A 57,235-nucleotide genomic window follows, 5' to 3' on the forward strand; every position below is an offset into this window, starting at 1 on the left:
GAACGGGGCTATCCAGGACGGCTCAGACGCCGTAATCACACTAGCCACACCAAGATCATCTCACCCGTGACCAGCAGTTACGGGACAACCCTTAGCCTGGGCTGCATGAACTCCTCCGATGCGCCCGACCCCGCCTCGGCCCCCGGCCGGTTCACCGTCGTCCTGCGCCCGGGGCTCACCGAGCCCGGGCAGGCATCGCCCCGCCGCGGCGTGCTGCGCACGGCGCTGGTCGAGGCCACCGGCGATGTCGGGGCCTCGGGCTATCCGCGGTACGAGGGCGAGGGCGTACAGGCCGACATCGATCCCGAGACGCGTACGGTCGAGGCGGTGACCGTCGACGGCGCGGAGCTCCCCTACGGCTGGGTGGCCCAGGTGGCGGACGGCTGAGGCCGGGAGTCGGTCGCGCGGCCTTGTCCGTGCCCCGTTATGTCCGTCGCGTGGCGCACGCGGTGGTGCAGCGTCACGTCCTGCTCCTCCGGTTCCCAGGCCACGAGCAGGCCGAACCGGACGGCGGCCGACAGGGCGGCGAGGCCCCGGCAGTGCCCGCACCGCCGGGCGCCGTACCGGGCCGTCGCGGGCTCCTGACGGGTTTCGTACGCCGGGAGAACGGAACGGCACGAGCGCGCTCACAGCCGGTCAAGCGGCACGGCGGCATAGGATTCCCGCAGCGCACCGACCACCGGGTCGTCGGTCCGGAAGACCACGTCGTCGACGGCCGCCACCGTCCGTACCCCGATGCCGGTGCTCGTCGCGAACGCGGCCCGCATGGAGCGCAGCCGGGCGTCCGTCACCGGAGCCGTGGTCTGCCCCTCGCGGCCGTCGCGGAGCAGCCGCATGGTGATCCCGGGAAGGACGTCGGCCTCCGGCCAGACCACGGTCCCGGCTTCGTCGACGAAGCCGACGTTCCACGTGCAGCCTTCGGAGACCCGCCCGTCCGAGCCGGTGAACAGCACGTCGTCGAAGCCCGCGAGCCGTGCCGCGCGCCGCAGCCGCAACTGCCCGAACAGCGCCACGTGCTTCACCGAGGGCGTGTCGCGGTGGAAGCCGAGCCGCTGCACGCGCAGCGCCGGCAGCGGCCGGCCGGTGCCCGGAGCGGGCCGGGTCGTCACCAGTACGCAGGGCCGTCCCGCACGGTCGGGGGCCGTCAGCTCCAGCTCCGGGTCGAAGACGGTGACCCGCACCATGAACACCCCCGCGCGCCCGCCGGCTTCCCTCCGTACGCACTCCCGCACCCACTCGGGATCCAGCTCCGCCCCGAACACCGTACGGCAGTCCCCGACGAGCCGGTCGAGGTGCAGGGCCAGCCCCCGCACCGCGCCGTCCTCCACCATCATGGTGGTGAAATGCCCGTAATTGGTGAGTGCGAGGGCCTGGAGTGCCGAGAGGGGGGCGGGGGAGCCGTTCAGGGTAGCCATACGCGCAGTCTGCACGTCGCCCGGCCGTGCTGTCGTCGGAGGTGGCGACACCACCGTCGGTGCCAAGTCCGGCGGACGTGGTTTCCGCATCACCGACGACGGACCGCACACCGGTTGACGGCTGGTACGCCGCCCGCCGACGGGTCGTGCCCCCGCGGGTTCGGTGCCAGGCGCGGGGTCATCGTGGCTCCGGGCTGCGGTACGCCCCGTCGTGCGCGGACGGCGGCTCCGCTACGGGGCGGGGGCGGTGGGGTGCGGCGTGCGGCCGACCTGCGGGACCGAGGGGACCGGCGGGCGGGCCGGCAGGAGTTCGGTGACCACGAAGGCGACGACCGCGGACAGGATCACCACCGGCATCATCGCGGTGCTGCCGAGCACCAGGATCACGAGCACCGCACTGCTGACCGGCAGCCGCATCGCGCTCGTGGTGGCGGCGGCCAGCCCGGCCGCCAGCCCGGCGCCGGCGCCCAGCCCGGGCAGCGGCGCGAGAAGGACGCCCGCCGCGGCGCCGAGGAACAGCGACGGGAAGATGGGGCCACCGCGCAGACTGCCCAGGCACAGGGAGAAGGCGGCGCCTTTGCAGAGGAGGACGGCGATCAGCGCGCCCACGCTCCAGGCCTGCGGATCGGCGGCCAGCTCGGCCAGCGTGGCCTGGCCCGAGGAGGCCACGTCCGCGGGCGAGCGGCCGGTGCCCAGGGTGTAGGCGGCGGCGCAGGCACCGGCGGCGAGTCCGCACAGCGCCGTCACGGGCACGGGCCGTCGGGCGACGCGTACGGCGGTCTGCCGGCCGCCGTACTGGATCAGGTGCACACCGGCCGCGATGACCACGGAGATGAGGATCGGCCAGGCCACGTCACCGGCGTCCAGACGGGGGAAGACCACGTCCCACTTCACCTTCAGGCTGCCGGTCTCCAGGCCCGTCCAGCGGCCGAAACCGGTGAAGACGAGCGAGCCGATGCCGCTGGACAGCAGCGCGGGCAGCATGACGGCGAACAGCTGGGGCCCGCCCACGCCCGCGACCTCCATGAGCAGCACGGCGGCGATCAGCGGATTGCCGAAGATGGTGGCGATCGCCGCAGCAGCACCCGCCGCGCCCAGCAGCGCGGTGCTCATCGGTGTCTCCGGTGCGCCGGTGAGATGCCGGAAGGCGATCGCGAGTCCGCCGCCCAGCGCGATGAGCGGGGCCTCGGGGCCGAGGGTGGCACCGAGCGGGAGGCTGAACACGGCCGCCAGGATCACACCGGGCAGGGCTGCGGATCCGGGGCCGCCCGCGTGCAGGCCGGAAGCGGGGATGTGCCCGCCGGCCCCGGGGAAACGGGTGACGATCAGCCCGACGCAGACACCCGAGAGGAGCAGGAGTGGGAGCGGCCACCACCACGGCGGAGCGTCGTGGCCGAGGGCCTTCGGGAGGTCCGCCCACACCAGCTTCTCCAGCTCGTGGATCCCGGCGAGGAACCAGAAAGAGGCCAGCGAGACCGGGATGCCGATGAGCCCGCAGAACACCAGGGTCTTGAGGTACCCGGGAGTGCGGAGCAGTTCGCGGAGCTTGTCGGCCTCCACCGGCTGCGTCGCGCCGACGGGGGCGGGGGCGGTCGGCAGGGGTCCCGGCACCGGACCCGGCTGCTCGGGTCGTGGCTGCGGACCCGGCCGATTCGGCTGTGTCATGGGGCCGTTCCTTCCCGTCCCCCGTCCCCCGTCCCCCGTCCCCCGTCCCCCGTCCCCTCCCCGTCCCCCCGTCCCTCACCGGATGGTCCGGTGAGGGGTGCTCGGTCAGCCGAGGAGCCGGCGCTTCTGCTCGGCGAATTCCTCCTCGGTCAGCACGCCCTGCTCCTTCAGGGTGCTGAGCTGCTTGAGCTGATCGATCTTGGCGGTCATGTCGTCGGCGGGGGCCGCCGCCGGGGCCGGCGGGGGAGGCGGCGGCGCGGCGGCCGCTGCCTGCTGCTCCTCCTGCTGGGCCCACCGGCCGGCCTGCCGCCGGGACACCCGGTTGGACACCGCGGTGGCGGTTCCGGCGACGACGGCGGTACGGGCGACTCCGCGAAGAAGTCCGGGCATGGTGCTCATCTCCAGGGGTGCTGCGAAAGGGGGGGCGACGAGGGTGGTGAAGGGGCTGCCGCCGGCGCTATCCGTCGGCGGGCGGTTCCTCCATGGCATCCAGCGAAGCGAGCAGCGCCTGGACCGGAATCCGGCCGGCGGCCACGAGCTGTGCACCTCCGCGCCGCAGTTCGCGGGCGAAGGGCGCCGCCCACGTGTTCTCGTACACGATGATCCCTGCCGAGTTCCCGGGTTCCAGCGCATTGCCGGCGTCGTCGATGTCGCTCTGGTCCAGCAGGCCGGACGAGGCGCCTTCGAAGACCGAGAGGTCCACGTCCCCGGCGAAGTCCTTCAGCTCCACCGCCGTCACCGAGCCGTCCAGGTCCTTGCGGACGAAGACGAGGTCGAAGATGCGGATCACCCCGCGATCCACGAGATCGAGGAGCATCGGGAATCCCTCGCCCGTCATCCGGTTCCCCGGGAACTCGACCACGGCGTAGTCCACAGGACCCAATTCCTCGATGTCGCCGATCCCGGTGGGTTCCTCGGCCTCACTGTTCATGGCGCTGCTCCTGTCGGCTGGGGGAGGGAAGGCGTCGCACCGGCCGCTGGTCCGCGGGCGGTGGGCTCCGGCACACAGTGGGCGGGAGCCGGCGCCCGGGCCGTCTCATCCGGATCTTGCCTAAGCCCATTGCAGCACCGCGCCCGTGGCTTCGCACATCCGGGCGCGGTTCGAGATGCCGCCACCGGCCGCATCCTCCAACCTGGACGCACACGAAGGAGGCCGTCATGACGACGACTGCCCTGCTGGTGCCGTCGTGGGCTTCGAGCCGTCCGCCTCCCGCGGCGCGCGCGCCCTCCGCGGGGCGCTGATGCATCCCGGCAAGGGCTCGGGCAGCGCCTCTCGCTTCTCGTGGTGGCGGACCCGGTCGCGCGAAGCGACGGCCGCCGCGCGGCGCTTCCACCGCCGCGCCGAGATCCGCTTCCCGGTGCTCACCCGTATAGCGGAGCGCATGGTGTCGGTGGACATCTTCGACTCCGCGACGCGGCTCGCCGCGCAGTGCTTCCTGACCGCGGTGCCCCTGGTCTTCGTCATCGCGTCGTTCGCCCCGAAACCCGTACAGGACCAACTGATCTCATCGGTGCGCGCGGTGTTCGGGCTCAACGGCCAGGCGAGCCATCAGCTGGACTCGATCTTCAGCAGTTCCGACGGGGACCTCCAGGCCGCGGTGGGCCTCGTGGGCGGACTCATGGTGCTGCTGTCCGCGACCGCCGTGAGCCGCGCCATGCAGAGGCTGTGCAAACGCGCGTGGGAGATTCCGCGCAAGGGGGTGCGGATCGCGATCTGGCGCTGGGTCGTCTGGATCGCCGTCTGGATCGGCGTACTGCTCGTGCAGGGACCGGTGCGCACCGGGTTCGGACTCGGGTTCTGGCTCGGCATCCCCCTCACCCTCGTCTTCATGACGCTGGTGTGGTGGTGGACCCAGCACCTGCTGCTCGGCGGTCTGATCGGCTGGCCGCCCCTGCTGCCGGGAGCGGTGCTCACCGCCGGTGCCGTCACCGCCCTGTCGCTGACCGCGCAGTTCTACATGCCGCGCGCCCTCAACCGGGCTCTGAGCCAGTTCGGTTCGGCCGGTTCGGTCTTCGTCCTGCTGTCATGGCTGATCGTGGTGTGCGTGGCCGTCGCCATCGGTGTCACCATGGGTGCCGTCCTGGCGCAGGAGCCCTTCCTCGCCCGGCGGCTGGGCAGCCCCGCCCCGAACCGGCAGTGGACGGATCAGGGGTGAGCACCACTGCTCCGGCAGGGCGGGCACCGTACGGCACCGCCGTGCCGGGGGTGCCATGCTGGGCAGCAGGGGCCGAGCGGCCTGGAGGTGCACGGCGATGGCAATGCATGCCGCACAGGCGGAGAATGATACGCGTCGGCTGTCCGCCGCGGACCGGGCCGCCCTCGGCAGTGCGGCCCGGCGCAAGACGCCCCGTTCCGGAAACGGGGAATTCGAGCCGCCCGCGCAGCGGCAGGATCCGGTGGACGTACTGGAGCGGCAGTCGGAGGGCCGGGTGCCGGACCTGGTGCCGATCCGCTACGGGCGGATGGCGGAGTCCCCGTTCCGCTTCTACCGGGGCGCCGCCGCAGTGATGGCCGCCGACCTGGCCGGCACACCGGACTCGGGCCTGCGTGTCCAACTCTGCGGTGACGCCCACGTGCTGAACTACGGGCTCCTCGGCTCCCCGGAGCGGAACCTGCTGTTCGACATCAATGACTTCGACGAGACACTGCCGGGACCCTGGGAATGGGACGTCAAGCGGCTGGCCGTGAGCCTGGCCATCGCCGGGAGGGAGAACGGCTTCACCGATCCCGAGCGCGCGGAGATCGTCCGGTCGGCAGGCAGGTCCTACCGCGAGCAGATGCGCCGCTACGCCGCCATGCGCCACCTCGACGTCTGGTACGCGAGGGTCGACGCGGAGCAGGTCAGCGCGCTGGCCCAGACCGCCCTGCGCTCACGCGGGCGCAAGCGGCTGTCCGAGTCGCTGGCGAAGGCACGCGGACGCGACAGCCTCCAGGCCGCAGGGAAACTCACCGAGCTGGTCGACGGGGCACCCCGGTTCAAAGCGATGCCGCCCCTGGTCACGCCCTTCTCGGAGCTGCTGCCGGACGACGAGCGCGGCACGCTGGAGGATCAGCTCCGCGACATCGTCGACAGTTACGGTCAGACCCTGCCGTCGGACCGGCGCCACCTGCTGCGGCAGTTCACCGTCGTCGACATGGCGCGCAAGGTGGTGGGCGTCGGCAGCGTGGGAACCCGCTGCTGGATCATCCTGCTCCTGGGCCGGGACGCCGGCGACCCGCTGATCCTGCAGGCGAAGGAGGCCGGCGAGTCGGTCCTCGCCCCGTACGCCGGCCCCGGCGCGTACTCCATGCAGGGCGAACGGGTCGTCGCCGGGCAGCGCCTGATGCAGGCAGCCAGTGACATCTTCCTCGGCTGGCACCGGGCGAAGGGCCCCGACGGCCGCGAGCGGGACTTCTACGTGCGGCAGCTGCGGGACTGGAAGGGAACCCCCGAACCGGCGCTCATGGAGCCGGTCGGCATGAAGACGTTCGGCGACCTCTGCAGTACCACGCTGGCCCGGGCACACGCCCGGTCGGGGGACCGGATCGCCATCGCCGCCTATCTGGGCAGCGGCGACGTCTTCGACCAGGCGCTGGTGCGGTTCGCGGAGAGCTATGCCGACCTGAACGAGCGCGACCATCAGGCGCTCGTGGACGCGGTCGCCTCCGGCCGGGTGGCCGCGCAGTCGGCCTGAGCCCGGGCCGCACCGCCGGTCGGCCGATCCGGCCGCCGGCCGGCGAGGCGGAGGCGGCGGGTGGCGTTCCCCGGCCGTGAAACGCGCCCAGCCCGGGGGCGCCTCGCCCCTGACCCCCGTGGGCCTACGAAGGCTTCGGGGTGCCGGCCTCGACCGGCTCCCTGTCCTCGGCGAGGAACTCCGCCACGGCGAGCGCGAAGAGGAGCGCGAGCGCGAGGCCCACCACGACCCAGCCGGTCGGGTACGACCACAGGAGGTAGGCGAGGACGGCGGCCGCCACCAGGATCCAGGTGATCCAGGCGCGGTGGCCGCCGATGAAGGGACCGACCGGACCGGTGCGCAGGCCGTGCCGGTCGGCGGTGGCCCGGGTGGCGGCGATTCCGGAATGCCACACCTGGCGGACCACCGTGGCGTACTTTCCCGGCCCGGAGAGCCAGGCGGCGAGGGCGAGCACCACGCCGAGGACCACGACCATGCGGATCGTGGTGCGCAGGAGACGGATCATCGCGTCGTACACGGCGCCGGCCGCCGGCTGCGAGACCGTGTCGGGCAGCGCGTTGAGGTAGACGGTGCGGAATACCGTCAGGGCGACACCGAGGACGAGCGCCGCGAAGGCGAAGCCGAGGGCTGCCGCGACCAGGGTGCGGCGCCGGTGGGCGGAGATCAGCACGCCCACGGCCGCGAGGATCACGGCGATGATCGGCAGCCACAGGCCCACGATTTCGAGCAGCCGGAACCCGGTCTTGACCCGGCCGATGTCGTCCGACTTGAGGATGGTGAAGTCGGTGTGAATCTCGGGGATCTTGGCGGCGACACTGAGCCCGGAGTCCACGAGCTTGGTCTTCACCCGGTCGATCACGGGGGCGAGGTCGAGGGTCACCGTGTCGTTGTTGATCTTTACGGCCCCCTCGTCGCTGCCGGTCAGTGCCCGGACGAGCGCGGTGTGGATCGCACGGTTCGCGTCGGTCCAGACGGTCTGGAAGGCATCCGAGGCGACGACGTCCTCCGCCTTGTCGTGGACGAAGCTCCGGACCGCTCCTTCGAGCGAATTGCCCAGCTTGCCCAGTGCCTTCTCCAGCAGCGGCCGCTGGTCCGGGGCCAAGTCCTCCAGCAGGGCGGACAGATCGATGTGCTCCATGACCGCGTCCGTGACCCGGTTCGCGACGGCGGCCTGCACATCGGGGTTGGAGGCGAGCGGGGCGACGGTGGCGACGTACCGGTCGGTGTTGCCCACGATCTGGGACGTCCAGCCGGCGGTGATGCCCAGCGGGGCCAGGATGCAGCCGATGACGATCAGCAGCGCGGACAGGAACGAGCGCAGCCGGTGGTGGGGCGGCTTGCGCTTCGCGGCCTCCGCCTCCAGCGCAGCGACCTGAGCCCGCAGCGCGGCGATCTCGGACTGGCTTTCGTTGTTCGGCATGTCAGCCCTCCTACGGGTCCACCCTCAGGCAATCCCGCAGGCAGTGATCCGGCGAGCGGAGGCGCCCCGACCGGGTGATGCCCCGCGGCGGGAGCCCGTGGCCGGGGGTGCGGCAGGAGGAGCACGGAGGTCATGCCGTTCGGCAGGGCGCGGGGCATGCCGGACCGGGTCCGCTCGGCATCCGCTCGACGTGCGGAACCCGGTACGCGCGCCAATACTGCTGATCGTGGGCATCGGGCCCGCCCGAAGGAGGCGTCCATGGACGACTACCCCGCGCTGAGTGTCTTCTGGTCCATGCTCTGGTTCTTCCTGTGGATCATGTGGCTGTTCCTGCTCTTCAAGATCGTCACGGACATCTTCCGCGACCACGAGATGAGCGGGTGGGGCAAGGCAGGCTGGCTGATCTTCGTCATCCTGCTGCCCTTCCTCGGCGTACTGGTCTACGTCATCGCCCGCGGCAAGAGCATGACCCAGCGGGACGTCAAGCAGGCGAGGGAGAACGAGGCCGCGTTCCAGGACTACATCCGCACGACGGCCGGAACGGCCCCGGCGGGCGGATCGAGCGTCGACGAGCTGCACAGGCTGGCCGAGCTGAAGGACAGGGGCGCGCTCACCGAGGCCGAGTTCCAGCAGGCCAAGGCGAAGCTGCTGGCCTGACGGCAGCCGGTCAGTTGATCGGCTGCCTCGCCTCCGCGCGGACCTTGAGGGCCGTCCCGGCCAGCTGGTCGAGGTCGACGGAGGCCGGGTTCTGCCCGGCGGTCTCGGCGGTGACCACGGCCACCGTGGCACTCGTGTTCTCGTCCGCCCAGGCGCACATCGGCAGGGTGGCCGTGGCGCCGCCGTCCTGGACCGAGGTCAGCACCTGGCAGGTCAGGGTGATGCCGGAGCCGGCCGGCGTGATCTCCTTCGGCGGGATCGCCATCCTCGCGCCGTTGGAGTCCGCGGCTCCCTGCAGCATCTTCCTGCGGGAGCCCGCCGGGTCCTTGAACTGGCCGTACATCCCGGAGAGGGCGAGGACTCCCGGCTGCGTCGGCGAAGCGGACGTGTACCGGGCGGTTGCGGGCTGCAGGTTGCGGGACTTCGGGTCGTAGGTTCCCTTGAGCGCCTCCTTGCCCTTGGTCTGCGAGAGGTCCTCGGACAGCTGGTACGCGCCGCCCAGCAGCGTCTTCGGCACCGTGAGCCGGTACCGGGCCGCGGGGAAACCCGATCCGCCGGCCCGGGCGCCCGCCTCGTTCACCCGGTTCACCACGAACCCCACCGCCATGAGCCCCACCACCGTGGCCGCGATGACCCCGACGTTCCGCCCGGTCCGGCTGCCGCCCGGCGGCGCCATCGGAGGCTGCCCCCAGCCTCCTTGACCGTGGTACGGCTGTGGAGGACGGTGCTGCCCCGGGTACCCCTGCTGCTGCGGATGGGGCGGGTACTGCTGCCCGCCGTACGGAACCGGCTGCGGCGGGGGTCCGTACGAACCGGGGGAGTGCGGGGGCGGGGGGATGCTCATCCCCGCACGCTACTTCAGGTACATCGGTGCATCTCCGCCGGGGTTGCAGGGAATTCAGTACCTACCGGCAGGTATAGGACCGTGTTCCGCCCAGGTTTGATAGGAGTTGGCGTATCCGGTGCGCCAGTGCGCCTGAGCGGAAGGGCACGATCATGCTGGAGTTTCCCAAGCCACAACCCCTGGTGTGCACTTACTGCCAGGCCGGCCCGACGGACGGAGCCGCGCGAACCCTGTCGGCGGAGGCCGGAAAACTGACGGTGACCTGGCACACGGCAACATGCCCGCACTACGCGGCGGACCGTATCCTCGCGGACAAGCGGAACTGACCCGCCGCCGTTTTGTGGCGTCCGTGTCAGACGCACTCCGCCCGCCGGCAACTCCCGTCCGGGAATGGGGAGTCGGGGCGGCAGGGGGGCGGGTACGCCGGGGCGTGGTGGCGTCAGCCCAGGCGGGTCGGGGAGGAGGCCGCCGGGGTCAGGATGCGGGGAGCGCCCGAGCCGTCCGCCGGGACCGTCCACAGGTCGGTCGTGTCCGGGGAGCCCTCGGCGGGCAGGGCGTAGGCGACGGTACGGTCGTCGAGCCAGAGTGCCTGGTCGTCCACGCTGCGCTTCTCCGCGAGCGGCTGCTCCCTCAGCATCCGCAGGTCCAGTACGTGCTCGCGCCACAGAGATGCGCCGCGCATGACGCGCTTCTTGTACGCGACCCGGGTCTCGTCCGGGGACAGGGACGGGCATTCCACGTTCTGGGCGAGGGTGGTGACGCTGCGCCGCGCGATCGAGCCCTTGATCAGGTAGGTCTGGCCGGCGGTGGCCAGGGTCGCGTAGAAGGTGTCGTCGTCCTTGGAGAAGGTGACGCCCCAGAAGTTCACGTCGCCCGAGGTGTAGGGCCGGCCGTCCAGCACGATGGAGAACTTCTCCAGGTCCGGTTCGACGGCCCAGGTGCGGGTGTCCACGATCGTGGTGCGGGTGGAGAAGAACGCGGCGCCGTAGGACTCGCCGGAGACGAACACGGTCCAGGCGGCGAAGTGGCCGCTGGGGGAGACCCGGGCTCGGGACGGGGTGCCCGCGAGCGGGAAGCCGTGCAGCGTGCGCAGGTCGGAGTCGACGATCAGGGCCTGGTTGTCCTGGGCGAGCGCGCCCGGCGTGGAGCTCAGGCACACACCGGTCCCCGCGGACGCATGGAACCGGCGGCAGTTGAGGCCCGAGGCGGTTCGCTCGGCCTGGGGTGCCTGACCCGGCACCGAGACGAGGGCCCCGCGGTGCGGTCCCTGCGCCCCGTTGAGGAAGGCCAGCCGGTCCTGCTGCCCGAGCGTGACCCGGCCCTGGGCGACCGTCGGATCACCCTCCTGAGTCTGCTCGGCGCGGGCTGCGGCGCGCAGTACCAGCGCGGTGCCGAGGCCGCCGAGGAGCAGCACCGCCACCGCGAGTACGAGCAGTCGGCGTGAGCGCGTCATCGGGTTCCTCGGGGGAGTGCGGCCGGGTCGGGGGCGGTGTCCGGGGCCGCCGGGCGGAGTACGAATCCGGCGACGGCCGTGCAGCAGCACAGACCGGCCGCGGCGGCGGCGAGCGCCGGACCGGCGCCCCAGACCGTCCAGGCGGCGCCGAAGGCGAGCGAGCAGCCGAAGCGGGCCAGGGCCTGGCCGGTGCCGACGAGGGCGATGCCGGTGGCCCGCAGCTTCGCGGGGACGGTCGCGGCGACAGCGGCGGGCAGCACCCCGTCGGTCGCGGCGTAGAACAAGCCGTGCAGTACGAGGACCAGCCAGGGGAGGCCGGGCCAGCGCGGGGCCCACAGCAGCAGCCCGTACCCGGCGAGCAGGAGGGCGTGCCCGGCGAGGAACACGGTGCGGCGCCCGATGCGGTCGGCCAGGGCGCCGGCCGGCACGGCCAGCAGCAGGAACACGGCGGCGGTGCCCAGTGGGAGCAGGGGGAACCACTGCTCGTGGATGCCGGTGCGGTCCTGGAGCAGGAGGTAGAGGAAGGCGTCGCTGACGGTGGTGAGGCCCAGCAGGGCGGTGCAGACCGCCAGGGCCCGCAGCCGGGGCAGGCGCAGCAGGGCCAGTGCTTCCCGCAGGTTGACCGCGCCCGGCTTCGGGGCACTCGCCTTCGGTGAGGCAGCCTTCGGGGAGGCGCCGGGCTCCGGGCCGGCCGTGCCGGGGCCCGCCCCCGGGGGGACGAACAGCACGAGCACCACGACGCCGAGGACCGCGACGCACGCGCTGACGCCGAAGACGGCGTCGTACCCGCCCACCGCCGCGTTCAGGATGAAGAACGCGGCGAGCGGGCCGAGCAGGGCCCCGGTGGTGTCCATGGCGCGGTGCACGCCGAAGGCGCGGCCCTGTAACTCGGCGGGTGTCGAAAGGGAGATCAGCGCATCGCGCGGGGCGGTGCGCAGCCCCTTGCCCGTGCGTTCCAGGGCGAGGACCACGCCCACCGGGCCGAGGCTGTGCGCGAGCAGCAGCAGCGGCTTGCACAGGGCGGACAGGCCGTACCCGATGCCGGCGATCAGTTTGTGGTTGCGGATGCGGTCGGCGAGGTGGCCGCCGGTCAGCTGCACCAGCGCGCTGACCCCGTTGTAGACGCCGTCGAGCGCGCCGAAGCCGAGCGGGCTCAGCCCCAGCCCGGCGACCAGGTACAGCGGGAGCACCGCCGTGACCATCTCGGAGGAGACGTCGGTGATCAGGCTGACCGCGCCCAGCGCGAGGACGGCCGAGGCGACTGCGGGGGCCCGCACGGACCCGCCGTCCGGTGCGGTCTTCGCGCCGACGGGCGCGGAGCGGTCCGCGAGGTACATGCTCTCGTGCTCCCGGTGCCGACGGTCTGAGCCACTCGTACGTGTGAGTGAAACCCTAGTGGTCGTACGGGCCGGCCGGGTGGCGTACGGCCTGATTCGGCCGGGTGCCGCGGCTTAGCCCTGCCGGCTGCTCTCGTCCCGCAGCCAGGTGGAGAAGTCCCCGGTCCGGATGGCCTTGCGGGCCCCCCGGCGGGCGGCGAGGGCCGCCACGACGAATACCACGACCCCGGGGAGCAGGCTCGGCCGGTCCCGGAGCAGGGCGCGCAGATCGCCCGTGCCGGTGCGCGCGGACGGTGTCCTGCCGGAGGGCTCCTGTGCCGCCCCCGGTCCCCCCGAGGCCTGGAAGCGCTCCAGCTCGGCGGACGAGGTCGCCGCCCTGACGCGGCGCCTGATCAGGTCCGCCCAGGTGCGCGGCGGACGCACCACGACCCGGGCCGCCTCGACCACGCGCCGCTCCTGCGGCGCGAACGCGAGGGACGCCGCCAGGTCGTCGGCCATCAGCGGGGGCAGGGCCGCGATCCGTGCGTGCCCCGGCTCGGTCACCGCGATGACCCCCCGCCCGAACAGCCCCTCGCGGACCGCCGGCAGCCGCTGCCAGACCTGGTAGTACGCACGGACCGGCCAGGCGCAGCCGGCCAACGGGATGTCGCGGCCGGGTGCCGCGGCGAGGAGCTCCGGACTGGCGGCGAGGGCATCGGCCAACGCCCGTGCGTCGGCGGCCCCGATCACGACGTCGGCGTCCACGTACAGGCGGGGGAAGCCGAGCGCGTGCTCGTCCCCGGCCCGAAGTGCCTTGTGTTTGGAGGGAGTCGGTATCTCCACCACCCGTACGCGGGGGCCCCGCGCACCCGCCACCGCGGCGGTGTCGTCCGTACAGCCGTTGCACACCACGACGATGTCGGGCCCGGAGACGGGGGTGTCGGCCAGGAGCGCGTCGAGGAGCCGGCCGATGACCCGGCCCTCGTTGTGGGCCGGGATCACGATGCTGGTCACCCCGGAAGTATGCATGCTCGAACGGCTGAGCCGACCGTTTCCTCCAACTCTCCCCGGGGGTAGGCCCGGTGGTCTAGATTGAGCGCAGCCGACCGGATTCGGCGTGCTTCGGCGACGCCGCAATCCAACCGGAGCAGGGCAGTTGAGGTAGTTTCGGGTTCGGCGGCTTGGGGGAACAGGCCGCCTTGCCCGTGGCCGGACCGGCGCGAGGGGCGTCGGGCGGCCGGGGGGCGGAAAGTACGTCGAAACACGTAGGCATCGGTTGTGGGGGGCCATCACCGTTGGGCAGGCATGCACGGGTCGCGCAGGCGTCCCGGCCGGCTGTCGGCGGCACCCCCTTCCTTCGCACGCGTCCCCGCCATGGGTTGTCGACACGCCCGCGGGCGTGCGTGGAAGGAAGGGGAACGCTGTGAACGACACCGGGAAAGACACCGCGAAAGACGCTGCGAAAGACACCGTGAAATTCGCGGGGCGCACCGCAGGAGCCGCAGAGGCCGCAGGTCCGCGGCGGATGGAGCCGTTAGGCGTTGCCGTCGTCGGCGCGGGCTACTGGGGCCCCAATCTCGTCCGCAACTTCCAGTCCAGCCCGGAGTTCCGGCTGCGCTGGCTCTGCGATCTGAACATCGACCGGGCCCGGCAGGTGCTCGGCGGCTACTCCACCGTCCAGGCGACCTCGGACTACGAGGCGGTCCTGGCCGACCCGGCCGTCGAGGCCGTCGCCGTGGCCACCCCGGCCGGCACCCACCTCGACGTGGCGCTGGCCGCCCTGCGCGCCGGCAAGCACGTCCTCGTGGAGAAGCCCCTCGCCGCGACGTACGAGGACGGTCTGCGCCTGGTGACCGAGGCCGAGGCGCGCGGCCTCACCCTCATGTGCGACCACACCTACTGCTACACCCCCGCGGTGGTCCGCATCCGGGACATGGTCCGCTCCGGCGCGCTCGGCGACATCCAGTTCGTCGACTCGGTCAGGATCAACCTGGGCATCGTCCAGAAGGACGTCGACGTCCTGTGGGACCTGGCCCCCCACGACCTCTCGGTCCTCGACTTCATCCTCCCGGAGAACGTGCGGCCCGTCGCCGTCGCCGCGCACGGGGCCGACCCGATCGGCGCCGGCCAGTCCTGCGTGGCCTATCTGACGCTCACGCTCAACACCGGCGCCATCGCGCACGTGCACGTCAACTGGCTGTCCCCGGTCAAGGTCCGCACGACGATGGTCGGCGGCTCCAAGCGCACCCTGGTGTGGGACGACCTCAACCCCACCCAGCGCATCGCGGTGTTCGACCGCGGGGTGGACATGACCGCTCCGCAGGAGATCGGTGCGGACGAACGCCGCGACATGCTCGTCTCCTACCGGTCCGGCGACATGGTGGCGCCCGCGCTCGGCGAGAAGGAGGCCCTGCGCAGCATGGTCGAGGAGTTCGCCGCCGCCGTCCGGACACGGCGACCGGCGCTGACCGACGGCCGCTCGGGCCTCCAGGTGCTCGACATCCTCGAAGCGGCCTCCCGGAGCCTGGAATTCCGCGGCGCGGTCGTCGGGCTTCGCACCGGCCCTTGACCGTTTCCGCAACCGTCCGCGGGACCGTCCGCAGGACCGCTCGCAGGACCCTCGCGCCCGGAGCCGCGCACACCGCTCCGGGCGCAGCAGGAGACACCATGACCGACTCAGTAGGGGCAGGGCGTTGAGCAGCGTACGAGGCAAGAGGATTCTGGTCACCGGAGGAGCGGGCACGATCGGCTCGCACGTGGTCGACCTGCTGGTGGACAACGGGGCGCGCGAGGTCGTGGTGCTCGACAACTTCGTGCGGGGGCGGGCCGCCAACCTGGCCCGCGCCGTGAAGAGCGGCGTGGTGGACGTCGTCGAGGGGGACATCCGCGACACGGCCGCCGTGCGCAAGGCGACCGAGGGCGCCGAGCTGGTGTTCCACCTCGCGGCCATCCGGATCACCCAGTGCGCGGAGGAGCCGCGGCTGGCGAACGAGGTGCTGGTCGACGGCACGTTCAACGTGCTGGAGGCCGCGGTCGCCGCAGGCGTGGGCAAGGTGGTCGCCTCCTCCTCGGCCTCGGTCTACGGGCTGGCGGAGACCTTCCCGACCACCGAGCGCCACCACCCGTACAACAACGACACCTTCTACGGGGCGGCGAAGGCCTTCAACGAGGGGATGCTGCGCAGCTTCCACGCCATGTACGGGCTGGACTACGTCGCGCTGCGCTACTTCAACGTGTACGGGCCCCGGATGGACATCCACGGGCTGTACACCGAGGTGCTGATCCGGTGGATGGAGCGGATCACCGCGGGCGAGCCGCCGCTGATCCTCGGCGACGGCACCCAGACCATGGACTTCGCCGACGTCAGGGACATCGCGCGGGCCAACCTGCTCGCCGCCGAGTCGGACCTGACCGACGAGGTGTTCAACGTCGCGAGCGGTACCGAGACCAGCCTGCGCGAGCTCGCGGTCGGACTGCTGGAGGCCATGGGCGCAGAGGCGATGGAGCCGGAGCACGGCCCCGCCCGCGCCGTCAACGGGGTCACCCGGCGACTCGCGGACACCTCGCAGGCCTCGGGGCGGCTCGGCTTCACCGCCGAGATCGACATGCGCCGCGGACTGCGGGACCTGGTGGACTGGTGGCGGGCCGAACGTGCGGCGGACGCGGCCGCGGGCGCCGCCGGCGGGGAGGCCGGCCGATGAGTGCCGCCCGGCCCGTGCCCGCCCCGGACCCCGTGCCCGCCCCGGACCCCGTCCCCGCCCCGGACCCCGTCCCCGCCCCGGACCCCGTCCCCGCCCCGGAGCCCGCGCCCGGCCGCATTCCCGTCATGGTCCCGTGGCTCGGCGAGGAGGAGGCGCGGGCGGCCGCCGACGCGGTGCTCTCCGGCTGGGTCGCCCAGGGCCCCCGCGTCGCCGAGTTCGAGCGGGCCTTCGCGGAGCGGGTGGGCGCCGAGCACGGCATCGCCGTCAGCTCGTGCACCACCGCCCTGCACCTGGCGCTGATCGCGCTGGACCTCGGCCCCGGCGACGAGGTGATCGTGCCCTCGCTGTCGTTCATCGCCACCGCCAACGCAGTGCGCTACGTGGGCGCGCACCCGGTGTTCGCGGACGTCGAGGAGACCACCGGGAACCTGACCCCCGACACCGTGGGCGCCGTACGCACCCCGCGGACGAAGGCGGTGCTCGCCGTCCACCAGGGCGGGGTGCCGGCGGACGTGCACGCCCTGCGCGCGGCCTGCGCCGACTGGGGCGTCCCGCTGGTCGAGGACGCGGCCTGCGGGATCGGCGCGACCGTGGGCGGCAAGTCCGTCGGCCACGGCGCCCTGCTCGCCGCATGGTCCTTCCACCCCCGCAAGGTGATCACCACCGGCGAGGGCGGCATGGTCACCACGGACGACGACCGGTGGGCGCAGCGCCTGCGCAGGCTGCGCGAACACGGCATGAACGTGTCCGCGGCGCAGCGGCACGCCAGCAGCAAGCCGATCGCCGAGAGCTACCTTGAGGTCGGCTACAACTACCGGATGACCGACATCCAGGCCGCGGTCGGCCTGGTACAGCTCGGCAAGCTGGACGCGATCGTGGCCCGCCGCCGCGAACTGGCGGCCCGGTACGGACAGCTGCTCACCGAAATCCCCGGCCTGCGCCCCGTCCGGGACCCCGCGCACGGCGAGGGCAACTTCCAGTCGTACTGGGTGCTGCTGGCCGAGGACTTCCCGGTCGGCCGGGACGAACTCCTCGCGGTGCTGGCCGAGGCCGGGATCTCGGCCCGGCGCGGGATCATGGCCTCGCACCTGGAACCGGCGTACGCCGGGCACGGGGCGGCCCCGCTGCCGGTGACCGAGCGGATCAGCCGCGACTCGCTGATCCTGCCGCTGTTCCACACCATGACGCAGGACCAGCAGGACCGGGTGGTGGCCGTGCTGCGCGGACAGGCCGCCGGATGACCGCCCCGGACGGCCCGGCCACCGAAGACCTGCTGGTCGTCGGCGCGGGCGGATTCGCCCGGGAGGCGGCCCAGGCCGTTCGCGACGCGGGCGCAGCCGACCTGGGGCGCGGCCGCGCCCCGCGGTGGCGCCTCGCCGGGCACCTGGACGACGACCCCGCCCTGCACGGCCGGGACGTCGACGGGGTGCCGGTCCTGGGCGGCAGCGACCTGGTGCACCAGCGGCCGGACGCCCGGGTCGTGGTCTGCGTGGGCAGTCCGCGCGACTACGCGGTACGGGCCCGCCTGGTACGCCGCCTGGCCCTGCCCGAGAGCCGGTACGCGACCGTGGTCCACCCCACGGCCGCGGTCTCGGCGTCCTCGGTGCTCGGCGCGGGCTCGGTGCTGCTCGCGCACTGCGTGCTGACCGCGGCCGTACGGGTGGGCGCCCACGTGGTGGTGATGCCCCACGCGGTCCTCACCCACGACGACACGGTCGGGGACTTCGCAACGCTCGCCTCGGGCGTCCGCCTGGGCGGCGGGGTGCGGCTGGGGCGGGGTGCGTACGTCGGCGCGGGCGCCCTGGTCCGCGAGTACACCACGGTCGGCGCCTGGTCGCTGACCGGAATGGGAAGCACGGTCCTGGCCGATGTGCCGCCCGGCGAGGTGTGGGCCGGAAGCCCGGCCCGCCGGCTGCGCGAGGCGGGAGGCCCGGCGCTCGACGAGCTGCGGGCCGATGGCGAGGAGACCGGCCGCAGGCCGGAGACACGGATGGGGAGCACAATCGGATGAACCAGATACCGCTCGTGGACCTGAAGGCGGCGCACGCCGAAGTCGCGCAGGAATTACGCGCAGGATTCGACCGCGTGCTGGCCGACACCGCCTTCATCGGCGGTGAGGAGGTCCGCGCGTTCGAACGCGAGTACGCGGAATTCGCCGGGACCGGCCACTGCGTCGGCGTGGCCAACGGCACCGACGCGCTGGAACTGGCCCTGCGCGCCAGCGGGGTGGGCGTCGGCGACGAGGTGGTGCTGCCCGCCAACACGTTCATCGCCACCGCCGGCGCCGTCGCCCGGATCGGCGCCCGGCCGGTCCTGGTGGACTGCCTGCCCGACACCCTGCTGATGGACCCGCAGGCCGCGCTGGACGCGGTGGGGAAGGCAACGCGCGCCGTGGTCCCGGTCCACTTGTACGGGCAGTGCGCCGCCGCGGCGGAGTTGGCCGCAGCGCTGCCCGGCCACGCCAAGGTCGTCGAGGACGCCGCACAGAGCCAGGGCGCCACCCGCGACGGACGCTCTCCCGGCAGTGGCGGGATCGCCGCGACCAGTTTCTACCCGGGCAAGAACCTGGGCGCGTACGGCGACGCGGGCGCGGTGGTGACCGACGACGAGGAGACGGCCGACCTCGTACGGGCCCTGGCCAACCACGGTGGTGTCGCCAAGTACCGGCACGACGTGGCCGGGTTCAACAGCCGGCTGGACGGCCTCCAGGCCGTGGTGCTGCGGGCCAAGCTGGCCCGCCTCGCCGACGGCAACGCGGCCCGCCGCGCCGGCGCCGCCCGCTACGACCGGCTGCTGGCCGATCTGGCGGGCGCCGGACGCCTGACCCTTCCGGTCACGGCGGAGGGCAACGTCCACGTGTGGCACCTGTACGTCGTCCGGGTCAGTGGTGCGGACCGCGACGCGGTCGTCGGCAAGCTCAACGCCGAGGGCATCGGAGCCGGCGTGCACTATCCGGCCCCGGTGCACCTCACCCCGGCGTTTCGCCATCTTGGCCACGGACGCGGGGACTTCCCCCACGCCGAGCAGGCCGCGGACCGGATGCTCTCCCTCCCGCTCTTCCCACAGATCACCGCCGCCCAGCAGCAGCGGGTCGTGGACGCCCTCACGAGCGCCCTGCTCTGACGCAGAACAAAGAGGTACAGATGAACAGACGGACAAGGCTGATCCGGTACGGCCTCTTCACCGTGGTCGCGGCGCTCATGACCGCGCTCTTACCGTCGGCGGTGGCGGGCGCCGTGGACCCCTGCGGTCCCGGCACCAACGCGATCGTGTGCGAGAACTCCAAACCGGGCACGCCGATGTCCGACTGGTTCGCGCCCAGCGCCTACGGCGACATCAAGGGCTTCAGCGCCCAGATGAGCGTCCAGGCAGGCGACACCGTGCAGTTCAAGGTGCAGTCGTCGACCCCGTACCACGTCTCGGTCTACCGGCTGGGCTACTACGGGGGCAACGGGGCCCGCCTGCTGTCGACCGCGGCACAGGCGGCCCAGACCTACCCGGCGAACTTCCTGCCGGGCGGCAACCCCCGCAGCTGCACCACCAAGCCCGCCACCGGCCTGGTCGACTGCGGCAACTGGCCCGTCACCGCGACGTGGACGGTGCCCTCCGACGCCGTGTCCGGTCTGTACATCGCCAACTTCGACCAGGCGGACGGCAACGGGGTGATGCCGTACCCGTTCGTCGTCCGCAACGACTCCAGCCACTCCGACATCGTCGTCCAGACCAGCGACCAGACCTGGCAGGCGTACAACGACTACGGCGGCCAGGACCTCTACGGAGGCGGGGGCCCCGCCCCCGACGGCCGGGCCTACGAGGTCAGCTACAACCGGCCCATGGACATCGGCGGCGAGAACGGCATCTACGGCTCCGAATACCAGATGCTCTCCTGGCTGGAACGCAACGGCTACGACGTCAGCTACATCTCCGGCATCGACATGTCGACCCGCGGCGCGATCCCGCTGCAGAACCACAAGGTCTTCATGTCCTCGGGACACGACGAGTACTGGACCCAGGACCAGTTCACCAACGCCCTCGCCGCCCGCCGGGCCGGCGTCAACCAGACCTACTTCAGCGGCAACGAGATCTTCTGGAAGACCCGTCTGGCCCCCAGCAACGACGGGACCAACACCGCCAACCGGACACTGGTCTGCTACAAGGAGACCAAGCTCTCCTTCCCCCAGCCCAACGGCGTCCCCGACCCGAGCGGGATCTGGACCGGCACCTTCATGGACCCGGCCAGCTCCACGAACGGACGGCCCTACCAGCCGCAGAACCAGCTGACCGGCTCGCTGTTCAGCGTGAACGGGTACCGCAGCGACGCCATCACCGTCCCCGGCTCCTTCGCCAAGATGAGGCTGTGGCGCAACACCACCGTCGCCTCCCTCACCCCGTCCCAGACCGCCACCTTCCCCGTCGGGACCCTCGGCTACGAATGGGACAGCGACGTGGAGGACGCGGCCCGCCCGCCCGGCCAGATCCAGCTGTCGTCGACCACCGTGGACATCAACGACGGCAAACTGCGCCTCGACTACGGCAACACCTACGGCAACGGCACCGCCACCCACAGCCTCGTCGCCTTCCGTGACCAGACCTCGCACGCACTGGTCTTCGGCTCGGCCACCGTGCAGTGGTCCTGGGGCCTGACCAACATGCCCACGAGCAACCCCGACGACACCGTGGTCACCGCAGACAAGCGGATGCAGCAGGCCACCGTGAACGTCTTCGCGGACATGGGCGTGCAGCCCAAGTCCCTGCAGGGCGACCTCGTCGCCTCGACCGCCTCCACCGACACCACCGGACCGGCCGTCACGGTGACCAGCCCCGCCGCGGGCGCCACCGTCCCCGCACTGCGGCCGGTGACCATCACCGGCACCGCCACCGACACCGGCGGCGTCGTGGCCCGCGTCGAGGTCTCCACCGACGGCGGCACCACCTGGAAGGCCACCACCGGGGTCGGCTCCTGGAGCTACAAGTGGACCCCGACCGCCCCCGGCGCCGTACAGGTCAAGGTCCGGGCGGTGGACGACAGCGTCAACATCGGCGCCACCACCACCGTCCCGCTGACCGTGGGCCCCCAGCAGTGCCCCTGCACCGTCTGGCCGGCCGCGGCCGTTCCCGGCACCGTCAACGCCGGCGACGGCAGCGCCGTCGAACTCGGCGTGAAGATCCGGGCCTCGGCCCCCGGTTCCATCACGGGCGTACGCTTCTACAAGTCCCCCGCCAACACCGGCACCCACACCGGCAGCCTGTGGAGCAGCACCGGCCAGCGTCTGGCCACCGGTACCTTCACCAACGAGACGGCGTCCGGCTGGCAGCAGCTGAACTTCTCCTCGCCGGTCCCGGTCAAGGCCAACACCACCTACATCGCCTCCTACTTCGCCCCCAACGGCGGCTACTCCTTCGACAACACCTTCGCCACCGCCGACGCGGGGCTGGCCCCGCTGACCGCGCTGCGCAGCGGTACCGACGGAGGAAACGGCGTGTACCGCTACAGCGCCACGGGCGGCTTCCCGTCCACGGCCTCCTCCGGCAGCAACTACTGGGTCGACGCCGTCCTGGACACCTCCACCGCGAGCACCACACCGCCCTCCGTCACCTCCACCACCCCGCAGTCCGCGGCTGTCGGCACCGCGATCACCACGCAGCTGGGCGCCACCTTCAACGAGGGCATCGACGCCGACACCCTCGCCTTCACCCTCAAGGACTCCAACGGGGCCACCGTCCCCGGCAACAAGGTCCTCAGCGCCTCCAACAGCGCCACCTTCACCCCGTCCACCGAACTCGGGCTGAACACCACGTACACGGCATCGGTGCAGGCATCCGACCTGTGGGGCAACACCATGGCGGCGCCGGTCACCTGGACGTTCACCACCAGTACCAGCCCGCCGACGGTCAACTGCCCCTGCACCCTGTGGGGGTCCTCCACCGTCCCGAGCACCCCGAGCGTCACCGACGACACCAACTCCGTCGAACTGGGCACCCGCTTCCAGTCCGCGGTCGGCGGATACGTCACCGGCATCACCTTCTACAAGGGACCCGGGAACACCGGCACGCACACCGGCAGCCTGTGGTCGGCCACCGGCACGCTCCTCGCAACCGGCACCTTCGGCAGCGAGACCCTGTCCGGCTGGCAGCAGCTCCACTTCGCCACCCCGGTGCCCATCACCGCGGGCACCAGCTACGTGGCCTCCTACCACGCGCCGAACGGCAAGTACGCCGTGGACGGCGGCTACTTCACGGCCGCGCACCGCTCCTACCCGCTGGTCGCCCCGGCCGACGGCAGCGGCGGCGCCAACGGCCTCTACAAGTACGGTGCTTCCGCCGCCTTCCCCACCAACACCTTCGGCTCCGTGAACTACTGGGTCGGCCCGGTGTTCACCACCACGGCGCCGGCCGCCCTCGCGGCGGACGGCTCCACGGAGGTGTCCGGCCAGTGAGCACGGTCAGCGTGGTGATCCCCTGCTACAAGTACGGCCACTTCCTGGCCGACTGCGTCAAGAGCGTCCTGGACGAGCAGGAAGGCGTCGACGTACGGGTACTGATCATCGACGACGCCTCGCCCGACGATTCCGCGGAGGTCGCGCGCGCCCTGGCGGCCGCCGACCCCCGGATCGAAGTCCGGGTCCACGAGCGCAACCAGGGCCACATCGCCACCTACAACGAGGGTCTGCTGGAGTGGGCCGACGGGGACTACGTCGCCCTGCTCTCGGCCGACGACCGGCTCGTCCCCGGGGCCCTGGTACGCGCCGCGGCCCTGCTCGACGCACACCCCGAGGCCGGCTTCGCGTACGGCAGGCCGCTGCGGTTCCAGCACGGCGGACCACTGCCCGCGGCCCGCACCCGGAGCACCGGTTCCGTGGTCTACCCCGGCCAGTGGTGGCTGGAGCGGCGCTTCCGGGAGGGCACCGGGTGCATCACCTCACCGGAGGTGGTCGTCCGCACCAGCCTCCAGCGCAAGGTCGGCGGCTACGACCCCGAGCTCCCGCACGCCGGCGACATCGAGATGTGGATGCGGCTCGCCGCGCACGCCGACGTGGGCTACGTCCGCGGGGCCGACCAGGCCTTCTACCGTGTCCACGGCAACAACATGTCCACCACGGACTTCGGCGGACAGCTCGACGACCTGCGCCAGCGCCTCGTCGCCTTCGACTCGGTACTGGAGAAGTGCGGCGGCCTGCTCCCGCAGGCCGGCCGGCTGTCGGCCCTGGCGCGGACCCGGCTCGCCCGGTACGCGCTGCGGCGCGCCTACCGCGCGTACGACCGGGGGCGCACCGGGGTGGTTCCGGTAGAGGAGCTGGAGGCGTTCGCCGCCGAGTGCCTGCCGGGATACACGGCGCTCGCGGAGTACCGGGCGCTGCGCCGGCGCCGGCGGATCGGGGCCCGCGCGATGCCGTACCTCCAGCCGCTGGTGCTCTCGGCCGTCGCCGACCGGGGACGCGAATGGCTCTGGTGGCAGTCCTGGAAACGCCGAGGGATTTGATGAACCAACAGCACCAACAGCACCACCGCCCCCTCCGCGGGGCACCGTCGGCCCGGCAGCCCGCTTCCTCAGCGGGCCGCCGCGGCCGCCGGCACCGGGCTTTCGGCCTCGTTCACCGGACCGGTGCCTGCGCTCTCGCGCCGGCGCCGGTTCCGGCGTGTCACGAGCTGGTCGGTCCACAGGGCGGCGGCCACCGCACAGACCCCGGCCAGCAGCGCCGTCCCGACCAGAGCGCGGCTCTTGGTCCCGGTCTGCGCGACCGCGGTCGGCGGTACGAGGAGGGTCGTACTCATTCGCGCCCTGTCCGGGATCTGCTGCTCGGCCTGCATGTCCGCGAGGTGCTTCGTATAGGCCTCGACGACCTTCAGTACGGCCAGGTTGGCCGCGGCGGGATCCGCGTGCTCCGCCTGCACCTGGAGCGAGGGGATCAGATAGCGGGGGGTGACGCTGGTGCCGCTGTTGCGGGGGATCAGCCGGTAGGTGCCCGTCACGCCCGCCGCACGCAACTCGGCCGTGCCGGCGGACGATTCCAGCTGCTGGACCGCGGCGTAGGACACGGCGGCGAGCGGAGGCTGCAGATTGGCGAGCTGGTTCGGCTGGCTGCCGGTCACCGGCGGTTTGAGCACGACGATCGCCGAGCTCACGTAGGTCCGGGTGGGGCGGAGCACCTGCAGGGCCCCGGCCGCCGCGAGCACCGCCACCAGGACGAGGACGTACCAGCGGCGGCGAAGCGTGCGGAACAACTCACCAGGCGACACAGGATTCCTTCCGTCGCGTTCGATCTTCCCAGGACGCGGGTCGGCCCGCCATCGGTTCCGGCATGCGCGAGGAGGCGTTCGTGAGCATCGGTGAGATGGCCGCCGTGCTGCGGCGCCGCTGGTACGTGATGGTGCCCCTGACCCTGCTGGGGCTCCTCGCGGGGCTGCACCTGTACCGGTCGGTGCCCGTGGCGTACCAGTCGCAGAGCTCGGTGGCGCTGCTCGACTCCGCGGCGGTGGCCGAACTGGCCCCCGCCTTCGGCAACCCCATCTCCAACGCGGGCGGTTCACTGGTCGTCACCGCGGACGTGCTGATCAGGACCCTGTCGGGGGCCGACGCCGCACGCGATCTGCACGGTCTCGGCGTGAGCGACCCCTACACGGTCGGTTTCGCCGCGAACACCTCGGGCCCGATGCTCACCCTGACCGTCACGGGCACCGACCGGGCGAAGGTGCTCAAGGAGACCAGCACGCTCACCGCCTTCGCCGGCGAGCAGCTCAACGCGCTCCAGACGGCGGCCAAGGTACAGCCGGCCTACTTCGTGCAGACGGCCCCGGTGGTGCTGCCGCAGACCCCGGTGCCCCAGCTCAAGAGCCGCTACCAGCAGGTGCTGGGCGTCGTCATCGCCTGCGTGACCGCCGGCTTCACGCTCTCCTTCGTGACGGAGACCCTGCTGGTGGCCCGCCGCCGCAGGCGCGAGGCCGCCGCCGCGCCCGGCGCGTCCGGGGCGCGCGTCCGCAGGAGGCTGCGGGGCCGGGCGCCGGACGCCGTCGCCCTGCTCAGCGGCTATCTGGGGCTGGCCTTCTTCATCCCCTCGAACCTGACCCTGCCGGGCATGGGCGGCGTGGGCACCCCGGCCAACGTGTTCGCGCTCCTCGGCCTGTTCTGGTACCTGGCGACCTGGCTGACCGGACGGATCAGGCCGGCCGAGGGCACCCGGCTGCCCCGGGTCGTGATGTGGCTGCTGGCCGTCTCGGTGCTGGCCTCGTACCTCGCGAACGCCTCCCGGGGCAGCTCGCACAAGGAGGTGCTGGGGGCGGACCGCGGCCTGATCGGGCTGCTCGTCTGGGTGTCGCTGGTGGTGCTGGTCTCGGCCGGCATCCAGAACCGGGCCCGCCTCGACGTCCTGATGCGACGGACCGTGGTGATGGGGTCGGTGGTCGCCGCCATCGGCTACTACGACTTCTTCACCGCGACGAACATCGCCGAACACATCAGCATCCCGGGGCTCCACTCGAGCGTCGCACAGATCACCGCCATGGACCGCGGTGCGTTCACCCGGCCCCGCTCGACCACCGCGCAGCCGCTGGAGTTCGGCGGCATGCTCGCCCTGCTGCTGCCCTTCGCCGTACAACAGGCCTTCGACCCGGTCCGCCGGCACCTCAGCGGCTGGCGCCGCTGGGGTCCGGTGGCCCTGATGGGCGGCGCCCTGCCGCTGACCGTGTCGCGGACCTCCATCATCGGCGCGCTCATCGTGGTGCTCGTGATGGTCCCGCGGTGGAAGCCGCAGCGGCGCTGGACCGCCCTCGGCCTGCTGCTCGGATCGGTGGCCTGCTTCAAGGTCCTCGTGCCCGGGCTGATCGGCACCATCACCACGCTGTTCGGGTCGTTCCTGTCGAACTCCGACAGCAGCACCCAGGCCCGCACCGTCAAGTACAGCGCGATTGTGCCCTATCTGGAGGAGCACCCGCTGTTCGGGCGGGGCCTGGGAACCTTCACACCGGACCTCTACTTCTTCACCGACAACCAGTACATGCTGACCCTGGCGGAGATGGGCCTGCTGGGCCTGCTCGCCCTCCTGGCCCTGTTCCTCACCGGAATCCACCAGGGCGGCGCCATCCGCCGCCTCGCCGCCGACGAGCCCGACCGGGAGCTCGGCCAGGCGTTCTTCGCCTCGGCCCTCGTCGCCCTGGTCAGCAGCGCCACCTTCGACGCCCTCAGCTTCCCGATGTTCGCCGGGATGTTCTTCCTGACGATCGCCGCCGGAGGCAGTTACCTCGGCTTCATCCGGCGCGGTGCGCCGAAGCCCCGAACCGTGGAGTCCCCATGCCCTCCCGCCTCCACCCGGCCCCGCCGGACCGAACTCACGCAACCGGTCCCGTAGCCCTCCTGGTCGTCACCTGGAACAGCGCCCGGGTGCTGCCCGAGTTCCTGGCCTCCCTGCAGGAGGGCATGGCCGGCCTCGACTGGCGCCTGGTCGTCGCCGACAACGACTCCGCCGACGACACCGTCGACCTGGTCCGGCAGCTGGCCCCGGACGCGGCGGTCGTCCAGACCGGCCGCAACGCCGGATACGCGGCCGGGGTGAACGCCGCCTTGGCGGCCGCCGCCGCATGGGAGGGCGGATTCCGCGCCGCTCTCGTGTGCAATCCCGACATCCGCATGCGACAGGGCTGCGCAGGGCTCCTCGTCGACGCCCTCGACGCTCCCCTGTCCGGCGGCCGCCGCGTCGGGATCAGCGTCCCGCTGCTGTACGAGGAGGACGGGACCCGCCACCATTCGCTGCGCCGCGAATCGTGCGTGACGCGCGCCCTGGGCGAGGCGGTGATCGGCAACCGCCGGGCCGGGCGCTTCCCGCTGTGGAGCGAGCTGGTCACCGACCCTGCCGCGTACGAGCGGGCGACCGTCGCCGACTGGGCGACCGGTGCGCTGATGGCCCTCTCCCGCGATTGCCTGGATGCCTGCGGCGCCTGGGACGAGTCGTTCTTCCTGTACTCCGAGGAGACCGAGTACTGCCTGCGGGCCCGGGACCACGGCTTCGTCACCCGGCTCGAGCCGGCTGCCTCGGCCGTCCACCTCGGCGGGGACTCGCAGGTGTCGCCGCGTCTGTGGACACTGCTGACCCTCAACCGCGTACGGCTCTACAGCCGTCGGCACGGAGCGGCGGCGACCGCCGCCTTCCGGGGGGCCGTACTGCTGAGGGAGACCTCGCGGGCGGCGCTCGGCCGCCCGGCCAACCGGGCGGCGGCGCGCGCCCTGGCCAGTCCGTCCGCGCTGCGCACGGTGCCCGGGCCCTGACCGGGCGCGGCGGGTCGTCTCCCACCCGCCCCGTCACCCGTCGCCGGTCACCCGGAGGGAGTCCGCCCGTCCCAGGCGGTGTAGAAGCTCTCCGGGTTGACCAGGTAGCGCACGGTGGGACGGGGCACGTGGCGGACCTCGTGGCGCCGGCTGTAGCGGCGGACGAGCTCCCAGTCCTCGCGGGGCAGTACCTCGGGGGTGCGCCGCAGCCGGCTGAAGTACAGGGACCGGGTGCGGCGCGCCACGAAGGCGTTCGTGTCGAGGAAGGCCTCGCGGGCGGAGCGGCGGCGGTCGAAGGGCACGGACAGCACGTCCCGTTCCGATCCGTCGGGGAGCACCCTGCGCAGGGCCGTGTACACGGCGTCGGGCCCGCCGGGCGGATCCAGCACCGCGAGGGCCTGCTCCAGATGGTCCGGCTCCCACAGGTTGTCGTCGTCCAGGAAGGCCACGTACCGCGAACGGGTCAGCCGTATCCCCACATTGCGCACGACTCCGGCCGTGGCCGTGTTGCGGGCCAGCGAGACCGCGAACAGCCGCGGATCACTGGGAAGTCCGGGGAGTCCGGCACCGTCGTCGACGACGATGACCACCTGGTCCGCCACGGTTTGCCCCAGGGCCGAGCGGACCGCCGCGCGCAGCGCCTCGGGGCGCCGGTGGGTGGCGATCACGGTGGCCACGAGCGCGGCCGGCGGGCTGCCCAGGACCGCGCCGAGGCGGACGGTCTCCGCGTCCTCGAAACGCCGCAGCCACACGGCGGAGGGGGCGAGCAGGACCTTGTTCCTGGCCTCGAAGAGCACCAGCCAGCCGAAGGCCCGCTTCAGGAGCTCCCACGGGGCCCGGGCGATGCCGCGCATGATGTCCTCTCGATCGTCAGGGGGCACGCTGTTCAGGAGGCGGGGCCGGGGACGACCGGCCGGCCGTCGGTCGTACGGTTGCCCCGCCACACGTTCCCGGCGCCGCCCGCGTTCCATGCGGTGACGAGCCCGTAGGCACCGCCATTGGGGTGGTACTGGCCGGAGAACACGTTGTCCGTCACCTGGATGCCGGTGGCACCGGGGCCGCCTCCGTAGAGGGCGTAGGCTCCGCCGGCCAGCCAGTTGCCGTCCACGACCACGGAGGAGACGGTGCCGGTGTCGGCGAAGAGCCCGACGGCCGCCGTCGCGCCCTGCTCCACGGAGACGGGGTTGAGCAGGGTGTTGTGGCGGATGGTCAGCCGGCCCTTGTTGCCCCCGCCGCTGATGACGGCGTCGGTGTGCTGCCACTCGCCGCCCTGGTTGCGGAAGGCGACGATGTCGTGCACGTAGTTGTCGTGCAGCTCGCCCTGGCCCATCGAGAGGGCGTTGCCGAACACGGAGACGTCGCACCAGCCGACCTCGATCGAACTGCCGCCCATGTTGGAGACGGCGTAGTCGACCCCGCCGTTGTCGGGGCCCTTGCCCGGTACGGCGGTGATGGTGGTGTGCAGGACGCGCAGGCCGCTGAAGCCGGGGCGCAGATTGATCCCCCACCAGTTCGTGGAGGTGATCCGGCTGTCGATGATCGTGACGTCGTTGGCGTAGACGTCCAGGGAACCGTTGATGTCCCAGCCCTTGATGACCGTGCCGTCGGTCTTCACGGACATGTTCCCCGTGTCGTGCCGCTCCAGCGCGATCCGCGGGCCGGTGGTGCGGGCATCGGGGAATCCGCAGGCGCCGGGCGAGGAGCAGGCGCCCGCGGTGGGTGTCCCGCCGGTCCCCGGTGAGGGTGTGGTGGAGGGCGGGGCCGTGCCGTCCGGGGGACTCGGGCTGCCCGTGGCGGACGGGTCCGCGGAGGGTGCGGGCGCAGGCGTGGGACCGGTGCCCGCACCGGGGCACTCGAGGGCGCTGTCCGGGCAGGGCCCGGCCGAGGGCTCGCTCACGCCCGTCCGGTCGGCCCGGTACAGGGTCAGCACGACGGCCAGTACGAGCCCGGCCAGCAGCCAGGCCCGCAGGTGCCTTCGGTCGCGTGCCACGGCCGCTAGCCCCCTGCCGCCGCGGCGGCACCGGCGGGCGGGGAGCCGCGCAGGAAGCCGAGGCTCGGCAGGATGCACAGCACGTAGCAGAGGGTGCCCGCTGCGGCGGTCGCGAGGAGCGCGAGGACGCCGTCCCCGAGGAGCCGCTCCAGGCCGAGGACCACGGCGGCCATCACGGCGCCGCCCAGGAACGGCCAGGCACAGGCCCGTGCCACCGTACCCAGGCCGACGCCCCCGCGGTGCAGTGCGAAGAGGAACACCGGCACCACGACGGCGCCCGCGACCAGGACGTGCCCCTGGGCCACTCCCGTGATCCCGCCGGCGCCGGCCCCGACGACCAGGGCCGGGACCAGGACGACGAGCCAGAGTCCCTGGACGCCGATGAGGGAGCGGCGCCGCCCGATGGCGACCAGGCAGTCGTAGGCGAGCTCGCAGCCGATCCGGACCAGGCCGAGCGCCATCAGCCAGGGCAGCGCGGCGGCCGCGGGCAGCCAGCGCTCGCCGTAGACGAGCCCGACGATCGGGCCGGCCAGGGCGGCCAGCAGGACGCAGAGCGGGACGGTGCCGGTCATCACGACGCCCAGGGCACGGCCGAATCCGCCGGCCAGTGCCCCCGGAGAGTCGGCCAGCCGGGAGAACCCGGCGAAGGAGACGCGGCGGGCGGCCTCGGAGATGATCCGCACGGGCCAGCCGGAGATGTTGAAGGCGAGCACGTAGAAGCCGAGCGCCAGCTGGTCCAGGGCGGAGCCCACCACCATGGTGTCCACGTTGACGACGCCGAGGGCGAGCATGCTGGCCCCGGCGAGGGGCAGTCCGAAGCGGAGCAGGGCCCGGGCCTGCTCCCGGTCCCAGCCGAACCTCAGCGTGCCGGGCGCGGCGAGGCAGCAGCCGGCGAGCGCGGCCGCGTTGCCGGCCACGGAGCCCCAGGCGAAGCTCATGGCGCCCCACCCGTCGACGGCCAGCACCAGGGTCACCCCGGTGCTGAGCAGGAAGTTGACGGCGTCGATGGCCATCCGCCTGCCCTGCGCGAACTCCCGGGTGAGGAAGCCTGCGGGTACCTGCGACAGCCCGTCGAGGACCACGCACACGCACATCACCCGCAGGATTCCGGAGGCCTCGGGCGAGCCGAGCACCCGGGCCACCGCGGGGGCCGCCGTGAACAGCACGGCGTACAGCAGGCAGCTGGAGGCGACGCTCAGGGTGAGCACGGTCGGCGCGAAGCGGCGCGGGTCGCCCTCCCAGCGGACGATCGCCAAGGAGACGCCGAGCTCGTTCGCGGAGAGCAGGACCAGCAGCACGGTCTGGGCGATCCCGTAAACGCCCCACGCCTCGGGACCGAGGAAGAAGCGGGCGAGGACGATGCCGGTGACGAAGTTGCCGAGGCGCATGACCACGGTGTTGACCAGGCTCCACCGGGCGGCGGAGCCGACCTTGCGCCCCAGCGACGGCGCCTCGGCAGGCGCCTGGGTTCCGGTGTCGGTCCCGGTCCCGGTCACGGCGATCCGGCGGAAGCCCGGGCGGTACGGGAGGTGCTCGCCCCGGAGTCCGCGGTGTCAGGCAGGTCCCCGGGCGGCCCGGCTTCGGACGGCGCGGGCCGGTGCCGGCCCGGCTTGCCCGACCTGCGGCGGCGGGCTTCCACGAAGAAGGTGGCCACGAGGCTGAGGACGAAGCCCAGAGCCCCCGCCATGATCAGGTACTGGAGCCGGGTCTTGGTCTGTGCTTCCGGCTTCTGGGGCGGGACGATCGTCGCCATGCGGATCATGGCCTCCGGCGTCACCGACTGCTGGGCCTGGAACTCCTGCAGCCGCTTCTCCGCGTAGGCGGTGAAGACCTGGTCCGACTTCAGGACGGCGGCCGGATCGGTTCCGGTGACGCTCAGCCACATGAACGGCCCCTGGGCGTTGTCGGCGATCTTCGCTTCGTACTCCCCGGTGACGCCCTGGGACTTGAGGTCGGCCCGGGAGTCGTCGGAGTTGAGGTTGCGGGCCAGCCCGTCGGCCATGCCGGTGAGCGAGGCCTGGGTGCTCAGGAAGGGGTTGCCGTCGAAGGCCACCGTGGCCTTCTTCGAGTTCAGGAGCGTCACCGTGCTCTGTGACCGGTACTCCACCGGGACCAGCACGTACACGCCCGCGATGAGCGCGGCCGTGAGCAGCAGTCCGGGCAGCAGCACGTACCAGCGCCTGCACATGACCCGCCAGATCTCCGCGAGATCCATGGTCTTCCCCCTCGCGGCGGCGTCGTGTCCTCCACGCGCCGCCGCTCTTTCTTTGCGGTGATTACGGTTCTTGCGTTCTTGCGGTGTTGCCTGGTCGCCGCTCCTCCGTCGGCCGGGCCCGTCGCTACGGCGCTCCGGCCGCCCCGTCGGGGGCGAGGTCGGTGGGCCGCAGCCGGGTTGCCGCGGTCCCGCCGTCCAGCAGGACTCTGGCGATGCGCTCGCCCGCGCGGCCGTCCCAGAGCTCGGGGCAGCGCGGCGCGGGCGGATCGTCGAGCACCCGGTCCACGGTGGCCGTGATGCGGTCCGGGTCGGTGCCCGCCAGGACGTTGGTGCCTTCCTCGACGGTGATGGGCCGCTCGGTGTTCTCCCGCAGCGTCACGCAGGGCACGCCGAGGGCGGTGGTCTCCTCCTGGACGCCCCCCGAGTCGGTGAGCACCAGACGGGCGGAGTCCTGGAGCGCGATGAAGTCCAGGTACCCGGCCGCCGGCACGACCTGGATCCCGGCGGGGACTCCGGTCTCCGCCAGCCGCTCCGCGGCCCGCGGGTGCGCGGGCAGCAGCAGCGGGCAGCGTCCGGCGATCTCTCCCAGCGCCTTCAGCAGGCCGCGCAGCGCCCCGGGGTCGTCCACGTTGGCCGGCCGGTGCAGGGTGACGAGGCCGTACCCGCCCCGGGTGAGCCCGTACCGGTCCAGGACGTCGGAGGTCCTGGCCCGGTCCAGGTTGGCGAACAGGGTGTCGATCATGACGTTGCCGACGACGTGGATCTGGTCCTCCCGGTACCCCTCCGACCACAGGTTCGCGGCCGCGTCGGGGGAAGGGGCCAGCAGGTAGTCGCTGACGCGGTCGGTGGCGACCCGGTTGACCTCTTCCGGCATGCTCCAGTCCCGGCTGCGCAGCCCGGCCTCCACGTGGGCCAGCAGCGGGCCGGCCTTCGCGGTGACCAGGGCGCAGGCCAGCGTGGAGTTGATGTCGCCGACCACCACCACCGCGTCCGGGGCCAGTTCGTCGAGCAGCGGCTCGAAGGCCGCCATCACCCGGCCGGTCTGCCGGGCGTGGGTGCCGGACCCGGCGGCCAGGTACCGGTCGGGGGGACGGATGCCGAGGTCGCGGAAGAAGACGTCGTTCATGGACTCGTCGTAGTGCTGGCCGGTGTGGACGAGGACCACTTCGGCGCCGTGGCGCTCCAGCGCGTCCATGACCGGTTTGATCTTCATGTAGTTGGGCCGTGCCCCGGCCACGCAGATGATCCTGGGCATGGTGTCAGAGCACCTCCACGGTGGGTCCGGAGAGCCGGTTGCGGCAGTCGAGGATCAAGGAGGCGTGCTCGGTGACCATCGCGTAGTCGAAGGAGTCGTGGTCGGTGAGCAGGACGACCACATCGGCGGCGGCCAGCTCCTTGCGGGTCGGCTCGACCCTCGACAGGCGGGCGTCGACCTTGATGCCCTCCACCACGTGGGAGTCGGCCGCGCGCACCTTCGCGCCCATGTCGAGGAGCAGCTGGGCCACGCGGACGGCGGGCGATTCACGGGCGTCGCCGGTGTTCTTCTTGTACGCCAGCCCGAGGAGCAGGATGCGCGAGCCGTTGACGGAGCGGCGCTTGGCGTTGAGCGCATCCATGACCCGGCGTGCGACGTACTCGGGCATGTGGCTGTTGATGTCGTTGGCCAGCTCCACGAAGCGGAAGTTCTGGCCGAGTTCGCGCTGCACCCGCCAGGACAGGTACGAAGGGTCGATCGGGAGGCAGTGGCCGCCGACCCCGGGGCCCGGGGTGAACTTCATGAAGCCGAACGGCTTGCTGGAGGCGGCCTCTATGGTCTGCCACACGTCGATGCCGAGGTGGCGGGCGAACATGGCTATCTCGTTGACCAGGGCGATGTTCACGTGCCGGAAGGTGTTCTCCAGCAGCTTCGCGAGCTCGGCCTCCTTGGGCGAGCGGACCGGAACGGTCTTGTCGACGAGGCCCGCGTAGAAGGTCTCGACGGCCTTGAGGGAGGTCTCGTTCACGCCGGAGACGACCTTCGGCGTCTGCTGGAAGCCCCAGACGGTGTTGCCGGGGTCAATCCGCTCCGGGCTGTAGCCGAGGTGGAAGTCGACGCCGGCGGTGAGGCCCGAGCCGTCCTCCAGGATCGGGCCGAACAGCTCCTCGGTGGTGCCCGGGTAGGTGGTGGACTCCAGGACGACGGTCGCGCCCGGCCGCAGGAAGCGGGCCAGCGTGTGCGCCGACTCCTCGACGTAGCGCAGGTCGGGAGCGCCGTCCTGTAACGGGGTGGGGACCGTGACGACCGCGACGTCGAAACCGCCGCAGTCCCGCGCGAGTTCACTGGCCTGGTAGGAGCCGTGCTCCAGTGCCCGGGTCAGCCGTTCGGAGGAGACGTCCTCCACGTACGACTCGCCGGCGGCGAGGCTCTTGACCCGCCGGGCGTCCACGTCGTACCCGACCACTTGGTGTCCGACCTCGGCGGCCCTGATGGCCAGCGGCAGGCCGACGTATCCCTGTCCCACGACGACGACGCGCATCAGTGACTCCTGTTCGCGAAACCGGCAGACGGTGTACGGCGGATGAGTTCACGGACCGTCATGAGGAGAAAGGCGGTGTTGGTGGTGAGGTAGCGCTTGCCGAGGCGGCGGGGCTCCTGGAGGGTGCGGTAGAACCATTCGAGGCCCATGCGCTGCCAGACCGCGGGGGCCCGCTTGGTGATCCCGGCCAGGATGTCGAAGGAGCCGCCGACACCGTGCACCACGTGGGCGCCGGTCTGCTTGCCGTAACCGGCGGTGAAGATCTCCTTCTTGGGCGAGGTCATGCCGAGGAACAGCAGTTGGGCGCCGCTCTCCGCGACGGCGTCGGCGACCGCGCCCTGGTCGGCGTCGTCGAAGTAGCCGTTGCGGCTGCCGGCCACGCGCAGTGCCGGGAACCGATCGGCGATCCGGCGGAGCATCAGGTCCAGTACGTCCTGCCGGGCACCGAGCAGGTAGACGGGGATGTCCGCGGTCTCCGCGGCGGCCAGCAGCCGCATGAACAGGTCGATTCCCGCGACCCGTTCGGGCAGCCGGACGCCGAGGACGCGGCCGGCCCACACCACGGCCTGGCCGTCGGCCAGGACGAGGTCGCAGCCGGAGACCGCCGCCGCGAGGCGGGGGTCGCGCCGCATGTTGACCAGCTTGGCCGCGTTGACCATGCCGATCTCGATCTGGTCACCGCGCCGTACCGCTTCGAGGCAGTACTGAACGGTCTCGTCCATGGTCAGGGCATCGAGCGTAACCCCGAACAGGGACCGGCGAGATGGTCGTCGGCTCATCTCTGCGGCCCCCCGAGCCAGGCGTGGAGCAGCCAGCCGAACTCGTACGGCCTGCACTCGCGGTCGATCACGACGGGGCGGAAGACCCGGTCGAGCAGGGCGAGGCGGGCCTGCGGGGCCACCTTGGTGGTGAGGCCGCGGGCGGCGCGGACGGCCTTCGCCGGGTCGCCGCGGTAGACCTTGCGCCAGGTGACGCCGTAGTCCTCAAGGATCATGGGTTCGCGCGGGGTGCCGTCGGGCCCGCTGATCTCGGGCGCGTCCGTCATCCAGCGCAGCCCCCGGCGGATGGCGGCGCCGAAGTCGGTGCCGCCCGCGTCGGCCAGGTCGAAGAGCGCGGTCGGGGCCATGGCGTGCTGGTGCACGCTGTAGACGGGGTAGCCCTCCACCACGCCGCCCGTGCGGGCGTCGTAGTGCCACCACCACTGTCCGCCGTCCCCCTGGAGTGCGCAGATCCGGGCGGCGCAGGCGTCGGCGGCCGCGAGGGCCTGCGGGTCGGGGCCGCTCGCGTGCAGCCGGGCCAGCGCCTGCAGCGGATAGGTCTGGTCGGCGAAGCAGGCCACGTGGGAGCGGTATCCCGGGACCAGCCCCGGCCCGGTGGCGTGCGGGAACAGCGGACTGCCGGCCGTCCTGGCCACCAGCAGGCGGTCGCGGGCTGCCGCCAGGCGCTCTTCCACGTCCACCGCCGTACGGGCCGCGGCGAGGGCGGAGAGCACCCAGGCCGCCTCGACGGTGTACTGCGCCCGCCCGGGGACGTCCAGCGCGGCCACCCGCGCGAGGGCGTCCGCCAGCTTGGGGTGGCCCGTCTCGGCGGCGGCCCAGGCGATGAGCGCTGCGTCGCCGAGGTTCGTCACGGCGGGCAGCCGCTCGACCAGCAGGCCGGCGTACTCCTCGACGCTGTGTCCGCCGAACAGGGCGCGCTGCCGGTCCTCGGGCAGGAACCGCGCCCCGAGCGCGGTGATGGCCGCGTACCGGGTGCTGGTTCCGCGCCCCTCCACCCGGCGGACGCCGCCGGAGGTGACCGTCCCCACCCGGGTGAACACGAAGGTGTCGGCGCCGGGCAGGTACATACCGGGCAGTCCCGCCTCGGCCAGCGCGAGCAGCTGCTCGGCGAGCGCGTGCAGCGACGGGTCCTCGTGGGCCAGTGCTTCTAATCGTGCGGCGGTCACCGGGTCCCCACCCCGGTTCCCTGTGTGCTGCGCGCACCTCGTATGTCCGAGCTGTACGGCTCCAACACACCTACCCCCTCTGATCGCTCCTCGGACAGACCTGGCGGTCGTCGTTCCGCGGAGGGGCGTGCGCATGACGACGCACGTGCCATCGGTGTGGTCCCTCCGATGGCACGAACCGTCCGGGGCCGCCCACTGGATCCCCCCAGCGATGCCCCGGACCGGAGCAGGCGCGGACGGCGGCGTGCGGGCGCGTAGAAGCGCCGGCCGTCACCTGGTCCGCGATGCCCTCGTCGTGTACAACCCCCCACTGAACAAAGCCTGTTGCCTGCTCAGATCCCGTGTACAGGGACAAGGTATGCCCAAGGATGTTCGCTGATTGCGGTTTTGAGGAAATGCCGCTGACCTAAATTGCCGACGTACCGTCAGGTCCGCTCTACCAGGGTTCCGTCCTTCTCCTCGTGCAGTGCGCCGGTACGCGGACACTCCCACACGCCCGGCTCGCCGTCGCGCTCCACCAGGCGGATCCCGGCCCGCCCCACCCAGCCGATGCGGCGGGCCGGTACCCCTGCGACCAGTGCGAAGTCCGGTACGTCCCGGGACACGACCGCGCCGGCCGCGACGAGCGCCCACCGTCCGACGTGCACCCCGGCCACGCACACCGACCGGGCGCCCAGCGAGGCCCCCTCGGCCACCACGACACCTGCGGCCTCCCAGTCGCCGCCGCGCTTGAGCCGGCCGTCGGGGTCGACCGCCCGCGGATAGAAGTCGTTGGTGAGCACGGCGGCCGGGCCGATGAACACCCCGTCGCCGAGCACGGCGGGCTCGTAGACGAGTGCGTGGTTCTGGAGCTTCACGTTGTCGCCGATCCGTACGCCGGGTCCGACGTACGCCCCCCGGCCCACGATGCAGTCGCGCCCGAGCCGCGCGTCCTCCCGTATCTGCGCCAGATCCCAGATCGTGGTCCCGTCCCCGAGTTCGGCCGTCTCGTCGACCTGGGAGGAGGGTTGAATTCGGACACTCACGGGGCGGTCCCCTTACGGCTCGCGAGGCGTTCGGATGCACGGCGTACATGCGTGGTGACGCAGTGACGCACGAGGGGAGCATATGCACCGCGGGGCCGCCCCACCCGGGAGATCAACCGACTGTTCACGAAGTGGACCTGGAGACCCGCGTCCGGGGCCGGCCCGCCGGCCGGCCGTACCGGGGGCGGTGTCAGGAGCGGCGGCGCCACCAACGGCGCGCGGCCGTCGGCGGGCACGACGGCGGCGGAGTCGTAGGGGTGGTCGAGCCCCACGACGACGTACCGGACAAGCAGGACGACCGCCGGCGCGCCGGCGGCGACGGGCCGCCGCAGACGCGACGGAAGCCACCGCGCCAGCACCAGAAGGGCTTCCACGGGGGAGACCGGCACGTGCGCTTTGATCGCATTCACGTCGCCGTGTTCGGGTCGTTCCCGCAGTGCGGCGCCACCCTCGGATCGGGTCGGTTCTGCGACCTGAGCCGCATGCACCGTCTCGCGCGGCGTGTGCCGCTCGCGGAATTACTCCTGTCATATGCCTGTTGCGTTGCGCGTATCCGCGCATATGGTGTGGCTCCGGACCATCCCGGGCACACGGCCCTCCCGCACTCCCCACGGGAGGGCCGTCGTGCTGACCGTCTTCGGTCAGACCCGGCGACCCGGTACGGGCGCTGCTCGGCGCATCCGCATGACACCGGCTGCCGCCGCGATGGACAGGAGGGCGTCCTCGCGGCCGTGCGGGGCGATCAGCTGGAGGCCGACGGGCTCGCCCGCGGGGGTGAGGCCGGCGGGGATGCTGATGGCGGGGTGGCCGCTGATGTTGAACGCCCAGGTCAGGGCGACGCTCAGGGTGTCTCCCGGGCCGTCGTGGCCGTGCGGGGCGTTGGGGGTGGTCGGGGTGGCCAGGAGGTCGGCCTCGGTGAAATGCCGTTCGAGCGCACGGCCGAGGGAGGCCCGGGTCCGCGCGACGCGTTCCGCATCCGCCGCGGAGCTTCCGCGCAGGCTCTGCCAGCACGCGGCGGGATCGGTGAGGCGGACCGGGACCTCGACGACGTCGACGGCTCCGGCAAGGGACAGGGCGCCGAGGAAGGCGTGTGCCGTCTCCGCGATGGCGGGCAGGGTCGCGGCGAAACCCAGATCCGGCGAGAAGGCGGTCCGAAGGGGCCGCAACGGTTCCGCGGGCACGCGGGGCGCCGTGGTGCCGGCGAGGGCGTCCAGGTACGCGGCGGCGTCGCCCGCATGGCGGGCCAGGGGGCCGGCGATGTTCAGGCCGGCCCGGTCCCGCGCGGGGACGAGGCCGTTGGTGGGCTTGAGCCCGATGACTCCGCACCAGGCCGCCGGAATGCGCACCGACCCCGCCCCGTCGCTCCCGGTGGCCAGGGGCACCATCCCGGCGGCGACCGCGACGGCCGAGCCCGCGCTGGAGCCGCCCGGACTCCGGCGATGGTCAAGGGGGTTGAGGGTCACCCCGCGGTCGGTGGCACCCCACGTCCGCCAGCGGGTGCCCGGCCCTGGGGTCGACGTCGCGCCCACGGGTACGCAGCCCGCCGCGATCAGCCGGGCCGTCTGCAGGGAGCGCAGTCCCTCGGTGGCCTTGACCGCCAACGGCACGCCGGCCAGCGGCAGCCGGTCCCCCTGCCGGATCCGACGGTCGATCGCTTCGGCGCGGTCGGCGGCCGCTTGCGGCCACACCGCGGTGAAGGCCCGCAGTTCGGTGTCGTCCCGCCCGATCCGGGCCAGGGCAGCCGACGCCACCGCCCGCGCCGACAGTCTGCCCGCGTTGACCTCGCCGGCGATCTCGCACGCGGAGAGCCCGCCGTAATCGGCCGCGCTGATCTCGGTCATCATCTCCACCGTACGGTCGTCACACCCGGGGCCCCGGAACGCAGGCGCAAGGCTGCCACGTACGCGCCCACCGAGCGAGGGCGGCGTCGTCTCAGGGCCGGCGTTTCCAGCCGCGCAGCGTGGCGTGGATCGTCGGTCGGAACGCGGCTTCTGCTGTGGGGGCATCGAGGGCCCCGGCGAGTTCGAGTGTCACAAGCCCGTGCAGGGTCACCCAGAGTGAGACGGCGATCGCCGTCGCTTCGCCGTCGAGGACGGACTCCGTCACGGCGCGATCGATCGCCGCGAGGAGCGGCCGGACGGGGTCACTGGTACCGACGGCTCCTGACGGCGTGAAGGACTGCACTCCACCGAAGAGCACGGAGTACAGGTGGCTGTGTTCGCGTCCCCACCGTCGGTACGCGGCGGCCAGTGCGCAGATGTCGGCGAGGGGATCCTCGGAGGCCGCCGCCGCCGTCAGGGCCCGGAACAGGCCGGCGACGGCTCTGTCGCGTACCGCTCCGATCAGTCCTTCCTTGTCGCCGAACAGGGAGTACACCGCCGCCGTTGATGTCCCGGCGGCCGTGGCCACGGCGCGGACCGTGACCGACTCCTGCGGGCGGGTGGCGAGCAGTTCGGTCGTGCACTCCACGAGTCGCTCTTTGACGGTCGCGTCGTTTGTTCTCGGCCTGCCCATGACGAGAAGCCTACCTCCTTTGATAACGTCGTTTTGAAACAGCGTTATGAAACTTCGGAGGTCCGCCGTGTCCACGTTCGCCATACGCCTTGCACGCTTCACCGGACGCTTGCTCCGGGCTCTGGCCGCCGTCGCGACACTGGTCGCCGTCTTTCTCGTTGCGATCGTCCTCACGGACGGGGCAGGCTCGGGGATCGGCGCATGGTCGACGACCCTTGGAGTCGGGGCTGCCGCCGCACTGTGGCGGGGGCGGCGTCGTACCCGGGCGGCGCGGCTCGTGCCGTTCCTGCCGGTGGTCGTCGCGGCGGCGCTGACGGCGTCGGTCTGCATCCCGAGCGTGCCCACGGCCCGGCGGTATCCGCCCGCCCTGCCATTCGTGGCCACGCAGTACTGGAGCCTGGCCACAGGCAGCCGGGTCGCGGTGTATCACTACCCGCCCGCGAACGCCGGCGCCCGACACCCCATTCCGTTCGTGTACCTCAACGGCGGGCCGGTTCGCGGCATCTCGGTTCTTGACCACCGGTTCCTGCAGCTCCTGGCGCGGCAGGGCTACGACGTCTACGCCTACGAACAGGCCGGCGGCGGACGAAGCGAACTGCTCCCCATGGACCAGTACACGATCTCCAGGTCGGTCCGCGACCTCGCCGCTTTCGTCGACCACCTGGACAAGGGCAGCGTCGACGTCCTCGGATTCTCCGCAGGCGCGGTCGTGCTCACACGAGCCCTTGCCGACCCCAGCGTCGCTGCACACCTGCACCGGGCGATCATCGCCGAGCCCGGCCCGATGGACGGCCCCACCGTGCAGATGACCGGGCACCGGGGCCGGCCATCCGCGCGCGGCCTCGCGCCGGCCGTGACCGGACCGCGGTCGACACGCATCCCGCGGTACGCCACCGCATTCGGCCTCATGCGACTCGGACTCCTCACCCCCGGCACCGGGCTGATCGGACAGGCCGAGGGAGACAACGCGTTCACCGCCGCCGACCTCGGCAGCGACACCGCATCCGGCTACTGCGCGCGCGACGCGCACCGCATCCCGACCGAGGACACCGCACAGAACTTCTCCTTCAGCCCGGCCGCCAGCCTCCGCGTCCAGCAGACGGTCAGGGACTCACCCTCGATCGCCCCGCAACTGAGGCGCTCCCAGACCCCCGCGATGCTGATGGTCGCCGAGTGCTCCTCCCAGGTCCGCCAATGGGCGACCGCCGTCCTTGCCGAGGACCCCGCCATCCAGCGCACGCAGTACATGCCTGGAGTCGGACACCACATGTGGAACGGCCTTGACGACAACAACGACCGAGCCGCCGCCGTCATCACCGGATTCCTCCAGGACCAGCCCGCACCCCTGCCGAACCACCCCACCCGCGAGGAGATCCCCACCTTCCTGCGCGACCGCGAGTGAGCGGGTGCGACCCGGTGAACGAGGCTGCCCGGCAGGGCTCCGGCATGGCCCTCCCCGCCGTACTCGCCGCCCTCCTCGTCGGCTTGCCGCTGAGCGCCGCCCGTACAGCGTGCCGTTGCACGGGAGGACGGCGATGGTGGTCAGCACGGTGTCCCGGCCTGGTAAACCACCTGGCAGATCCGCGCGAGGGCCGGTATGGTCGGCGCGATGATCACTACTTCTGCTCACAGATCGGGGGTCCCGTCCGCGCAAGGTGAGTGCTGATGCCCACTCACACCGCGAACGGCGATCCCCGCCTTTCCCTCTGGCTGCGCGTGCGCGAGTTCGCCGTGCCGCCCTCCATGATCGAGACTGCGACCACCCGCCGCCTTGCCGGGGACTGGGCCGGGGCGTGCGCCGCCGCAGGCATCGACGTCGACTTCGATCTGCGTTCCGTGGCGCGTGCCCACGGGCGCGACCTCGCGGCCCGGCTCCGGGCCGACCTCCGCCACTTGGCCGCCGACCTGCTGCGCTGGCACATGCCCAGGATCGCTCCCGACGGGCTCCTGCGCCCGGGCCTGACCCTCACCCTGGCCCGGTACCACCCCGCAGGAGGGGATGGTGCAGGACCGGTCCACCTCGTGGCCCGGACCGTGCCCGCTTGGGCCGATGCCGGTCAGCGCATCAGCCTCGCGCTGTGGGACGGATCCCGCGACGATGCCGGCGCCCGCCGGCATCCGCACCCGCGCCCCAACCCGAGGTACCGCCTCGACCTGCACCGCCACCTCTGGGACGCGCGCCGGACCGGCGAACTCCGGATCCGGCACGCGGCTGACCCACCCCCCGGCGGCGCCATTCCCGCAACCGACCCGGACGTGCTGCGGCTCGTTCCGCGGGGGCACCGCTGTGCCGTTGAGCGGTGGGCGGCCGAGGCGGCGATCCTGCTGCAGGCCGAGGGGCGTTCCGGCGGCAGTGGTCCGGCCACCGGCACCGGCACCGGCACCCGTACCTTCACCGTGCGGATCGGGTCCCGGCACCGGCTGGACCTGGACCTGGTCGAGGACCGCGACGGCATCGGGCCGCCCGCCCTGCGGGTCCCGGCAGCCTCCACGGATGCCGGTACGGGCCCGCCGCCGGTCCTGCCCGACGCGGCGACCTGGGCACTGCCCGACCTGGAACTGCTCCGCGCCGGTGTGGTCGGCCCCGACGGGCTGCACCCGCTGGTCGCCTCGGCACTCGTACCCGCGCACACGCCGGCCGGTCCGTCCCGGATCCCCGACCGGGCAGGACGGCCGGACCTCGTCGAGTGCCGCGGAGCCCGGCACCGGATCGGCCTGGTCGACGGGGTACTCGTCCCGCTCGACCACGATCCGGCCGAGATCCGGAGGGAGGAACTGCTGGCCGCCCTGACCGGCACCCCGCTGCCCTGCCTCCAGGCGATCGACGCGGCGCACCGCCGTCCGGACTGCCTCACCGGCGTACGCGAACGCCTGGACCACGGCGACACCGCCGGTGCGCTGGCCGTCGTCGAGAGCCTGCTGGGCCCCTCCGCACTGCTGCGCGACGGCGCCCTCCGCGACGAACTGGAGGCGGCCGCACAACAGCGCATCACGTACGGGCTGTTCAGGGCGGGCCTGATCGGACCCGGACCCGATCGGCTGCTCCAGGGAGCGCGACGTCCGCGCCTGCACCGCTCACACCCGCGCCACACCGTCGCCCGCTGACCGGGACCGGCCCCTCCCTCCTCCGCCCGCTCCACCCACCACGAACCGACAGGTGATCAGACATGCCCGCACACGCCCCGTTCGCCATGACCGACACCCCTGCCGAACCTGCCGTACCCGCCGAACCGTCCCACGCCGGTGAGCTCGACATCGCCGGCGCGCTGCTGGCCCTGCTGCGCGACGCAACCACGGAACCGCGCACCGACACCCAACTGGAGGCCCTGACCCTGGCCGTCGCCGCCGACCTGCCCGTACTGCTGTGGGGCGAACCGGGCATCGGCAAGACCGCGGCGCTGACACAGCTCGCGGCCTCCCTGGACCTGCCGCTGACCACCGTGATCGCCAGCGTGCACGAGCCGTCCGACTTCTCGGGCCTGCCCGTCATCGGTGACGACCCCGCGGAGCAAGGCGTTCCGATGGCCCCGCCGGACTGGGCCGTACGACTCGTACGAGCCGGCCGGGGCCTGTTGTTCCTGGACGAGCTGTCCACCGCGCCGCCGGCCGTTCAAGCCGCCCTGCTCCGCCTCGTGCTCGAACGGCGGATCGGCGCTCTCCGACTGCCGCCCGGGGTCCGGATCGTGGCCGCCGCCAACCCGCGGTCCTCGGCGGCCGACGGCTGGGAGCTGAGCCCGCCGCTGGCCAACCGGTTCGTCCATCTCCAGTGGACCCACGACCACGACGTCGTGGTACGCGGCCTCGGCGGTACGTGGCCCCGGGCGACACTGCCACGGCTCGACCCGTCGATGCTGCCGCAGGCCGTGGACTTCGCCCGCCGCGCGGTGTGCGGGCTCCTTGCCGCCCGCCCCGGACTCGTACACCGGCTGCCCAGCGGTGAAACCCGCCGCGGCGGCCCCTGGCCGTCGCCCCGGAGCTGGGAGATGACCCTGCACCTGATCGCCTTCGCGACCGCGGCCGGCTCCTCCCGGGAGGTGCTCTCCCTGCTGGTCAGGGGCACGGTGGGGGACGGTCCCGGGCTGGAACTGCTGGCGAGCCTGGACCGGATGGACCTCCCCGACCCGGAGGTGCTCCTCACCGATCCGGCGGGTGCGGTCCTGCCCGAGCGCGGGGATCTGCGCCAAGCCGTGCTCGACGGCGTCGTGGAGGCGGTGCGCAAGCGTCCCGAGAGGGCCCGCTGGGACGCGGCGTGGGCGCTCCTGGTCCGGGCGCTGGAGACCGGAGCCCCGGACCTGGTGGTCATGCCCGCGACCGCGCTCGCCTCGCTGCGCCGCGAGGAGTGGGACGTACCGGCGGAGATCGAGCGGCTCGCCGGCGCCGTGGCCCTGTCCCGGCGGGCGGACCGCGCGACGGCCCGGGCCGCCGCCACCGGGGGCGGCCGATGAGCGGGGAAGCAGCCGGGGCACTGGACCTCGACAAGCTGTACGCCGCCCGGCTGCACGCCGTCCGGGTGCGGCCCTACTTGGCGACGGCACTGTTCGCCCTGCACGTCGTGGAGTCGCGCAGGGTGCCGACGATGGCCGTCGACCGGCACTGGCGGTGCTACGTCTCACCGTCGTTCGTGGACCGGACCCCGGTGGAGGAACTGGCCGGGGTGTGGGTGCACGAGGTGTCGCACCTGCTGCGCGACCACCACGGGCGCGGCGACCGGGTCGCCCGCGAGCGCGGGCTCCACGGTCCTGGGGAACGGCTGCGGATGAACATCGCGGCGGACTTCGAGATCAACGACGACGTGTTCGGCGACGGGCTGGTCCGGCCCGAAGGCGCTGTCGAGCCGGCCTCCGTCGGGCTGGCCGAGGGGCAGCTCATGGAGGATTACCTGGGCCAGTTCGGGCTCGGAGCGCATGTGCAGCACATGGCCTGGCTGGACTGCGGCAGCGGTGCCGACGGGCTGCAACGGGAATGGGACCTCGGGGAGGACGGTGCGCACGGCCTCAGCGAGCAGGAACGGGACGCGGTGCGCTTCCGGGTGGCGCAGGGCATCACCGGCCGTCCGGGCAGCGCCCCGAAGGGGTGGAAGCGGTGGGCGGAAGAGGCGTTCCACCCGCCGCAGCCGTGGCGTGAACTGCTGGGAGCGGCGGTCCGCTCGGCCACCTCCGGTTCCGGTGCGGGCGAGGACTATTCGTACGGCCGCCCGGCACGCCGCTCGGCCTCCGTGCCCGGCGCCGTGCTGCCGAGTCTGCGGCGCAGGCCGCCCCGGGTCTGCGTGGTCATCGACACCTCCGCGTCGGTCAGCGACGCCGAACTGGGCAGCGCGCTGCTCGAAGTCGCCGCGATCTCCCGTGCCGTGGGCGGCCGCCGGGACCTGGTCACCGTGGTGCCGTGCGACGCCGCGGCCCGGCTGGCGCACCTGCTGTGCCGTGCCGAGGGGATACCGCTGCTGGGCGGCGGGGGAACGGATCTGCGCACGGGCTTCGCCACGGCACTGCGGGCGGGCGCCCGGCCCGACGTCATCGTGGTCCTGACCGACGGGCAGACGGCCTGGCCGGCCACCCGACCGCCGTGCCGGACGGTGATCGGCCTGTTCTCCCGGCCCGGCGCCGGAGGGTCCTGGGACGAGAACGATCCCGACTACGTACCGGACACACCGCCCGCCTGGGCCCGCGTGGTCACCATCGGGTAGAGCCCTGCCCGATGCGGCCGGGTGGGGTCGGCACCTGCGACACCGGCGACACCGGCGCCCTCGGCGTCATGGGCCCGGCGTCAGGCAGTCGCCGGGAGGTCTGCCGCGGCTGCCCGGCGGCCGAGGGAGCGGGTGTAGCGGCGCAGGAGCAGGGCGGCCGTCGTCGCGAGGCCGGTGAGGAGGCCGAGCCAGATGCCGAGGGTGTCGAGGCCGAGCGGGTACGCGAGCAGCCACGCGGCGGGCAGGCCCACGCCCCAGTAGCCGACCAGCGTGATGCGGAAGCCGCCCTTGGTGTCGTCGAGCCCGCGCAGCAGCCCGACCCCGATGTTCTGGGCGCAGTCGAAGAACTGCAGGAACGCGGTGACGACCAGCAGGTGGGTGGCGAGGGCGAGGGCCTGGCCGGTGCCGGAGTCGAGGAACGGCGCCAGGACGAGCCCGGGGATCGTGACGTAGAGGACGCCGACGACGGCCATGACGGCGGCGGCGCAGGCGAGGGCCGTGTTCTTGATGCGGCGGGCGTCGTCGTGGTGGCCGAGGGCGAGCTCGCGGCTGACGTTGATCGAGGCGGCGTGGGACAGGCCGACGGCGACCTGGAAGACGATGTAGACGAGCTGGTTGACCGCGGTGTGGGCGGCGAGCGCGTCGGGCCCGAAGGAACCGGCCATCAGCGCCGTGAGGGAGAAGAAGCCCGCCTCGGATCCGTACGTCGCCGCGATCGGCACGCCGAGCCCGACCAGGTCCCTGATCACCCGCGGGTCGGCCTTGGCGATGTTCAGGGAGAGCAGGGGAGCCAGTTCTCGGTCCCTGCGCGCCGAGAAGTAGAGGGCGAGGAAGGACAGCAGGTGGACGGCCGACGTGGCGATCCCGACCCCGCTCAGGCCGAGGCGGGGCAGCCCCAAGGTGCCGTGGATGAGGACCCAGTTCAGGCCCGCGTTGACGGCGATCGAGGTGATGGTGATCCGGAGCAGGGCCTGGGGGCGGCGCATGCCCACGGTGAACTGCCGGACCGCCTGGAACCACAGACAGGGGAGCAGTCCGGGGGCGAGCGCGTACAGCATGGTCCGGGCGAGGCCGACGACGGCCGCGTCCTGGCCCAGCCGGGACAGGGCCTGGCCGATGAGGACCATCAGGACGGCGCCCGCGGCGCCCGCGAGGGTGGCCACGGCCAGGCTCGCCCGGACGATCGCCCGGACCTCCCCGTGATTGCCCGTGTCCTTGTCCTCGTCCTCGTCCGGCTGCTGTTCGGCGCGGGCGGCCGCGGCGGCTATCCGGTTGCCCACGGAGGTGACCAGTCCGACGCCCATGGTGCGCAGCTGGTTGAAGATGACGACGGCCAGGCCGCCGGCGGCGAGCTCGGTGGTTCCCAGCAGGCCCGTCATCACCGTGTCGGTGGTGCTGAGCGCCACCTGGGCGAGCTGGGTCAGGACGAGCGGGACGGCCAGGGTGGCCAGCGAACGACTGTCGCGCAGGAGGGTGTTCACCACGGGTTCAGCGGTTCCTGCGGAGCTTGGTGAGGAGTTCATCGATTTCCCGCTCGGTGTCGGCGCTCAGCAAGTGGTGTTCGCTCATCCACGCGTCGTCGTAGACGGTGTCCATGTACTTCTCGCCGCCGTCGTTGACGAGCGCGACCATGGTGCTCCCCGGCGGCAGTGAGCCGAGGCGGTTCAGTGCCTCGTACACGACGCCGCCGGCGGATCCCCCGATGAGCAGGCCGGTACGGGCCACCGCGCGGCAGGTCGCGAACGCCTCCACGTCGCCGACCTTGACGCCCTCGTCGATGAGGTCGAAGTCGACGAGGGCGCCGATCTCGGCGCCTTCGGGCGTGCCGGTGCCGGACTGGTGGTAGTCGTGGGCCGGTCCGCCGAAGGCGATGGATCCCTCGGGTTCGACACCTATGACACGGAACCCGTCGATGAGCCGGCCCAGCTCCCGGGCCGTGCCGCACAGGGCCCCGCCGGTGCCGACGGCGGCGATCAGCACGTCGATCTTCCCATCGAGCGCTTCGACGAGCTCGTGGGCGACGGGGAAGTAGCCCACACCGTTGGCGGGGTTGTTGTGCTGCTCGGTGAAGACGGTGTTGTCCTGGCCGCGGGCCATGTCCTCGGCAAGCTCCTCGCGGGCCGCGGTGGCCAGTTCCCCGGTGCCGTCGTCGGTGAGCTGCACGAGCTCGGTGCCCAGCGCCTTCATGCCGCGCAGTTTGTCGGCGCAGGCGTGGCCGTCGACGACGGCGGTGAAGGCGTAACCGCGTTCGGCGGCGATGACGGCGAGGCCGAGACCGGTGTTCCCGGAGGTGGACTCGATGATCCTTCCCCCGGGGCGCAGCTCGCCGCTCTCCTCGGCGGCCGTGACCATCTGCCGTGCCATCCGGATCTTCGCGCTGCCGGTGGGGTTGAACATCTCCAGTTTGAGCAGGAGGCGGCTGCCGGTCGCGGTGGCGGCCAGTTCCATCAGGGGGGTGCTGCCGATGAGGTCGGACACGCGGGAGACCACGGCGGGCCGCTGGAGGGCTCCGGGCATCGTCAACTCCGGTAAGTCGGTGGGGGAGGTGGGCATGGCGTACGGGCGTGCTGCTCAGGTGAAGTGGCGGTCCAGGCGCCAGCGCGGACGGTCGCCCGCGATGCGGTCGATGACGACCTTGGGCGGGAGCGGCAGATCGTGGAACGGGGACTCGTTGGAGTCCATCTGGTAGCCGGCCGTGTTGGGGTAGACGAGGAGGTCGCCGGTACGCGGCCGCCGGTGGAAGGCGATCTTCCGCCAGGTGGGCATGTCGGACTCCAGGCAGGTGGCGGCTCCGACGCTCGCCGGGAACAGGCCCGCGAGCCGGCGATGAGGCCCGGGCTCCGGCTCCGGCTCCGGCCCCGGCTCCGGGTCGTGGCCGTGGTCCCGGCCGGGGTCCCGGGAAAGGAGGACCGGGTCGGGCAGGTACTCGCTGTTGAACCACTGCTCGGACAGGCTCAGGCTGGTCCCGTCCACGGTCAGGAGGCTGTACCCGTCGCGTTCCTTGACGCCCTGGATCCGGAAGACCGTTGCCCCCGCCTGGTGCAGGAGCGCCCGCCCGGGTTCGAGGAGCAGCTGGACGCCCGCGTCCTTGAGGATCGCGGCCACCGTCCGGTCCCGGCCCTCGGGCCGGGTGGCCAGCAGGGTGGCCAGCGCGTCGGCGCCGGCGACGGGGGAGTGGTAGGGGTAGAAGTCGCCCGCGTGGAACGCCTTCCCCGCGTGGTAGTGGCCGCGGTTCTGCCCGGCCAGGAAGGTGTGCCAGCTCTCGGCGTCCGTGTAACTGACCGGCAGGCCGCCGCCGATGCTGATGCGGCCCGCCTCCAGGCCCAGGACGCGGGCCTTGAGGCACAGGTCCACCAGGTCGGCGGTCAGATCGGCACGGGGCTGGATCGCGTAGCCGGACAGATGGAAGCTGAACCCCTCCATCCGCACTGCGTCCCCGGCCCGGACGCAGCGCTCCAGGGCGGTGGCGAGTTCGCTTCCGGAGAGTCCGAAGCGGCTGTTGGGCTGGGTGTTCGGCAGGCAGCGCAACAGGATCCGGACGTGCCGGACGCGGCCGCCGAGGGCCGGGGGAGCGGCGACGAGTGCGTCGAGTTCGTCGAGGGAGTCCACGGCGACGAGTGCACCGTGCTGTGCGGCCAGGTGCAGCAGCGCCGGGTCCTTCGCCGGTCCTGTCACCACGAGGTGCTCGCCGCGTACTCCGTGGCCGAGCGCCTCGCGCAGCTCCGCCGCGGAGGCGACGTCCACTCCGGCGTTGCCCGCGACGGCCCGTTCGACGAAGACGGCGGCCTTGTTCGCCTTCTTCGCGAAGTGGACGAAGCCGTCGACCCCGGCTGCCGCGAGGGCGTCGTGCATGGCCCCGAGGTTCCGGTCGAAGGCATCGGGCAGCAGGAAGTGGAAGGGGCCGCCGAACGCGTAGGACAGCTCCGGCAGCAGCCCGCTCGCCAGTACCGCATCGGCCGCGGGGTCGGGCAGGACCGGCACGGTGGGCCAGCCGGCGGCGGTCACTGCCACAGCGGCACCTCCGTGCCCAGGTTCCGGGCGAGGGCGAGCTGTGCGAAGCGGTGCCCGAGGGCGATGTCGGTGACGACGAGACCGCTGTTGTACGCGAAGACGCGTTCCTGCGCGCTGTGGCGGCCGGCCGCGGTCCCGGCGAGCACGGCCGGGAACTCGGCGTCGACGGCGGGCAGTTCGCCGTCCGCGTCGGCCATGTCGGTACCGGTGACGTTCATCTGCGCCTCGCTCGTGGCGATGACCCGGTCGGCCTGGTGCAACGTGGACGGGGCGAGACCGTGGCCGACCAGGACGCACAGGGCTCCGGGCTTCAGCCAGTCGGCTTCGACGGCGGCGGGTGTGTGCGCGCCCGCGGTGGCGACGATGACGTCCGCGTCGGCGGCGGCCGCCCGCAGGCCGGTGACGAGCTCGACGTCCCGGTCGGGGAAGTGGGTGCGCAGCTGTTCGCCGACGGCCGCGATGCCCTCGGGGCGGGTGCCGAAGAGCATCAGGCGGTCGAGCCCGGGGAGGGTGGTGAGCAGGAACGGCAGGGCGAGGCGGCCCTGGGTGCCGGTGCCGATGACCAGGGCGCTGCGGGCACCGGGCGCCGCGCACGCGCGGGCCAGCAGGGCGGAGACCGCGGGGGTGCGCAGGGAGCCGATGCGGGAGCAGTCCATCATCGCGACCGGCAGGCCGGTGACGTCGTCGTACAGCGTCAGCGAGGTGTAGTAGTGCTGCTCCTCGCGGCCCTTGTCGAGGCCGTGCTTGTACGAGGTCTTGACGGCGACGACGTTGCGGGTGCCGTCGCGGCCGAGCATGGCGTACGAGACCGAGTGCCCGTCCTGCGGCTTGACGGTCAGTTTGCGGGGGTTGTCGGACCGGCCGGCGTGGAGTGTGAGGTAGGCGCCCTCCACCGTGTCCACCACGTCGGCCAGGGATATGTCGATCCCGGCGAGGTCGGAGGTGGAGAATATCCGCAGGCGGGTGTCGTCGCCGGGGGGCGGGGTGGCGGCGGCGCGGATGGCGGTGCCGGTGTCGGAGTCGGTCATGAGAGTGCTCCTCCGGTGCGGGTGGCGGGGGTTGGGCCGGTGTGCGCTTCGAGGGCGGCCTGGCCGTAGCCGTGCTCTCCGGCTTCGGCCGCAGGGCGGGTACGGCGCCCGGGGACACGGACGGAGGCGCGCTTGAGCCAGCGGTCGGTGCCGTCGTAGCGGGCCCGGAACGGGACGCGCCCGTGGACGACGAGGTCGTTGTCGACGACCAGGATCTCGCCGGGGCTCAGGGAGACCGGGACCGAGACGCGGCCGAGCTCGTCGGACAGGCGCCCGTACGCGGCGCGGTAGTCGGCGTCGGCGTCGTCCAGCGGGGTGTAGGCCGGGTCGAAGCGCAGGGTCATGCCGTCCTCGGCGGCGTACAGGGCGGGGACCGGCGGCGGGGGCTGCTCGGCGAAGCCCTGGGCCTCGGCGTACGCGTCGTCGGGCAGGATCGGCAGGACGGGCCGCGTGAGCAGGTCGACGTCGCCGTCGGCCAGCCGGATCCTGCGGACGCTCGCGGCGGTGGTGGCGATGTCGTCGCGGTTGCGCATGCAGGCGAGCATCAGCAGGTGGGCGCGGCCGGGGTGGAAGGCGTCCTCGGTGTGGGGGCTGAGCAGCACGGTGCTGGAGGCGCCGGTCTGCTGCGTCTCGTGACCCGGGGCGGGGACGATGTTGTGGACGAAGCGGCCGTCCTGCTGGCCCTCCCAGGCGATGGGACGACCCATCACGGTGGCCAGGAGCAGGAGTGCGATGTCGTACACGGCGCCGCTGTCCCCGGCGTCGGCCCAGCCCGACGGGGTAGGGCCGACGGCCTCGTCGTCGACGGGCAGACCGCGCAGCACGAACAGGCCGTCGGCGGTGTCGACGGGCCGGCACTGGTGCTTGAGGGTGTCGCCGAGCTGCCCGGCGGTGCGGGCGACCCGTTCCATGAGCTCCGGTGAGGTGGCGGAGGTGCCGAACTCGTCGAGGATCTTTTGCGCGGCCTCGCGCAGTTCGGCCACGGTCGTGGCGTCGAGCTGGCGTACGGGGGCGGCTGCCGTGCTCATGGCAAGGAGTTCCGTTTCCGTGGAGGGCTGGGGAATCGGCCGGGTGTGCCGGTTCGTCAGGAGTGGCCGAGGGGCGCGGGGACGGGAGGTCAGGGCAGGGCTCGGCGGCCGCCATTACGGGCGGCGTTGAGCTGCGTCCAGCGGCGAACGGCTCGAACGCTAGCAGCAAACTTAGGTAAGCCAAACCTTACTTACCGGTCACGTGGTCGAAGGGGTGGCTCGGCAGGGGCTGGTGAGGTGTCGCAGCAAATCACCGCTGAAGTGGGGGAGTTGGGAACCGGTCGACGGCAGCGGCCGAGATTCGGACATGCGTTTCATGTGCCCCGTACGGCTTGCGGGAGTGGTTCTCATTAGGGTAGGCAAACCTAAGCACACCCAGTCGCTCTGAACGCGGATCGAGGACGTACGTGGACTTCAACAGGCGCCAAGTGCTGTGGGCCGGCGGGGCGATGGGCGCGGCCGCCGTGCTGGCGGCTTGCTCGGGAAGTGATTCCGGTACCTCGTCCGAGCCCGCTGCCGCCGACGGCGCGGGCGGGCCCAAGCGAGGCGGCACGCTCCGTATCGGCGCCCTGGGCAGGGCCGGAGCCATCACGCGGGACCCGCACGGCACGCAGAGCAACGAGAGCGACTACCTCGTGCTCGCCCTCGTCTACGACACCCTCACCGTGCCCGGTGCCAAGCCGAACACCGTCCCCCGCCTCGCGGCCTCGTGGGAGGCGTCGGCCGACCTGAAGACCTGGAAGTTCAAGATCGCCAAGGGCGCGGCCTTCCACGACGGCAGCCCGGTCACGGCCGACGACGTGGTGTGGTCGCTGCGCCGCCTGCGCGCCACACCCTCCGGCGCAGCACGCCTGCCCGGCATCAAGGCCGAGGGCATCACGGCCGAGGGGACCGGCACGGTCGTCCTGGTGTCCGACTACGCCAACGCCGAACTCCCGCTGCTGACCCGCCTGACGACGTTCGTCCTGAAGAAGGACACCGCTGACAAGGACCTGGAGAAGGCCCCGGGCACCGGCCCGTTCAGGCTCGACTGGTACCGGGGCGGCAACGCCCGCCTGGTCCGCAACGAAAAGTGGTACGGCGGCACGGTCCACCTCGACGCCATCGAGGTGACCATGTTCGAAACCCCCCAGGCCATGGCCAACGCCCTGCTGGTCGGCCAGATCGACGTCGCCTCCAACGCCGGTGCGGTCGCCGCCCGTACCGCGCAGACCCGCAAGGACATCCAGGTCCTGCGCCGCCCCGACGACATGGCGATGCCGATCGTGATGCGCACCGCGAGCGGCAGCCCCTTCGCCGACCCGCGCGTGCGGGAGGCTTTGCGCCTGGTCGTCGACCGGGATGCCATGGTCAAGCAGGTCCTCTCCGGCTACGGAACCGTCGCGAACGACATCATGGGCACCGGCGACCCCCACCTCGCCAAGGACATCCCGCAGCGCGGGAGGGACCTGGAAAGGGCCAAGAAGCTGCTGGCCGAGGCGAACTTCGACCTCTCCAGGACCTACGACCTCATGACCACCGAGGACATCGCCGGCCTGGCCGAATCCGCCACCCTGTTCGCCAACCAGGCCCGCGAGGCCGGGATCAAGGTCAACGTGGTCAAGCAGGAGTCGGGTGCGTTCTGGGACAAGACCTGGAAGGCGGGCGACCTCTACACCACGTACTGGGGCACCAACGACTCCGTGGTGTTCTTCGCCTCCAAGACCATGGTCAGCGAGGCGGGGCAGAACGAGGCCGGCTGGGCGGACGCGGACTTCGACGCCTCCTACCGCAAGGTCATCGGCACGGCGGACGAGCAGCAGCGCGCCGCGGCGCTGAAGGAACTCCAGCGGATCGAGTTCGACAGGTCCGGCTACCTGCTGTGGGGCATGGCCGACGGCATCGACCTCGCGGCCGCGACGGTGCGGAACCTGCCCAAGCTCGCCGGCTACGGCCGGGTCCGGCTCGAGAACGTGTGGCTGGCTTGAGTCACGAGGCCGAAAGCACGGGGGCCGTCCCCGCGGCCGGGGGGACGGCCGCAGCCGCGGTCAGGGTCACGGCGCAGCCCCGCGGCCCGGCCGTCGCGACGCGTGTCGTCGGCGCCCTCGCGCGCCGCGTCCTGATGCTGGCCGCCCTGCTGGCCCTGGTCTTCGCGGCCGTGGAACTGCTGCCGGGCGACGCGGCGAGCGCGAGCTCCGAACGCGGGGACAGCGCGGCCGACGTCGAGGCGCGGCGCCACGTGCTGGGTCTGGACCGGCCCGTGTGGGAGCGCTTCCTGGACTGGATGACGGCTCTTCCCACCGGCGATCTCGGCACCTCGGCCCGCGGGCAGAAGGTCACCGGTCTGCTCGCCGATGCCTTCCCCAACACCCTCGTCCTGGGGGCGACCGCCTTCGCCCTGACCGTGGTCGCCTCCCTGGCCCTCGGCTGCTGGGCCGCCGCCCGTCCCGGCGGACCCGCCGACCGGATCATCGGCCACACCTCGACGGCGGCGTTCGCCGTCCCCGAGTTCGTCGTCGCGGTCGGACTGCTCCTGGTGCTTTCGCTGTGGACCGGCTGGCTGCCGGCCGTCACCCTGACCGGCGTGGACGGCGCGCCCGCCGACTGGACGATGCTGATCATGCCCGTGCTGGCCCTGGTGATCCCGCAGACCGGCTGGAACACCCGTATCGTGCGGGGATCCCTGGCCGACCAGGCTCGCACGCCCCACGTCGAGGCCGCCCTTCTCGACGGCCTGCCCGTCCACCGGGTCGTCCTGCGCCACGCCCTGCCCGGTGCGGTCCCCGCGATCGCCACCGGCACCGCCACCTCCACCGGCATGCTCCTCGGCGGGGCCGTGGTCGTGGAGACCCTCTTCAACCACCCCGGAATCGGCAGCGTCCTGGCCGCCGCCGTCGCCGCCCGCGACACCCCGCTCATCGCCGGCGTCGTCGTCTGCGCCGGCGCCGCCATCAGCCTCGTCCTGCTCGCCGCCGACCTCGTACGCGCCCGCACCCTGGGAGACCGCCCGTGACCGCCGGCACCCGCAAAGGCCCACCGGCCCGGACCGGGACCCGCCGACGGGCCGCCCTCGTCCCCGCCCTGGTGCTGAGCGCCCTCGCGCTGGCCGGGCCCCTGTTCGCCGCCCATCCCCTGGACGCCCCCGTGGTCGCCCCGTACGCGGCCGCCGGCGACGGCGGCCCGCTCGGCGGCGACCAGCTCGGCCGCGACGTCCTGTCCCGGCTGCTGCACGGCGGCACGGTACTGATCGGCAGCGCCGCCCTCGTCGCCGTACTGGTGACCCTGGCCGGCGTGGTCGTCGGCTGCTTCGCCGTCCTGCACCCCCTCCTCGGCCGCGCCGTGGAACGCACCGCGGACGTCGCGATCCTGCTGCCGCCCGTCCTGGGCATCATGCTGATCGCCCTCGCCTGGCCCGGCGGAGGCCGCTGGGCCGTCACGGGCGCCGCCGTCGTTCTGGGCATCCCCTACGCGGTACGCATCGTCGCCGCGGCGGCCGCCCCGCTGGCCGGTGCCGGATACGTGGAAGCCGCCCTCGCCCGCGGGGAGAGCCTGCGCCACGTCGCGCTGCGGGAAATCCTGCCCAACCTCCGCTCCACGGTCGCCGCCCTGTTCGGCCTGCGCTTCGTCGAAGGCGTCTACGTCATCTCCATGGCCGCGTTCCTCCAGATCGGCCCCCGGCCGCCGGCCGCGGACTGGGCCCTGATGATCCGGGAGAACGCCCCCGGCATCCTGCTCAACCCCTGGGCCGTCATCGCCCCGAGCCTGGCCGTCGCGGCGCTCGCCGTGAGCGTCAACCTCGCCTGCGCCTCCCTCACGCCCCGCTCCGCAGACAAGGCGGTCACCACCTCGTGAACACCCCCGCACGGCCGTCCGCCGCCAGTGCCGGGACCGGTGGCGCTGCCGGATCCCCTCCGCCGTCCGCCGCCGTCACCGGGCTCGAAATCCGCATCCCCGGCGGGCCGGTCCTGCTGCGGCCCGCGACCCTCGCGGCCGCCCCCGGCCGGATCACCGCCCTGACCGGCGCCTCGGGTTCCGGAAAGACCACCCTGCTGCGGGCGCTGACCGGACACCTCCCCGACGGCGCCTGTGTCACCGCGGGCACGCTCGCCGTCCTCGGGCACGACCCGACGGCGCTGGCCGCCGAGGAACTGCGTCTGCTGCGCCGCACCCGCCTCGCCTACGTCGGCCAGGACCCGGGATCCGCCCTCAATCCACGGATGAGGGTGCGCGACCTCGTGGCCGAGACGGCTCCCCGCCGCCTCGACCGGCAGACCGTCTGCGAACTGCTGCGAGAAGTCCGGCTTCCCGTCGACGAGGGCCTGCCCGACCGGCGCCCCACCGCCCTGTCCGGCGGGCAGCAGCGCCGCGTCGCCCTCGCCCGCGCGCTGGCCCGCACCCCGGAGCTGCTGCTGCTGGACGAGCCCACCGCCGGCCTCGACGCGGCGCTGCGCGACGAGATGGCCGGCCTGCTGCGCCACCTCGCGGCACACCACGACTTGGCCGTCGTGATGGCGTGCCACGACCCGGAGCTCGTCGCCGCCTGCGCGGACCACACGGTCCGGCTCGGTGCACCGGCCGTACCCCGGCCGCGCCCGCCCCGCGGCGTCGGCCCCGGCCATGGCCCCGGGCCGGGCGCCGGCGACCGGCGGACGGCTGCGCCCGCCGACGGAATCGCCGCCCGCGCCGTCCACGTCGCCTTCCGCGACCGGGGCCGGGTCAGCCGGGCCCTGGCCGGAGTCGACTTCACCGCGCCGCCCGGCAGCCGCACCGCGATCGTGGGCCCCTCCGGCTCCGGCAAAACCACTCTGCTCCGGGTCCTGGCCGGACTGCACCGCGCCGACTCCGCCGCCCTCACCCTCGACGGCGAGCAACTCGCCCCGGCGGCCCGCAAACGGCCCCGTGCCCATCAGCGCCGCATCCAGCTCGTCCCCCAGAACCCCCTGGACGCGCTGAACCCCTCGCGTACCGTCCGCCACCAACTGGAACGCCCGCTGCGCCTGCACACCGGGCTCACGGCGGCCGGCCGGGCCGCGCGGATCGAGGAACTCCTCCAGCAGGTGGGCCTCCCCGCCGACTTCCGGGACCGCCGTCCGGGGGAACTCTCGGGCGGTCAGCGCCAGCGCGTCTCCATCGCCCGCGCCCTGGCCACCGGGCCCGACGTCCTGCTGTGCGACGAGATCACCTCGGCGCTGGACCCCGATACGGCGACGTCCGTGATGGACCTCCTGGACCGGCTGAACGGGGAACAGCGGATGACGATCGTGCTCGTCTCCCACGAACTGCACCTGGTCACCGCCTACACCGACACCGTCCACCTGCTCCACGGCGGGCGCCTCACCGCGTACGGCCCCACCCGCGAGCTGCTGCCCATGGCCTGACCGGCGGGTGAGCGGATCTGCCGCCGCGGGGCCGGGTGCGTGTCGACCGGGGTACGTGCCGGGCGTCCGATCGTCTACAGTTCCGTAGACCGTCTACGGAGCGGTAGACGGCCGCCGGTCGGGTGTCGTCCTGGGCTCTCGGCCCTCACCGTACGGGAGTCGTTCCCTTGGCCTCATCCCCTCTTGCGGCGGCGGTACAGGGCCTCAGCCCCCAGGCCGTCAACCTGCTGGACGCCGGCTCCCTGCTCGCGGCCTTCGGAACGCTGGGCATCGCGGTCGTCATGTTCGCCGAGACCGGCCTCCTGGTCGGGTTCTTCCTGCCCGGCGACTCGCTGCTCTTCACCGCCGGACTGTTCTGCGTCCCGGACGCGGACGGCCCCGTGCACTTCTCGCTTCCCCTGGTGCTGTGCGCGGCTTCGGCCGGAGCCCTGCTCGGGGCCCAGGCCGGCTACCTCATCGGCCGGCGCGGCGGGCGGGCCCTGCTGGCCCGCAGCCGCAGCCGCAAGCTCCACGAAGGCGC

The 57,235-nt window shown here is 72.7% G+C and carries 48 protein-coding genes (1 of these 48 cut by a window edge); 22 read left to right on the plus strand and 26 right to left on the minus strand.

Annotated elements, in window-relative coordinates; all coding sequences use genetic code 11:
• The first annotated feature begins 105 nt into the window (after window positions 1-105).
• On the plus strand, window positions 106-387 hold the full coding sequence (locus ABTY04_RS31745; RefSeq protein WP_352216883.1) for a hypothetical protein: 282 nt from the start codon (window positions 106-108) through the stop codon (window positions 385-387).
• Between the two features lie 239 nt (window positions 388-626).
• Here ABTY04_RS31745 and ABTY04_RS31750 read toward each other — a convergent pair whose 3' ends face one another.
• From ABTY04_RS31750 to ABTY04_RS31765, 4 genes are all read right to left on the minus strand, one after another.
• Complete coding sequence (locus tag ABTY04_RS31750) at window positions 627-1,415, minus strand: aminotransferase class IV (RefSeq protein WP_352216884.1); 789 nt, start codon at window positions 1,413-1,415, stop codon at window positions 627-629.
• A gap of 231 nt (window positions 1,416-1,646) precedes the next feature.
• Window positions 1,647-3,080: a chloride channel protein gene (locus ABTY04_RS31755; RefSeq protein ID WP_352216885.1), complete on the minus strand. Its 1,434-nt coding sequence runs from the start codon at window positions 3,078-3,080 to the stop codon at window positions 1,647-1,649.
• Between the two features lie 105 nt (window positions 3,081-3,185).
• Complete coding sequence (locus ABTY04_RS31760) at window positions 3,186-3,470, minus strand: SHOCT domain-containing protein (RefSeq protein ID WP_352216886.1); 285 nt, start codon at window positions 3,468-3,470, stop codon at window positions 3,186-3,188.
• A 67-nt stretch (window positions 3,471-3,537) separates the two neighbouring features.
• Complete coding sequence (locus tag ABTY04_RS31765; RefSeq protein WP_352216887.1) at window positions 3,538-4,011, minus strand: DUF6325 family protein; 474 nt, start codon at window positions 4,009-4,011, stop codon at window positions 3,538-3,540.
• 145 nt (window positions 4,012-4,156) lie between these two features.
• Between ABTY04_RS31765 and ABTY04_RS31770 the strand changes: the two genes are divergently transcribed.
• Window positions 4,157-5,236 (plus strand): YhjD/YihY/BrkB family envelope integrity protein, encoded by a 1,080-nt coding sequence (locus tag ABTY04_RS31770; RefSeq protein WP_352216888.1) that lies wholly within the window; start codon window positions 4,157-4,159, stop codon window positions 5,234-5,236.
• A gap of 97 nt (window positions 5,237-5,333) precedes the next feature.
• Complete coding sequence (locus ABTY04_RS31775; protein ID WP_502996756.1) at window positions 5,334-6,755, plus strand: DUF2252 domain-containing protein; 1,422 nt, start codon at window positions 5,334-5,336, stop codon at window positions 6,753-6,755.
• A gap of 124 nt (window positions 6,756-6,879) precedes the next feature.
• On the opposite strand, the gene ABTY04_RS31780 is transcribed toward ABTY04_RS31775, so the two are convergent.
• Window positions 6,880-8,175, minus strand: coding sequence for a hypothetical protein (locus tag ABTY04_RS31780; protein WP_352216889.1), 1,296 nt, complete (start codon window positions 8,173-8,175; stop codon window positions 6,880-6,882).
• 258 nt (window positions 8,176-8,433) lie between these two features.
• Between ABTY04_RS31780 and ABTY04_RS31785 the strand changes: the two genes are divergently transcribed.
• Window positions 8,434-8,832 carry an SHOCT domain-containing protein gene (locus ABTY04_RS31785; protein ID WP_352216890.1) on the plus strand — a complete coding sequence of 133 codons (399 nt, stop codon included), beginning with the start codon at window positions 8,434-8,436 and terminating at the stop codon, window positions 8,830-8,832.
• 10 nt (window positions 8,833-8,842) lie between these two features.
• On the opposite strand, the gene ABTY04_RS31790 is transcribed toward ABTY04_RS31785, so the two are convergent.
• From ABTY04_RS31790 to ABTY04_RS31805, 4 genes are all read right to left on the minus strand, one after another.
• On the minus strand, window positions 8,843-9,676 hold the full coding sequence (locus tag ABTY04_RS31790; RefSeq protein WP_352216891.1) for a hypothetical protein: 834 nt from the start codon (window positions 9,674-9,676) through the stop codon (window positions 8,843-8,845).
• Between the two features lie 439 nt (window positions 9,677-10,115).
• Window positions 10,116-11,129, minus strand: a complete 1,014-nt coding sequence (locus tag ABTY04_RS31795) for a TolB-like translocation protein (protein WP_352216892.1) — start codon at window positions 11,127-11,129, stop codon at window positions 10,116-10,118.
• Window positions 11,126-12,466 carry an MFS transporter gene (locus ABTY04_RS31800; RefSeq protein WP_352216893.1) on the minus strand — a complete coding sequence of 447 codons (1,341 nt, stop codon included), beginning with the start codon at window positions 12,464-12,466 and terminating at the stop codon, window positions 11,126-11,128. The genes ABTY04_RS31795 and ABTY04_RS31800 overlap by 4 nt, the downstream gene beginning before the upstream one ends.
• A gap of 114 nt (window positions 12,467-12,580) precedes the next feature.
• Window positions 12,581-13,459: a glycosyltransferase family 2 protein gene (locus ABTY04_RS31805; RefSeq protein ID WP_352216894.1), complete on the minus strand. Its 879-nt coding sequence runs from the start codon at window positions 13,457-13,459 to the stop codon at window positions 12,581-12,583.
• A gap of 511 nt (window positions 13,460-13,970) precedes the next feature.
• Here ABTY04_RS31805 and ABTY04_RS31810 point away from each other — a divergent pair.
• The 7 genes from ABTY04_RS31810 (at window position 13,971) to ABTY04_RS31840 (ending at window position 23,626) form a co-directional block, all read left to right on the plus strand.
• Window positions 13,971-15,014 (plus strand): Gfo/Idh/MocA family protein, encoded by a 1,044-nt coding sequence (locus tag ABTY04_RS31810; RefSeq protein ID WP_352216895.1) that lies wholly within the window; start codon window positions 13,971-13,973, stop codon window positions 15,012-15,014.
• A 124-nt stretch (window positions 15,015-15,138) separates the two neighbouring features.
• Window positions 15,139-16,146, plus strand: coding sequence for an NAD-dependent epimerase/dehydratase family protein (locus ABTY04_RS31815; RefSeq protein ID WP_352216896.1), 1,008 nt, complete (start codon window positions 15,139-15,141; stop codon window positions 16,144-16,146).
• A complete protein-coding gene (locus ABTY04_RS31820) occupies window positions 16,143-17,387 on the plus strand; it encodes a DegT/DnrJ/EryC1/StrS family aminotransferase (protein ID WP_352216897.1) in 1,245 nt (414 codons plus the stop codon). Before ABTY04_RS31815 ends, ABTY04_RS31820 begins: the two co-directional genes overlap by 4 nt.
• Window positions 17,384-18,157 carry a NeuD/PglB/VioB family sugar acetyltransferase gene (locus ABTY04_RS31825; protein WP_352216898.1) on the plus strand — a complete coding sequence of 258 codons (774 nt, stop codon included), beginning with the start codon at window positions 17,384-17,386 and terminating at the stop codon, window positions 18,155-18,157. Before ABTY04_RS31820 ends, ABTY04_RS31825 begins: the two co-directional genes overlap by 4 nt.
• On the plus strand, window positions 18,154-19,269 hold the full coding sequence (locus ABTY04_RS31830; protein ID WP_352216899.1) for a DegT/DnrJ/EryC1/StrS family aminotransferase: 1,116 nt from the start codon (window positions 18,154-18,156) through the stop codon (window positions 19,267-19,269). The genes ABTY04_RS31825 and ABTY04_RS31830 overlap by 4 nt, the downstream gene beginning before the upstream one ends.
• A gap of 20 nt (window positions 19,270-19,289) precedes the next feature.
• Complete coding sequence (locus ABTY04_RS31835) at window positions 19,290-22,583, plus strand: DUF4082 domain-containing protein (RefSeq protein WP_352216900.1); 3,294 nt, start codon at window positions 19,290-19,292, stop codon at window positions 22,581-22,583.
• Window positions 22,580-23,626 carry a glycosyltransferase family 2 protein gene (locus ABTY04_RS31840; RefSeq protein ID WP_352216901.1) on the plus strand — a complete coding sequence of 349 codons (1,047 nt, stop codon included), beginning with the start codon at window positions 22,580-22,582 and terminating at the stop codon, window positions 23,624-23,626. Before ABTY04_RS31835 ends, ABTY04_RS31840 begins: the two co-directional genes overlap by 4 nt.
• A 68-nt stretch (window positions 23,627-23,694) precedes the next feature.
• Here the strand turns inward: ABTY04_RS31840 and ABTY04_RS31845 are convergent, their stop codons facing one another.
• The gene (locus ABTY04_RS31845; RefSeq protein ID WP_352216902.1) at window positions 23,695-24,369 is read right to left on the minus strand and encodes a hypothetical protein; all 675 of its coding nucleotides are present in this window, start codon (window positions 24,367-24,369) and stop codon (window positions 23,695-23,697) included.
• A gap of 95 nt (window positions 24,370-24,464) precedes the next feature.
• On the opposite strand from ABTY04_RS31845, the gene ABTY04_RS31850 reads away from it, so the two are divergent.
• Window positions 24,465-26,489, plus strand: a complete 2,025-nt coding sequence (locus ABTY04_RS31850; RefSeq protein WP_352216903.1) for an O-antigen ligase family protein — start codon at window positions 24,465-24,467, stop codon at window positions 26,487-26,489.
• Entirely contained in the window at window positions 26,432-27,403 is a 972-nt protein-coding gene (locus tag ABTY04_RS31855) for a glycosyltransferase (protein ID WP_352216904.1), read from the plus strand. Before ABTY04_RS31850 ends, ABTY04_RS31855 begins: the two co-directional genes overlap by 58 nt.
• Before the next feature lie 47 nt (window positions 27,404-27,450).
• Here ABTY04_RS31855 and ABTY04_RS31860 read toward each other — a convergent pair whose 3' ends face one another.
• From ABTY04_RS31860 to ABTY04_RS31910, 11 genes are all read right to left on the minus strand, one after another.
• Entirely contained in the window at window positions 27,451-28,284 is an 834-nt protein-coding gene (locus ABTY04_RS31860) for a glycosyltransferase family 2 protein (RefSeq protein ID WP_352216905.1), read from the minus strand.
• A gap of 5 nt (window positions 28,285-28,289) precedes the next feature.
• Window positions 28,290-29,393 (minus strand): hypothetical protein, encoded by a 1,104-nt coding sequence (locus ABTY04_RS31865; protein ID WP_352216906.1) that lies wholly within the window; start codon window positions 29,391-29,393, stop codon window positions 28,290-28,292.
• A 5-nt stretch (window positions 29,394-29,398) separates the two neighbouring features.
• Window positions 29,399-30,889 carry an oligosaccharide flippase family protein gene (locus tag ABTY04_RS31870; RefSeq protein ID WP_352216907.1) on the minus strand — a complete coding sequence of 497 codons (1,491 nt, stop codon included), beginning with the start codon at window positions 30,887-30,889 and terminating at the stop codon, window positions 29,399-29,401.
• Complete coding sequence (locus ABTY04_RS31875; RefSeq protein WP_352216908.1) at window positions 30,886-31,608, minus strand: YveK family protein; 723 nt, start codon at window positions 31,606-31,608, stop codon at window positions 30,886-30,888. The genes ABTY04_RS31870 and ABTY04_RS31875 overlap by 4 nt, the downstream gene beginning before the upstream one ends.
• Window positions 31,609-31,732: 124 nt before the next feature.
• Window positions 31,733-32,863 (minus strand): non-hydrolyzing UDP-N-acetylglucosamine 2-epimerase, encoded by a 1,131-nt coding sequence (wecB, locus tag ABTY04_RS31880; RefSeq protein ID WP_352216909.1) that lies wholly within the window; start codon window positions 32,861-32,863, stop codon window positions 31,733-31,735.
• A gap of 4 nt (window positions 32,864-32,867) precedes the next feature.
• On the minus strand, window positions 32,868-34,124 hold the full coding sequence (locus ABTY04_RS31885; RefSeq protein WP_352216910.1) for a nucleotide sugar dehydrogenase: 1,257 nt from the start codon (window positions 34,122-34,124) through the stop codon (window positions 32,868-32,870).
• On the minus strand, window positions 34,124-34,903 hold the full coding sequence (locus tag ABTY04_RS31890; RefSeq protein WP_502996757.1) for a WecB/TagA/CpsF family glycosyltransferase: 780 nt from the start codon (window positions 34,901-34,903) through the stop codon (window positions 34,124-34,126). The genes ABTY04_RS31885 and ABTY04_RS31890 overlap by 1 nt, the downstream gene beginning before the upstream one ends.
• Window positions 34,900-36,069 carry a hypothetical protein gene (locus ABTY04_RS31895; RefSeq protein ID WP_352216912.1) on the minus strand — a complete coding sequence of 390 codons (1,170 nt, stop codon included), beginning with the start codon at window positions 36,067-36,069 and terminating at the stop codon, window positions 34,900-34,902. The genes ABTY04_RS31890 and ABTY04_RS31895 overlap by 4 nt, the downstream gene beginning before the upstream one ends.
• 425 nt (window positions 36,070-36,494) lie before the next feature.
• Window positions 36,495-37,094 carry an acyltransferase gene (locus ABTY04_RS31900; RefSeq protein WP_352216913.1) on the minus strand — a complete coding sequence of 200 codons (600 nt, stop codon included), beginning with the start codon at window positions 37,092-37,094 and terminating at the stop codon, window positions 36,495-36,497.
• Window positions 37,095-37,735: 641 nt separating this feature from the next.
• Window positions 37,736-38,935 (minus strand): amidase family protein, encoded by a 1,200-nt coding sequence (locus ABTY04_RS31905; RefSeq protein ID WP_352216914.1) that lies wholly within the window; start codon window positions 38,933-38,935, stop codon window positions 37,736-37,738.
• A gap of 91 nt (window positions 38,936-39,026) precedes the next feature.
• Window positions 39,027-39,608: a TetR/AcrR family transcriptional regulator gene (locus ABTY04_RS31910; RefSeq protein WP_352216942.1), complete on the minus strand. Its 582-nt coding sequence runs from the start codon at window positions 39,606-39,608 to the stop codon at window positions 39,027-39,029.
• 109 nt (window positions 39,609-39,717) lie between these two features.
• On the opposite strand from ABTY04_RS31910, the gene ABTY04_RS31915 reads away from it, so the two are divergent.
• The 4 genes from ABTY04_RS31915 to ABTY04_RS31930 all read left to right on the plus strand — a co-directional run bounded on the left by ABTY04_RS31915 (window position 39,718) and on the right by ABTY04_RS31930 (window position 45,291).
• Window positions 39,718-41,010: an alpha/beta fold hydrolase gene (locus ABTY04_RS31915; RefSeq protein ID WP_352216915.1), complete on the plus strand. Its 1,293-nt coding sequence runs from the start codon at window positions 39,718-39,720 to the stop codon at window positions 41,008-41,010.
• 263 nt (window positions 41,011-41,273) lie between these two features.
• Window positions 41,274-42,713 carry a hypothetical protein gene (locus ABTY04_RS31920; protein ID WP_352216916.1) on the plus strand — a complete coding sequence of 480 codons (1,440 nt, stop codon included), beginning with the start codon at window positions 41,274-41,276 and terminating at the stop codon, window positions 42,711-42,713.
• A 62-nt stretch (window positions 42,714-42,775) separates the two neighbouring features.
• Window positions 42,776-44,053: an AAA family ATPase gene (locus ABTY04_RS31925; RefSeq protein WP_502996758.1), complete on the plus strand. Its 1,278-nt coding sequence runs from the start codon at window positions 42,776-42,778 to the stop codon at window positions 44,051-44,053.
• Window positions 44,050-45,291 (plus strand): vWA domain-containing protein, encoded by a 1,242-nt coding sequence (locus ABTY04_RS31930; protein WP_352216917.1) that lies wholly within the window; start codon window positions 44,050-44,052, stop codon window positions 45,289-45,291. Before ABTY04_RS31925 ends, ABTY04_RS31930 begins: the two co-directional genes overlap by 4 nt.
• 80 nt (window positions 45,292-45,371) lie before the next feature.
• Here the strand turns inward: ABTY04_RS31930 and ABTY04_RS31935 are convergent, their stop codons facing one another.
• From ABTY04_RS31935 to ABTY04_RS31955, 5 genes are read right to left on the minus strand one after another with little or no spacing between them, the layout of a single operon-like run.
• Window positions 45,372-46,775: an MATE family efflux transporter gene (locus ABTY04_RS31935; protein WP_352216918.1), complete on the minus strand. Its 1,404-nt coding sequence runs from the start codon at window positions 46,773-46,775 to the stop codon at window positions 45,372-45,374.
• Between the two features lie 4 nt (window positions 46,776-46,779).
• Window positions 46,780-47,808, minus strand: a complete 1,029-nt coding sequence (locus ABTY04_RS31940) for a cysteine synthase family protein (protein WP_352216919.1) — start codon at window positions 47,806-47,808, stop codon at window positions 46,780-46,782.
• Between the two features lie 54 nt (window positions 47,809-47,862).
• Entirely contained in the window at window positions 47,863-49,302 is a 1,440-nt protein-coding gene (locus ABTY04_RS31945) for an alanine racemase (protein ID WP_352216920.1), read from the minus strand.
• Entirely contained in the window at window positions 49,293-50,330 is a 1,038-nt protein-coding gene (locus ABTY04_RS31950) for an ornithine cyclodeaminase family protein (protein WP_352216921.1), read from the minus strand. Before ABTY04_RS31950 ends, ABTY04_RS31945 begins: the two co-directional genes overlap by 10 nt.
• On the minus strand, window positions 50,327-51,358 hold the full coding sequence (locus ABTY04_RS31955; protein WP_352216922.1) for a TauD/TfdA family dioxygenase: 1,032 nt from the start codon (window positions 51,356-51,358) through the stop codon (window positions 50,327-50,329). The genes ABTY04_RS31950 and ABTY04_RS31955 overlap by 4 nt, the downstream gene beginning before the upstream one ends.
• Before the next feature lie 407 nt (window positions 51,359-51,765).
• Here ABTY04_RS31955 and ABTY04_RS31960 point away from each other — a divergent pair, with 407 nt between their 5' ends.
• From ABTY04_RS31960 to ABTY04_RS31980, 5 genes are all read left to right on the plus strand, one after another.
• A complete protein-coding gene (locus tag ABTY04_RS31960; RefSeq protein ID WP_352216923.1) occupies window positions 51,766-53,325 on the plus strand; it encodes an ABC transporter substrate-binding protein in 1,560 nt (519 codons plus the stop codon).
• 134 nt (window positions 53,326-53,459) lie between these two features.
• Window positions 53,460-54,350 (plus strand): ABC transporter permease, encoded by an 891-nt coding sequence (locus ABTY04_RS31965; RefSeq protein WP_352216944.1) that lies wholly within the window; start codon window positions 53,460-53,462, stop codon window positions 54,348-54,350.
• Window positions 54,347-55,189 carry an ABC transporter permease gene (locus ABTY04_RS31970; protein ID WP_352216924.1) on the plus strand — a complete coding sequence of 281 codons (843 nt, stop codon included), beginning with the start codon at window positions 54,347-54,349 and terminating at the stop codon, window positions 55,187-55,189. The genes ABTY04_RS31965 and ABTY04_RS31970 overlap by 4 nt, the downstream gene beginning before the upstream one ends.
• Window positions 55,186-56,715 (plus strand): ABC transporter ATP-binding protein, encoded by a 1,530-nt coding sequence (locus tag ABTY04_RS31975; RefSeq protein WP_352216925.1) that lies wholly within the window; start codon window positions 55,186-55,188, stop codon window positions 56,713-56,715. The genes ABTY04_RS31970 and ABTY04_RS31975 overlap by 4 nt, the downstream gene beginning before the upstream one ends.
• A gap of 167 nt (window positions 56,716-56,882) precedes the next feature.
• A protein-coding gene (locus tag ABTY04_RS31980) for a DedA family protein (RefSeq protein WP_352216926.1) crosses the window boundary here: on the plus strand, window positions 56,883-57,235 show its 5' portion. It continues 331 nt past the right edge of the window; only the first 353 of its 684 coding nucleotides appear in the window; it begins with the start codon at window positions 56,883-56,885; its stop codon lies off the right edge, out of view.

This window comes from Streptomyces sp. NPDC097981 (assembly GCF_040302565.1).
In the GTDB taxonomy this organism is placed as follows: domain Bacteria; phylum Actinomycetota; class Actinomycetes; order Streptomycetales; family Streptomycetaceae; genus Streptomyces.

Coding starts and splice junctions, on each gene's coding strand:
- wecB (WP_352216909.1), bottom strand. CDS start 32,863: ATGCCCAGGATCATCTGCGTGGCCGGGGCACGGCCCAACTACATGAAG.
- ABTY04_RS31950 (WP_352216921.1), bottom strand. CDS start 50,330: ATGACCGACTCCGACACCGGCACCGCCATCCGCGCCGCCGCCACCCCG.
- ABTY04_RS31810 (WP_352216895.1), top strand. CDS start 13,971: ATGGAGCCGTTAGGCGTTGCCGTCGTCGGCGCGGGCTACTGGGGCCCC.
- ABTY04_RS31750 (WP_352216884.1), bottom strand. CDS start 1,415: ATGGCTACCCTGAACGGCTCCCCCGCCCCCCTCTCGGCACTCCAGGCC.
- ABTY04_RS31785 (WP_352216890.1), top strand. CDS start 8,434: ATGGACGACTACCCCGCGCTGAGTGTCTTCTGGTCCATGCTCTGGTTC.
- ABTY04_RS31890 (WP_502996757.1), bottom strand. CDS start 34,903: ATGAGCCGACGACCATCTCGCCGGTCCCTGTTCGGGGTTACGCTCGAT.
- ABTY04_RS31835 (WP_352216900.1), top strand. CDS start 19,290: ATGAACAGACGGACAAGGCTGATCCGGTACGGCCTCTTCACCGTGGTC.
- ABTY04_RS31775 (WP_502996756.1), top strand. CDS start 5,334: ATGGCAATGCATGCCGCACAGGCGGAGAATGATACGCGTCGGCTGTCC.
- ABTY04_RS31745 (WP_352216883.1), top strand. CDS start 106: ATGAACTCCTCCGATGCGCCCGACCCCGCCTCGGCCCCCGGCCGGTTC.
- ABTY04_RS31800 (WP_352216893.1), bottom strand. CDS start 12,466: ATGTACCTCGCGGACCGCTCCGCGCCCGTCGGCGCGAAGACCGCACCG.
- ABTY04_RS31940 (WP_352216919.1), bottom strand. CDS start 47,808: ATGCCCGGAGCCCTCCAGCGGCCCGCCGTGGTCTCCCGCGTGTCCGAC.
- ABTY04_RS31965 (WP_352216944.1), top strand. CDS start 53,460: ATGCTGGCCGCCCTGCTGGCCCTGGTCTTCGCGGCCGTGGAACTGCTG.
- ABTY04_RS31780 (WP_352216889.1), bottom strand. CDS start 8,175: ATGCCGAACAACGAAAGCCAGTCCGAGATCGCCGCGCTGCGGGCTCAG.
- ABTY04_RS31795 (WP_352216892.1), bottom strand. CDS start 11,129: ATGACGCGCTCACGCCGACTGCTCGTACTCGCGGTGGCGGTGCTGCTC.
- ABTY04_RS31790 (WP_352216891.1), bottom strand. CDS start 9,676: ATGAGCATCCCCCCGCCCCCGCACTCCCCCGGTTCGTACGGACCCCCG.
- ABTY04_RS31925 (WP_502996758.1), top strand. CDS start 42,776: ATGCCCGCACACGCCCCGTTCGCCATGACCGACACCCCTGCCGAACCT.
- ABTY04_RS31830 (WP_352216899.1), top strand. CDS start 18,154: ATGAACCAGATACCGCTCGTGGACCTGAAGGCGGCGCACGCCGAAGTC.
- ABTY04_RS31910 (WP_352216942.1), bottom strand. CDS start 39,608: ATGGGCAGGCCGAGAACAAACGACGCGACCGTCAAAGAGCGACTCGTG.
- ABTY04_RS31920 (WP_352216916.1), top strand. CDS start 41,274: ATGCCCACTCACACCGCGAACGGCGATCCCCGCCTTTCCCTCTGGCTG.
- ABTY04_RS31765 (WP_352216887.1), bottom strand. CDS start 4,011: ATGAACAGTGAGGCCGAGGAACCCACCGGGATCGGCGACATCGAGGAA.
- ABTY04_RS31930 (WP_352216917.1), top strand. CDS start 44,050: ATGAGCGGGGAAGCAGCCGGGGCACTGGACCTCGACAAGCTGTACGCC.
- ABTY04_RS31820 (WP_352216897.1), top strand. CDS start 16,143: ATGAGTGCCGCCCGGCCCGTGCCCGCCCCGGACCCCGTGCCCGCCCCG.
- ABTY04_RS31760 (WP_352216886.1), bottom strand. CDS start 3,470: ATGCCCGGACTTCTTCGCGGAGTCGCCCGTACCGCCGTCGTCGCCGGA.
- ABTY04_RS31885 (WP_352216910.1), bottom strand. CDS start 34,124: ATGCGCGTCGTCGTCGTGGGACAGGGATACGTCGGCCTGCCGCTGGCC.
- ABTY04_RS31825 (WP_352216898.1), top strand. CDS start 17,384: ATGACCGCCCCGGACGGCCCGGCCACCGAAGACCTGCTGGTCGTCGGC.
- ABTY04_RS31855 (WP_352216904.1), top strand. CDS start 26,432: ATGCCCTCCCGCCTCCACCCGGCCCCGCCGGACCGAACTCACGCAACC.
- ABTY04_RS31875 (WP_352216908.1), bottom strand. CDS start 31,608: ATGGATCTCGCGGAGATCTGGCGGGTCATGTGCAGGCGCTGGTACGTG.
- ABTY04_RS31905 (WP_352216914.1), bottom strand. CDS start 38,935: ATGACCGAGATCAGCGCGGCCGATTACGGCGGGCTCTCCGCGTGCGAG.
- ABTY04_RS31955 (WP_352216922.1), bottom strand. CDS start 51,358: ATGAGCACGGCAGCCGCCCCCGTACGCCAGCTCGACGCCACGACCGTG.
- ABTY04_RS31755 (WP_352216885.1), bottom strand. CDS start 3,080: ATGACACAGCCGAATCGGCCGGGTCCGCAGCCACGACCCGAGCAGCCG.